Origin of the sequence: Francisella-like endosymbiont, assembly GCF_003069505.1 — a bacterium.
In the GTDB taxonomy this organism is placed as follows: domain Bacteria; phylum Pseudomonadota; class Gammaproteobacteria; order Francisellales; family Francisellaceae; genus Francisella.
This window is the reverse complement of sequence record NZ_QAPC01000003.1, coordinates 1-57,671: the sequence shown is the minus strand read 5'-3', so window position 1 is coordinate 57,671 and position 57,671 is coordinate 1. Positions and strand designations below refer to the sequence as shown.

Below are 57,671 nucleotides of genomic sequence, written 5' to 3'. Positions count from 1 at the left end.
TATCTGAGCCGGTGTAGCAGGTTCTTGTTCTTCTACTCTTTTAGTAATTCGTCTTTTTCTTTTAACCGAAACATTAATCTTATGTTTACCATCAAGCTTAACTAAAATTACTTTCTTTCTAGTTACGGTATTTTTTGCACTATTGATCTTCTCTAGCAAAGTTTTCATCTCTGCAGGAGTTAATGTATCTTTCTCACTAGATTTTTCAATACCAAAAGATTTAAGCTGTTTTAGTAGTGCATCTACTTCTTTATTTGTTTGCTGTGCTAACTGCCCAACTGTAATCTGTGCCATTTCCCTCTCCTTTGTACTATTACTGATATGTACTTTTATTATTCAAACCAAGGAGCTCTTGCTTGCATAATTAAATCGGTCGCTTGCTCTTCATCTATAGGTACAATATCAAGCAATTCATCTACAGACAACTCTGCCAGATCTTCCATAGTAACTATATTATTCTGCGCTAGCTGCTCAGCTAAATCTCTACTCATACTTTGCATATCTAGCAAATCTTGTGTTGGTTTTTTACCACCCAAAGCTTCAGATAAAATAACAGCTTTTGCTCTCTCTTGAAGCTCATCAACAATCTCTTCATCAAATCCTTCAATTTCTAAAAGCTCTGCTCTATCTAAATATGCTAAATCTTCGAGAGTTTCTATACCCTCTTCAATCAACACCAATGCAAAATCATGATCTATATCCAAAGCTTCAACAAATTTCTCTACTATAGACATTTGTTTTTCTTCCTGCTCAGCATCTGATAGAACATTAATTTTCCAGCCAATTAGCGAGCTTGCTAATCTTACATTCACACCATTTTTACCAATTGCTTTAGATAAGCTTTCTTGCTTAACAACAATATCCATCGAATTAGTTTCTTCATCAACATTCACTTCTAAGATATCTGCAGCATCTACAGGTGATAATGAGTTGATGGCATATTGAACGATCTCCTCATCCCAAAGTATAACATCAACCTTTTCACCATTTAACTCACTTATTATAGAGTGTATTCTAGAACCTCTTACACCAACACATGCGCCACAAGGATCTATTCTTTGGTCATTACTTTTAACGGTTACTTTAGATCTAAAACCAGGCTCACGAACTACATTTACTATATTAATAAGCTCTTCTTCAACTTCTGGTACCTCAAGCTTAAATAAAGCTTTAAGCATCGTATTACTTAAGCGACTTAACATAACCGTATTTGGCTTACCAGACTCATCACACTCAACACCCTCAACACAAGCTCTTATCTTGTCGCCAACACGATATCTTTCTCTAGCTATAAGATCTTTTTTAGGTAAAATCCCCTCAGCATTATTACCCAAATCAACAACCAAGATTTCATAGGTAGCGCGCTTTATCTCACCGTAAACAATATCACCAATTTTATTTTGATAGAATCTAGCTGTCTTTTCTCTTTCAAAATTTTTAATTTTTTTCATTAGAATTTGCTTAGCCATTGTTGCAGCTATACGCCCATATTCTTTGACCTCAACAGGCTCGCGTATGACATCACCGGCTTTTACATTATAGCCCCTTTCTTGAGCAACATCTTCATAAAGCTCTTTTGAATAATCAATTAAATCTTCATCTTCAGAAACAATATGCCAAACCCTATCAGCTTTGAAATCACCAGTAATCCTATCGATTTTAACCTCGATATTCATATGCTCATCAAGTTCTTTCTTAGTTATAATAGCTAAAGCCTCTTCCATAGCTTCAAATAAAAGATCTTTTGATATATCTTTTTCATTTGCTACAGTTTCTAATACTAACAATAATTCTTTGCTCATATCTTAAATTCCTCTATCTAACTAAAATCAGGTGATACTCTTAGCTTTTTAAGCTCGTCAAAATCAAAACTTATTTCTTTACCATCTTCCAGCTTTAGAATGACATTATTTCCTTCCACTCTATATAGCACACCCTTAAACTTAGTTTGTGACTCAACTGGTGCTAAAGTAACTGCTTTTACATTAAATCCTACCAGAGCTTGCGCCTGAATTATATTAAAAATTTGGCGATTCATTCCTGGTGAAGAAACTTCAAGCACATATTTACCTGAAACTGGATCCTCAACATCAAAAACCACACTCACTTCTTTACTAACTATTTGGCAATCATCAACTGAAACACCATTCTCATGATCAATAAAAATACGTATGGTAAGTTTACTACTTCCTACAATCTCGATTCCCCATAAAATATAGCCTAGATCAGCTGTAATGGGTTTTACTATCTCATATAAATCGTCTAGTAACATTTTCACCTCTTAGATTTCGCATATCCTGCAGATAGCAAAAAGGCCCTTAAAAGAGCCTTTATAAAAAAATTCCTGTTTGGTAGCGGGGGCAGGATTTGAACCTGCGACCTTCGGGTTATGAGCCCGACGAGCTACCAAGCTGCTCCACCCCGCGTCTATTGATAAATAGATAATATCAATATTTTTACTAATGTCAAGTCTTTTATGCGATACTCATTTTTTAAAATAAAACACTAAATTCCCTAATCGCACCAATCATAACCTTAACATTATCAGGATCTATATCAGGATAAATGCCATGACCTAAGTTGACAATATAGTTGTTTAGTTTATCTGACTGGATAAATTCAATATTAGCTTTGACAGTCGCTCTAATACTTTCTTTAGTTCCATACAAAAGTGCTGGATCAAAGTTTCCTTGCAGAACTTTACCAACTCCTATTCTATGTCGCGCCTGTTTTAATGTAACACTCCAATCAACTCCAGCTCCATCGCAGGACTTATCTTTTAACTCTTCAAAAAAGTTTGACCCTCCCTTAGTAAAAAAAACTATTGGCACATTAATTTTTTGCTTAACATTTTTAGCAATATAATCCATATATTTGAGAGAGAAATCTTTATAATGCTCTAAAGGCAGTATGCCGCCCCAAGTATCAAATATCATCAAAGAACTCGCTCCAGCTTTAATTTGCTCAAGCAAATAGATAATTGTTATATCTGCCAGGCGTTGTAACAGACTATGCATCAATTGTGGATTTGTATACATCATCTTGCGCAATTTATTAAACTGTTTTGATCCTGAACCTTCAATCATATATGCAGCTAAAGTCCAAGGACTTCCAGTAAAGCCTATTAAAGGTACATTTATTGCTGAACTAGTAGTTTTGACAGCATTATAAACATAGTCCAAAGAGCCTACACTATCCTCAACTGACTTTAGCTCACCTAGATCTTTTTGCGATTGTATTGGCTTAGAAAATACCGGCCCTGTACCTTTGATAAATTTAAGATCCATTCCCATAGCTTCCGGAATTGTTAGAATATCTGAAAAAACAATCGCTGCATCAAGATCATATCTTTGAAGTGGATGGAGTGCTACTTCACAACAGGCATCAGCATTACGACACATATCCATAAAATTATCAAATTTTGCTCTAACTGAACGATACTCTGGCAGGTATCTACCAGCTTGACGCATTATCCAAACTGGTGGCCTCTCTAATTTCTTTTCGCCAAAAGAATCCAAAAATAATTCCCTCATACAAACCCTTTGTTAAATTCGTAAATAATTAATTAATTGCTAAATTTATTTTAGCCTACTTGATAAACTTATCCATTTTTCTATAACTAATAGCTTCTTGAACAGTTGATTTATCAATATTCTCAGTATTATTAAGATCTGCTATAGTTCTGGCAACTTTGAGTATTTTATAATACCATCTTGCAGATAGTCCAAGTTTTTCTATAGCTAATGTGAGCATTTTTCTCATTTCATCATTAAGATTACAAACCTTATAAAGCTCTTTACTAGATAGCATTTAGTTAATCTTACCTTATCTAGAGATTTGTCTCTCTCGAACTTTTTTAACTCGCTCTCTAACTATGTTACTTTTCTCCCGTATTAATTGCTGATTTGTCAGATTCTCTTTTGCAAGCTTAACAACTTCAACATGAAGATCTATTCTATCTAGAAGTGGCCTGGATAATTTACTTTGATATCTTCTAATCGCTTGGATTGAGTCAGTACACTCTTTAAATTGTGAACCTAAATATCCGCATGGACATGAATTCATCGCCACTATTAACTGAAAATTAGCTGGATATTCAACTTGACACCTAGCCCTAGAAATATTCACACTACCGGTTTCTAGAGTCTCGCGCAAGACTTATAAGACTTTACGATCAAACTCTGGCGATTCATCAAGAAAAATTACGCCATTGAGTGCCAGAGAAATCTCGCCAGGCATTGAATTACTACCACTACCAACCAAAGAGATACTCCAGAGGAGTATGATGTGGATGGCGAAATGATCTTTTATAAAAACTTTCAGCGATACCTGATTCTCCTTTGATTGATGCAATCATTGCTGATGAAAGCACTTCTTTTTTATCTAGTGGTGGTAATCGAGTTTAGTCTACTTGCCAGCATTGTTTTTCCAATACCAGGAGGTCCCTTACTAAAAGGATATTGTGGCCATCGACTGCAGCAATCTCTAATGCTCTTTTGGCTTGATACTGTCCTTTGACATCTTCTAAATCTTGTTATAGCTCAGCAAAATTAATCTCTATACTTGGTTTTACTAGCTCTTTTTCATTTCCAGATAAAAACTCTACAACCTCATTTAAACTATCAAAGCTATAGTCATGAACCGTCTCAACTAGACTAATCTCTTTATCATTTTTTGTTGGTACAATAAGTTTTTTATTTTCCTCTACAAACTTAATAGTCATCGGTATGGCGCTAGATATTTTCCTTAGCTCACCACTCAAAGATAATTCACCAGCAAACTCATACTCATCGATATCTTTGACAATATTTACTTGTCCAGAGGCATACAGAACACCAATGCTACTGGTAAATCAAATCTACCACTACTTTTTTGATAAAACCCGTTGGTGTAAGCAAGGTTAATTGTGATACGCTTATTAGGAATAATTAAAGCCTGAGTTAATGACTGCACTTCTTACATGATCTTTACTTTCTTTGACAGCCGCCTCTGGCAATCCTACTATTGATAAACCTGGTAAACCATTTGATAAACGCACCTCTATCGAGACAAGAAGTGCTTCAATACCATAGTTGTGCTCTACTCTTTAGAACCGCTAAAGACATTCTATTTTTTCTCAGCTAAAAGTTTATCTAGTTTAGCTTCTATTTGCTCAAGCTTTTGACGAGTTTTTAATAGAATTTTCTTCTGTACTTCAAACTCTTCTCTGCTTACAACATCAAGTTTCTTCAGGCTTTTATTGATAATACTTTCTTTTGAGTTCTTAATTACATCATTAATAGGACCTAGAATTTCTTTCATAAGCTAATAAAATTTAATTGTTTCTAGATAAAAGTATAAAAGTAATAATGACAATAAGCAATAAACTATTAATGATTATTATATAACATTAGTAACTTGTGTAAGGATACCTAAAAGAAGCATCGGCATGATACCTAAAAATAAAAGTACCAAGCCATTAACACTTAATGCTATTAGCGATGCAAGTGGTGGTTTGACAGTTTGATCATTTTCTGGCTCATCAAAGTACATAGTCTTGATAACACGGACATAGTAAAATGATGCTATTACTGCCATAAGCAATACAAAACACGCTAAGAAATAGTTGCTATCATTAATTAATCCCATCACAACAAATAACTTAGCAATAAAGCCACCAAATGGAGGGATACCCGCCATTGAGAACAATACAATCAGTAAAATAAATGCTAACCATGAATCTTTTGTGTTAAAACCTTTTAGATCATTAAGGTCTTGAACTTCATAACCACCGACCGAAATAGTTGTAATTACACCAAATACAGCCAAAGTTGTAAATATATATACTATCACATAGAAGCTTGCGGCTGTTAATGCATATCCTTGAGGATTTAATGTTGTTGCCAGTAGGACAAACCCAATTTGTGAAACTGTTGAATAACCTAAAAGTCGCTTAACATTAGTTTGTGACAGTGCCACCAAACTACCAAAGAATATTGATAATATACCTATAATTCTAAATAGATATATCCAAGAGTCTTTCAGCGATGGAAAGCCAACAAATAAAATATTCACAAGCATCGCAAAAGCAGCAATTTTAGGAATAGTTGCAACTATATTTGCTATAGCATTTGGAGCCCCTTGATAAACATCTGGTAACCACATATGAAAAGGAAAAGCTCCAAGCTTGAATAAGAATGTAGCTATCATCATTACCAAACATACAAGTAAAAACTGCTGCTGTAATCCTATAAAGTTTACTTGTGATAAAACTTTAGCTATTTCCGTGATATCAAGCTTACCTGTAATACCATAGACAAATGACATCCCAAACAATAATAACGCTGAAGCAATTGCTCCTAAAACAAAGTATTTAATAGCAGCCTCAAGACCTTTACCTGAATCCCTATAGATTGCGATCAATGCATACATTGGTAATGATAATAATTCCAGACCGACATATATTATAACTAAACTATGTGCAGCTGTTAAAACCATTGCACCAAGCACACATAGCATTAGCAGTGTATAAAAATCACCATCTGATATTTTTCTATCTTTGACATAATCCCTTGAGTATAGTGCAACAAAGACCGCTAAAACAAGTACCACTATTTGTAAAGTATATGCAAAGCCACTAAATACAACCTGACCTTCAAACACTGAACCACTAGTCTGAATTAGATATTCTTTAGCAAAAGTTGCTACCAAAGCAAGTAGCGTAAATACTTGAAAAAAAATATAGTTAATGTTTCTAATTTTACCATGTAGAAAAAGCCCAGAAAACGTCACAACTATTGCACCAATTGCTAATAATATTTCTGGTAAAATATAAAGGATTGATAAACTCATAATTAAAACACCACCTTATAGAGATAAACCAACGATATGTGCCGATGCTGCTGCTGAAAGATGCAAAATTGGCTCCGGATAGAAACCAAATAATAAAGTCGGTACCGCTAACAATATAAATACAAATATCTCCATTCTATTTAAATCAGTCAAGTTTGCTACTTGTTTAGATACAACCTCACCGAAGAAAACACGCTTATACATCCATAAAGTATAAATTGGAGCTATCACAAGAGTTAATCCCGCAATTAATGCTATTAATGGAGAGTATTGAAATACCGCCAATAAGATTATAAACTCACCGACAAACCCACTCGTACCAGGTAAACCAACATTAGACATACAAAAAAGTAAAAAGAATGTCGCAAATATCGGCATAGTTTTAGCTACCCCAGAGAAATCAGATATTTCTCTCGTGTGCATCCTTAAATACAAATAACCAATACCAATGAACATACCACCAGATGAGAATGCATGTGCAATCATTTGGAAAACTGCACCTTGTAAAGCTAATTGCGCATGAGTTGTCCCTAGTACTGGGTCAGCATTTTTCAATATAAATATTGAGAATAAGCCAAGAGTAACTAATCCCATGTGTGAAATCGATGAATATGCAATTAGTCTTTTAACATTAGTCTGTGCAACTGCAACAATACCAACATAAACAATAGCTATTAAAGACATCACAATCAGCACATACTCAAGTGAAGCTGTTACCTCCGGTAGCATTGGGATGGCAAATCTTAAAAAACCATATGCGCCTAGCTTAAGCATAAGAGCTGCAAGGATAACAGAACCTCCAGCAGGTGCCTCTGAGTGAGCATCTGGTAACCATGAGTGAAATGGCCACATTGGAATCTTAACAGCAAATACTAAGAAAAATGCTCCGAAAACTAACCATTGAGCTGTTAGGGTAAACTTAACCGAATCTATAAAGCCTTGTGACTGAGTTGCCCAGGCAATAAAGTTTTGAATAGAATAAGTATCTTGATTTACTAAAAAGTGTATCGGTGAAGCAGCAACTCGTGTCTGAATATACAAAATAGCTGCTAATAAGAATACCGAACCAAAAAATGTATACATAAAATATTTAACTGCAGCATATGCTTTGTGCTTACCGCCCCAAATGCCAATACCAAGGCAAGTTGGAATTAATAACGCTTCCCAGAAAACATAATAAAGTATCGAATCCGTTGCACAGAAAACACCATTAGTCAAACCACATGTAATCAAAAATATTGCCATGTATTGTCTAACTTTAGTTTTGATAGATGTCCAAGCTGCTAAAACTATCACTAATGTAGTAAAAGATGTCAAAACTATAAATAAAACAGAGAATCCATCTACACCTAAACTATAGTAAATGTCATGCATGCCAAAAACTTTAAACCATTTTACTGATTCTTGGAACTGCATCGCCGAGCTACTATAATTAAAAGATGTAACTAAAGGTATACATAAAGCTAGAATTAAACAACTAAACACTAACGCCACCCAACGAGCCGCATCTCCATGTAATTCTTTGGTTCTTATCGCTAAAACAACAAAACCTCCAACTATTGGGAGCCAGATTATTAAACTTAATAAGTAATTACCTAAATTCATAATACAAATTTATCCTCTAACTTACCTAAACAGAAATTAGCAAAATCATAAACAATAACACACCAGCCATCATTACAAACGCATAGTCAAACAAATATCCTCTTTGGATTTTTCTGAAACTATCTCCTGTATGATATATCAAACTAGATGTTCCATTTACAACTGTCTTATCGATAATAAAGATATCAATAACCTTCCATAAGAAATTACTAATTGCTAAGAAGATATTTACAAATATCACATCATACAAAGCATCAATAAAGTACTTCTTAACTAAGATATGATAAATTATTCCAAATCCTGATTTTGCATTTGCAAATAGTCTTGGAATTACTGGTAGCCACACATATAAGACATATGCTAATACTAAAGCACTTAGAGCTAACCAAAAAGGTACCGTTGTCACAGAATACTTGATAAACGCCATCGAGCTTACTGTAGCAGGCTCATTAGCTAAATGAGCAGTCACTGATTCTCCACCAAGACCAGCTTGTATAAATAGGCTTATAGTGTTACCGAATAAACCATGCTTTTGAGACAAAATACTACTAAAGAAATACTCCCCAACAAACATTGAAGGTATAGCCAATAATATCAAAGGTATTAATATACTTAGGGGTGATTCTTTAAGATGTGATTTTTCTTCATCTGACATTCTTTCTTTACCATGAAAAACCATAAAAAACATTCTAAAATTATAAAATGAAGTCACAAATGCACAAGCTAAAACCATATAGTAGGCAAACTTATGTCCGTATACTGTAGTAGCTTGAGCTGCTTCAATAATTAAGTCTTTTGAGAAAAACCCTGAGAATGGTGGTAAAGCTGCAAGAGCCCAAGCACCTATTAACATACACAAATATGTGACTGGCATATATTTTCTTAGACCACCCATTCTACGAATATCTTGCTCATGATGCATCGCGACAATAACAGAACCTACTGCTAAGAATAACAATGCCTTGAACATCGCATGTGTCATTAGATGAAACATCCCAATTGAAAACGCACCAGCACCTTGGGCTACCATCATATAGCCTAACTGCGATAGTGTACAATATGCTATAACTCTTTTAATATCTGTTTGAACAATTGCAATCAGACCCATAAACAAGCATGTTATAGCACCGATAATTAATACAAAGCTTAGAGCCACTGGAGACAGCACAAACATTGGAGAAAGTCTCGCAACCATAAACACACCAGCGGTAACCATTGTTGCCGCATGGATTAGCGCCGAAATAGGGGTAGGGCCTTCCATTGAACCTTCTAACCATGAATGTAAAGGAAATTGAGCCGACTTACCTATTGCTCCTATAAATAATAGTGAACACATTAGGGTAACTGGGCTAAAACTCATACCTAGAAAATGAATAGTTTGAGTATTATCAATATCCGGTAAAGCTGCAAAAACTGTTGTATAATCAACCGATCTTGTATATAAAATAACTGTACCGATACCTAACAAGAAGCCTAAATCACCAATTCTATTTACAATAAAAGCTCTTAAGCTTGCAACATTTGCCTTGTCTCTATTGAAATAAAAACCAATTAGTAAATATGAGAATAAGCCCACACCTTCCCAACCAAAGAATAATAATAAGAAATTATTCCCCATTACTAAACAAAGCATTGCAAAAGTAAAACCTGAAATGTATGCAAAGAATCTTGCATAATCTTCTTCACCTTTCATATATCCAATCGAATAAACATGTACTAGCGTTGATACAAATGTTACTATCAACATCATATACACAGTGATCTTATTTACCGTAAAGCCAACATCAAAGGCGAACATATTTGAGATTGGTGCCCACTGATAAAAGCTAACTGAATAAACTTCTGCATCACCAAAAACACCATAAGCTAAAATTACACTAAGGACAAAAGACAAGCCACATAGAGAAATTGTGAAAAAGCTAACACCAGCATTTTTTATAGATTTACCACCAAATCCAGCGATCAATGCACCTGATAGAGGCGCTAAAACTATAACTGCGATTAGTACAGCTGCTACTTGAGTGTTTATTACCATAGCTTGCTCTTAACCTCTTAGTGTATTAAGTTTACTTAAATCAATAGTTTTGCGTTTTCTAAATATTGCCACAACAATTGCTAAACCAATTGCTGTTTCAGCAGTTGCTACTGCCATTATAAAGAATACAAAAACCCCAGCCATTGCCTGATGATGCATATTAGCAAATATCAAAAAATTAGTATTGACCGCTAAAAGCATTAATTCTATCGACATCAGTAGTATAAGAATATTTCTTCTGTTTATAATTATACCAGCAACACTTATCACAAATAAAAGTGTACTAAAAATCAGTCCATGTGTGACTGAGACTGAAATGCTATTCATCTTTAGCGCCCTCTTTATTACTTGGCATTTTGACCATAGTTAGACGATCTTTTGCTCTGACTTTAACTTGCTGAGCTGGATTAACTGTTTTGTTTCCTTTACGCTTAGCTTTTAATGTTAATGTTACCGCTGCAGTCACCGCTGTTAATAAGATAAAGTCAATAAGCTCAAATACATACAAGTTAGCATTATTAAACATGGTTAAACCGATGATCTTGAGACCACCGACTCCACCTTGCATCTTAGCTCCCGCAAAAACGTTTGTCGCTGCATAGCTTATAACTGTTGCAAATATAGCACAAACAACCACAGCAGCTAGAGCATAAAAAAATCTACCAACTCGACCCTGTTCTTCAACATGCAAATCTAACATAAAGACTACGAATAAGAACATTACTAACACCGCTCCAACATAAACCACAATAAGCAATAATGCTAGGTATACTTGTTGTAAAATTATCCATACTGCCGCTGTAAATATGAATGTAAAAATCATTGCTATTACAGAATTTACTGGGTTATTTGCCAAAACCAGTACTAAAGCAGAAATGATAGCAAATGATGCAAATGTATAAAATAAAATATCTGTTACAGCCATTTCTCTACCTAAAATCCTTATCTTGCAATCTATCAGCAGCTATTTGCATTTCATATTTATCACCTATAGCAAGAAGTTTAGCTTTTGTAATAATATTCTCACCACGCTCTTCAAAGTGGTATTCTAAGATATTTGTCTCAACAATAGAATCAACTGGACACGATTCTTCACAGTAGCCACAGAAAATACACTTAAATAAATCTATCTCATAACTTGAAGTTCTTCGGGTACCATCTTCTCTTTCTGTTGAGTTAATTGTAATTGCTAATGCTGGACAAACAACCTCACATAATTTACATGCAATACATCTCTCCTCATCATTCTCATAGCGTCTTAAGGCATGTAGACCTCTAAATCTGTTAGAGATAGGAGTTTTTTCATCTGGATACTGTACTGTAACCTTACGTGTAAAAAAATGCTTACCTGTTACTTTTAATCCTTTTAAGAGCTCCCAAAGCAGAAAAGTCTTTAAAAAATTTGTTATATTTCTCATGATACTATCCTTTTTACCACCAAGGTCCTACACCAAGTCTAACCATGCAAGCAACAATAACAACCCATACAAATGTTAGCGGTATAAATATCTTCCAACCTAAACGCATAATTTGGTCGTATCTATATCTAGGGTACGTAGCTCTGACCCATAGGAACATAAACATAAATATACCAGTCTTAGCAAATAACCATACTACACCTGGTACAAAACTAAATATAGACTCTAATGCAGTAGCTTGGAACGGCGAATTCCAACCACCTAAAAACATGATTGATGTTAGAATACTAATTAAAATCATATTTGCATATTCAGCCAAGAAAAATAATGCAAACCTTGATCCAGTATATTCTATGTGATGTCCAGCAACTATTTCGGACTCGCCCTCAACAACATCAAAAGGAGATCTGTTTGTTTCAGCTATACCAGCAATAAAATACACAATAAACAAAGGAAATAGCGGAATAAAATACCAATGCCAAATACCACAAGTTTGAGCTTCAATAATTCCTGTTATGCCCATAGACCCTGCCGCTATAACAACTCCAACGATAGCAAAATCCATCGCCAACTTATAGGAAATAACCTGAGCACCAGCTCTCAGCGCACCAAACAGTGAATATTTATTATTTGATGCCCAACCAGCAATTACTATTCCATATATAGAAAATGAAGTCATTGCCAATATATATAATAGCCCTAGATTCATGTCAGACAGGACAATTCCATTTGAGAAAGGAATCACAGCCCATGCAGCATATGCTGGTGCAAAAGCTAAAATTGGTGCAATAAAGAATAAATATTTATTTGAATTTGTTGGCACTATAATTTCTTTAAGAAAAAGCTTGAGTGCATCAAAGATAGGTTGCAACAAGCCAAAAGAACCGACCCTATTTGGTCCAATTCTATCTTGCATATAACCTATAACTTTACGCTCTGCATATGTATAGTATGCAACAACTAGTATCAAAGGAATGACTATTAACAATACGTAAAGTGATGTCCATAAAATATACCCTAGCATATTATCTCTCCTCCTCTACTAGCTTAATACTAACATTATCGCCACTTAAGAAGTCCTTAAATAGTGTCCTTGGAAGCATAATATTTTTAGCCTGCAAGCTTGGATCAACAACTACTTCAGGGTTTATCTCATTGTCGATATTATAAATTTTGATAACTCCTGAGTGGCCTTTTAGACCTATCTCATCTGCTAGTTCTTGTGATATTCTCACACCAGCAAAACATTTTGCATCAGTAGTTTTTTGTAAAGGTTCAGCCCTTCTAAGCAGGCTGGTTGTGCTATACATTGAGTTTGATGCCACAAATGCCACTTCTTTTTGATAATCAAGATTAGTATTAAGAATCTGCATAACATGATTAACACCAACTCTAGCTCGTGTAGCATAAGCATCATTAGTAACCTCTGCAACAGTGTTATACTCAAAGCCTTCTAACTCTAGCAGATTACCTAGCACTCTTAGGACTCTCCATAACTCTTTATTACCAGCATATGGTTTAACTACTTGCTTAAACTCTTTTTTATTACCGAATAAATCAACAAAACTTCCACTAGTTTCATAGTGAGTAGCTATTGGTAAAATAATATCTGCAGTATCTTTAGTAAATTTATCAGCAAATGCTGTAAAGCTTACCACAATATCAATATTCTCTAATGCATTTCTAAGCTTTTGCTCACCATACAAGCTATCTTTAGATAACTCGGTATGCGCTGTCAAAAGCAACTTGGTATTTGTTTGACCATTTAAACACTTATATGTGCTAAATTTAGCTTTAGAAGAACTAAATATTCTATCAGCTGCAACAGAGTTGACATTACTTGCTAACACACCACCTCTTACACTAGTAACTTTTTCTAATACATCTAAAATACTAAAAACCGTTTCAAAGCCACTTGTGTTGACAATATCTTGACCAATAATTATTTTTGGAGCTTTTGCCGCCACTATTCTATCAGCAACATCTCTAACCTCTGCAGCTGGATCAACTTTTCTTAGAATTTCATCAAGATCACCATAAGGTAGATTTGCTCTAACAAAAATAGCCTTAAGTAAAGATATTGCAATATATTGAATGTTATCAGCGGATAATCTTACCTGCTTAATATCATAATTAAAGTTACAATCATAAATGTTCCAAGCAACAGCCTTTGCAGCATTTTTTTCAACTGCATCTTTGATAGCGATATTTACTAGTGGATATTCTTTTCTGATATTAGAACCAAAAACAAGGATAAAATCACTTTCGCGAATATCCTTTAATGAGCAGCTTAAACCTTTACCTGCACTAATGCCTGGAATATCAGCATACTGTCTAACACGAGCATCGATGTTAGCTGAACCCACAGCTGCCAATAACTTCTTCATCAAGTACATTTCTTCTGAAGTTGCAGTCTCAGATACAATAGCAGAGATTGCCTCAGCGCCATCTTTTTCTTTAGTTTTTTGTATAGTTACTTTAACAAAATCTAATGCCTCTTCCCAAGATACTTCAACCCAGCCACCAGCTTTTTTAATCATTGGTTGTTCAATTCTATCTTTGCTATACAAACCCGTGTATTCAAACCTATCTCTATCAGCTATCCAAATACCGGTAATCTCACTCTCTCTTGGGACCACTCTAACAAGTTTATTTTGATAAACATGTGCATTAATCTCGGTTGCTAAGGCATCGCCAGCTGATAGCGTTGGAAACTGTTTTAATTCCCATGATCTAGCCTTAAATCTAAACGGTTTTGATGTCAAAGCTCCAACAGGGCAAAGATCTATAATATTACCAGAGATTTCAGAGTCAACCATTTTACCAGAAATATAAGTACTAATAGCAGAGTGATCTCCCCTACCCATAACCCCAAGTTCTTTGATGCCAGAGATCTCTTCACCAAAACGCACACAACGCGTACACAAAATACATCTCGTCATATCAGTAGCCACTAAAGGACCCAACTCAGGATCTTCTACTGTTCTCTTACACTCAAGATATTCTGATGTTGTATTACCATAGCCCATTGCAATATCCTGCAGCTCACACTCGCCACCCTGATCACAGATAGGACAATCTAATGGATGATTTATAAGCAAAAACTCCATAACATCTTTTTGCATTTGTAATGCTTTCTCCGAACGAGTCTTAACTTTCATTCCATCCATAACCGGTGTTGCACATGCTGGCGAGGCACGTCTTGCACCCTCAACATCTACCAAACACATTCTACAGTTTGCAGCTACAGATAATTTTTTATGGTAGCAAAATCTCGGAATGTATATACCGTTTGCATCTGCTACTTCAATTATTGATTGATTTGGTAAGGCTTGATAATTCTTACCATCAATCTCTATACTTATCTTTTTGGATTCTTTATTGTCTGACACAGAACTACTCCAATCAACTATTGATCCACTATACTTCTACCATTATTCTCGATCATATAAATAAACTCATCTCTAAATTTATCTATATAACTCTGGACTGGCCATGCAGCTGCATCACCCAAACCACAAATAGTATTACCCTCTATATTTGTTGCTACTCTAACTAAAGTATCTATATCTTCAGGTCTTCCCTCGCCCGCAACAATTCTATGTAAAGTTCGCGCCAACCAGCCAGTACCCTCTCTACAAGGCGTACACTGACCACAAGACTCTTCATAATAAAAATCTACTAGTCTTACTAATGTTCTAACCATACAAGTAGTTTCATCTAGCACCACAACTGCTCCTGAACCAAACATTGAGCCTGCTGCCGCTATTGATTCATAGTCCATAGTAGCAGCCATCATCTCTTCAGCTGTCAAGATCTTAGATGAGCTCCCACCAGGGATTACCGCCTTAAGCTTATTACCATTGCGAACACCTCCACACATGTCTAAAAGCTCTTTAAACGGCATACCCAAACCTATTTCAACAACTCTCTGCTTCTGAACATGCCCAGAGACACAGAATAACTTAGTGCCACCACTTTTCTCAGTACCTAGTTTTTTAAACCATTTACCACCATGCTGCAATATTACCGGCACCGAAGCATAAGTTTCTGTATTATTTATATTTGTCGGCTTGTCATAAAGACCCTTAAACGCAGGGAAAGGTGGCTTAAATCTTGGGTGCCCTTTCTTACCCTCAAGTGAATTAAGCAATGCTGTCTCTTCACCACAGATATAAGCACCAGCTCCAATAGCTGAGTATAAATTAAAAGAGATTCTTGATGATTTAATATTTGTACCTAAAAGACCTACTTGATATGCCTCAATAAGCGCATCCTCAAACCTAGCTATTGGCTCATAAAACTCGCCTCTAGTATAGTTATAACCTGCACCAGCTCCGACAACATATCCCGCTATAGCCATACCCTCTATTAATTGATGAGGATTATTTCTAAGAATTTCCCGATCTTTACATGTACCAGGCTCACCCTCATCAGAATTACATACAACATATTTCTGTCCTGGAGCGTTGCGTGGCATCAAACTCCATTTCAACCCTGTAGGGAAACCAGCACCACCGCGACCTCTAAGCCCAGATATTTTGAGCTCTTCAATAATTATCTCAGGTGGATTTTTTTCTGTTAATATTTTATTCCAGTAGGAATAACCACCCACAGATAGGTAAGACTCCAAACTATATGGCTTATCTAAATGCAGGGTACGAAAACAAACTTCATTTGCCATTTATAACTACTCCAAAGAATCAATTATTTGGTTCACTTTTTCTATAGTTAGATTTTCATAAAAAACTTTATCCACCTCAAGCATAGGTGAACCACAACATGCGCCTTGGCACTCAACTTCTTTAAGGGTTATACGACCATCTTTAGTGGTCTCTCCAGGCTTAATACCAAGTTTTTTCTCTATATGCGCTAAAATTTCATAAGCTCCATTTATCATACATGAGATATTTGTACACAAGTTTAACTTATGTCTTCCAACCGGCTTTAGATCATACATACAATAAAATGTAGCAACCTCGTAGACATCAATATTACTAACCTGTAGGTACTCTGCTAGGGCTGTTTGCAAATCATCGGTCAAATAACCACCATTTTGATCTTGCAAAATATGCAAGCCTTCTAATATTGCTGATCTACGCTGATTGGTAGGAAACTTACTTAAAACTCTATCAATATCTTTTCTCGCTTGTGGCGATATTAAATCTACTAAAGACATCTTTTTCCTCTATCTATCTACATCACCAAACACGACATCTATTGTTGAGATAATCACTGGAGTATCCGCTAACATATGCCCAGATAATAATTCATGCATTGCACTAATATGTGCAAATCCTGGAGCTCTCATTTTTAATCTATATGGCTTATTCGCACCATCTGATTTGATATATACACCAAACTCACCTTTTGGATGCTCAGTACCAACATAAACCTCGCCCTCAGGAGTACAATAACCTTCTGAGAAAAGTTTAAAGTGATGTATAAGCTCTTCCATATTATTTTTCATCGCATTTCTCTTAGGAGGTGTGACCTTATGATTATCTGATAATACAGGGCCTGGATTGGCTCTAAGCCAATTAACACATTGCTTGACAAGCTTATTTGACTCGCGCATCTCGGCCATTCTGACAAGATATCTATCGTAACAGTCACCATTTGCACCAATTGGAATATCAAACTCCAACTTATCGTACACTTCGTAAGACTGAGTTTTTCTAAGATCCCAAGCAACACCACTTCCTCTTAGCATTGGACCAGTAAAACCAAGCTCTTTAGCTCTCTCAGCACTTACCGTACCGATATCCACAGTCCTTTGCTTCCATAGCCTATTATCGGTTAAAAGAGTATCAATCTCATCTAAAGACTTCTCAAAATCAACAACAAAATAATCTAAGAAATCAAGCATGTTTCCTTGCCTTGGCTTATTTAGCTTCTTTACCTTTCTCTTACTAGTAAATCTAGTTTTTTGGTATTGTGGCATTTGTGTTGGTAAGTCTCTAGCAACACCACCAGGTCTAAAATATGCCGCATGCATACGCGCACCAGATACAGCTTCATAGCAGTCAAACAAATCCTCTCTGACTCTAAAAGCATATAAAAATACCGTCATTGCACCAAGATCAATACCACAAGCAGCAACCCATAGCAGATGGTTTAAAATCCTAGTAATCTCAGCGAACATTACGCGAATATACTTAGCTCTCTCTGGAACCTCTAACTGCAAAAGCTTTTCAATAGCCATCACATAAGCATGCTCATTACACATCATCGAGACATAATCAAGCCTGTCCATATAACCAATACTTTGGTTATATGGTTTAAATTCAGCAAGTTTTTCGGTACCTCTGTGCAATAATCCAACATGTGGATCAGCTCGCACAACATTTTCACCATCAAGTTCTAAAATAAGCCTAAGAACACCATGCGCTGCAGGGTGAACTGGGCCAAAATTTAGTGTATAGTTTTTATACTCTGCCATTACTTTATAAACCCATAGTTATATTTAGTTACGAATCACTCTTGGTGTATTAACCCTATCATCAATCTCTACCGGCTCATACACAACTCGACCAAGACTCTCATCATAACGCATCTCAACATAACCGGTTTGTGGAAAATCTTTCCTCAAAGGATGTCCAACAAAACCATAATCAGTAAGCACCCTTCTTAGATCAGGATGATTATTAAAGTAAATCCCAAACATATCGTAGACTTCTCTTTCAGCCCAATTCGCTGATGACCATAAGTCACTGACAGAATCAACTAAAATAATCTGCGTATCTTTTAATTTACACTTTACTCTAACTCTGACATTACTTGCCATACTTAGTAACTGATAAATAATTTCAAATCTATTATTTACATCAGCAGTTTTGAAATCTTGCTGACGCCCTCTAGAAAAACCTGTTTGTGAAACAATCTTACCAACCTGCCAGTCTGATTGACCATAAGTTAAATAATCAACCGCTGTTACATCTGTAAGCTGCTCAAAAAGATATTCTTTTTTAAGTTTTTCCAAAATCAAATGGATATCGCGCTGATCCTTGATAGCAACTGTTATCTCACCATAAGCTATACAAATTTCAACACCAAAGCCACTTAAAATCCTTGTTATATTATCAAAATGATCTTGTAATTTAGCACTCACGATCACTTCCTCGCTATAGTATCTTTTTTAATAATCTTATTCTGCAGTTGTATAATACCGTAAACTAAAGCCTCAGCAGTAGGCGGACAACCTGGCACATATATGTCAACAGGCATAATCCTATCACAGCCTCTAACTACCGAGTACGAGTAATGGTAATAACCACCACCATTTGCACAAGAACCCATAGAAATTACCCATTTAGGGTCAGGCATTTGATCATACACTTGGCGTAGTGCTGGAGCCATTTTATTACAAAGAGTACCAGCAACAATAAGTACATCAGATTGTCTTGGAGAGGGTCTAAAAATTATACCAAACCTATCCAAATCATACCTAGCAGCTCCTGCGTGCATCATTTCTACAGCACAACAAGCTAAGCCAGTTGTTACTGGCCATAAAGATCCTGTGCGCACCCAGTTTATAAGTGCATCTGCACTTGCGGTTATAAAACCTTTATTTTCGTTACCTATTCCCACTCTAAAGCTCCTTTCTTCCAAGCATATATTAAGCCTAAGAATAGTATCACTAAAAATATAATCATCGCAAAAAATGCGTGATCTGAAATAGCTGGCATCCCTGCACTAGCTCTTAGATTTATTCCCCATGGGATAATAAATGCCAACTCTAAGTCAAAAACCAAAAATAATACTGCGATCAGATAAAAACGCACATCAAGCTTCTCTCTTGCATCACCAAAAGTTGGAAAACCACATTCAAATATTTCCCCTTTGGTTTTATTTGGATTATTTGCACCTACTATTACTGATAAGACTTTACCAATAATTGCAAAAGCAGCACCTAAACCAAAAGCTATAATTAGGAATATCAATATAGGTGCGAATTGCTCATAAACACTTGTACTCATAGAAAAACGATGATAAAAACAATTAGTGCGGTAATAATAGCATAATTAGATCCTAAGTACAAAGTTGATGAGTTTATTTATAGCTTATTGATCGGCTAAACTGGGCATATATTATTAGAAAATATTTAATCATTCAAAACTCCTTGTCTAAAACCTTTACATAGTTAAGCTTTTCGAATAATCTTTACGTTAGAATTTATAAAATTATCTAAAATAATGACCTCGAAAAATCTTGATTTAAAAGAATTCGGTTTTAAAGTCACACAACCTCGTGTTGAAATACTTAAATTGTTTGGAAAAAACAAAGACAAACATCTCAGTCCTGATGAGGTTTTTCTAAACTTAAAGCACAGGGTAGCTCAACAGGAATTGCTACAGTTTATAGAGTACTTAACCAGTTTGAGTCAGCAGGGATAATAAATCGTTTAAAACTTGACAATGAGCAAGTAATGTATGAGTTAAATCAGAGCGAACATCATGATCATATAATCTGTATTAAGTGTAATATGATACAAGAGTTCTATAGTCCAGAAATTGAAGCTCTGCAAAAGCAAATTGTTGAATCGTTTGGTGCTGAAATGATTGATCATAGCCTTAATATTCATGTTAAGTGTAAGTCATGTAGCGAAAAAAAATAAATCAATAATCATAATTTAAAACTATTCTAAAAAACTATACAACATCAATAAACTCTGAAAATCACTGTTTGGAATATCAGAATGACTTTTTCTGAAGCTTTTAAACTCAGGATTTCAAACCAATCCTACCAACTTTATTTTTATTATATAGTGTCAATAGCCGTTTATTTAATTTTTGCAATAAAAAATTGTATTTTACTTTTTTTATAAAAAAAATGATACTCGTTATCATTATTATGAGGATTTAAAATGCATACCGAACAACTCCAAAAAACAAAACTCATCTTAATATAGAGTCACTTGAATTAATTGGCCTAATAAAAGCTGACTTAAGCTCAACTATCACCGATATTAAAACTTTGACCCTTCAAAACCAGTTTTAAAGGGTTGCTTTAAGTTTTTATCGCGAAGGACTTCTTGGTTAGCTTTAAAAGAATTAACAATGCTTTATTCTTATAAGAAATAAAATGACAAAATATTAAAAATAAAAAATACCAAACTTTGACAGATCCAAACAAAACCACACAAAGCTGCTGGAGTGGTGGATATTTTGCTTACCAACTTAACAATCAGTCTATGAGCAATTTCTATGAAGGCTTGTTAACCTCAAATCCTGAGCCAACACTACTATAAAGAAGCTCTAGCAATAGTACCTCTAGCAAAATAGATATGAGTAAAATACCTCTAACTCCAGGTATTACTAATGCAATTTTAGCTGCTGAAACTGGTAAACTCTGTGATAACGCCAAAGAGTTTATATATCAAGTACACAAAGCACTTTTTAGATACATTGCTAAAGAATATTTAGGAAAAAAATTGTAATTAAAGAAAATTAAGAGCTATTAATTAAAATATCCACCAGCTTCAAAACGATCGATAAAATGTTGACTAAAATGAATTTTATTTAGCCTAATATTTGCTAAAAGTTTCTTATATTGACCAGCTCTAAAAATATAATTTAGAACATAGTAAACATTACCTTTTCCAACAACTTTTTCGACTTTTGCTTCGAAATTAGTAAAGTCTGCTCTTTCATCAACATAATCATCTAGTAGAGAACATAACTTATCAATAGTTTTCTCATCTGCTCTATCAAAGTATTTAGCTACCTCATAATGAAACTCATATTTGCTATCATGAAAAAAAGGATAGACATTCCCTTGCCACGCTGCTTTATAACTATCATCAACATAGTTACTACTTAAAACATTTAGCTTCATAAGTTCATAGTAAAATTTACTTGTATTCATTATATTTTCCTACTTTATTTAGCTCTTCTTGAACTATTTGATTAACTTGCTTAGGGTTTGCTTTACCTTTACTTGCTTTCATAGCCTGCCCTACAAAAAAGCTCATAAGCTTAGTCTTACCAGATTTAAAGTCATCTGCTTGTTGAGGGTTAGCTGCAATTATGCCTTGGACCAATTCTCGAATCGTACCCTCATCAGATACTTGCTTCAAATCTAGCTTTTCAATAATAGCTTCAACAGAAGCTGCTGAGTCAATATATTCAGCTATAACTTTTTTAGCATTAGCCTGTGAGATAACATCTTTCTGCACATTAGCAATAATCTCTAACAGAATCTCTGCGGGAATCACATCAACAGAGAACTCTTTTTTAGCTCTATTAAGAGTTGATATTAGATCAACTGTTATCCAGTTATAAGCTGGCTTGTGCCCTATCACAACTGTTATTTGATCATAATAGTCAGCTATCTCAAGATTTGATAACAAAAACTCAACTTCTTGATCTACCAAATGCTCACGATACACTGCTTCACGTTCTTCTGGTTTAAGCGGCATTTGCTTTTTAATACTTTCAATATACTCATCGGTTATCACCAATGGTAGTAAATCTGGGTCTGGGAAATAACGATAATCAAAAGCATCCTGTTTAGCACGCATTGAGCGCGTCTCATTAGCATTTGCATCATAAAGTCGCGTTTCTTGCACAACTTCACCTCCTGACTCTAACACAGCAACTTGACGAGCATATTCATACTCGATAGCTTTATCAATAAACCTAAATGAGTTTATATTTTTAAGTTCAGCACGCGTACCAAACTCTGCTTGCCTCTGTGGTCTGATAGACAAGTTTACATCACATCTAAATGAACCCTCTTGCATGTTACCATCACAGATACCTAAATGCTTAACCAATTGATGAAGTTTTTTAAGGTAAGCAATAACCTCTTCTGCTGATCTAAAATCAGGATATGTCACAATCTCTAAAAGTGGCGTACCAGCACGGTTGTAATCTAAACCTGTCTCACCAGCGACATAACCATGAACAGACTTACCAGCATCTTCTTCTAAATGTGCACACTCTATTCTGATAATTTTTATCCCCTTTGAAGTCTCAATTTCTAGTTTACCTTCTTGGACTATCGGATTAGTCGATTGGCTAATCTGATAACCTTTTGGCAAATCCGGATAAAAATAATTTTTTCGCGCAAAGAAACTATCTTTTGAAATTTTAGCATCTATAGCTAAACCAAATATTACTGCTTTACGAATTGTCTCTTTGTTTACCACTGGCAATGTTCCAGGCAAGCCTAAGTCTAAAAATGCTGCTTGGGTATTTTGATGCTGCCCATACTTTGTTGCAGAAGTCGAAAACAGCTTAGATTTAGTACTTAATTGAATATGGACCTCTAGTCCTATTACCATTTCCCAATTCACTATTAAATCCTCGCTTGTTCTAAAATAAATTCTTCAATACCATAATGTTTTTGATATTGTACCACCATCTGAGTCAAGATATTATCATTAAATGCTTTAGCCATAAGCTGTCCACCAACTGGTAAACCATTAGCAAAACCAATAGGAAAAGCAATAACTGGCAAACCTGAGATATTAGCAGAAATAGTGTAGATATCAGATAAATATGCCGAAACTGGATCTAGCTTATCACCTTTTTTAAATGCTTCGCTTGGAGATGCTGGCATAAAGATAGTATCAACTTGCGTAAATATTTCGTTAATTTGATCTGTCATTACTTTACGCAACTGCTGAGCCTTATTATAGTAAGAATCATACTGGCTCGATGCTAAGACATAGTTACCAATCATAATTCTACGCTTAACCTCTGCACCAAAGCCATCTGTACGAGATTTTCTATATAACTCATCTAAATCTCTAGCTTCTGGATTACGATAACCATATCGAACACCATCATATCTAGCCAAGTTTGCTGCCGCTTCTGCTGGAGTGATGATATAGTAAGTTAATAAAGCTTCTTTTAAATCTGGAACTTTTACATATTTTATCTTGGCACCTAAATTCTCAAAGTTTTTAAGTGTTATCGCTACTGCTTGTTGGATTTGCTCTGGTAGGTCTTTGATCAAACTTTCATCAATACCAATTATTTGACCTGAGATATCTTTTTGTATATCTTGGGTAAAATGGTTTTGTTTAACGCCAACACAAGTAGAGTCAAACTGACACTCACCAGCAATTGCATCTAACATAATTGCGACATCTTCAGCATAGTGGGCAAAAACCCCCGCTTGATCAAAAGATGATGCAAACGCTACCATACCAAACCTTGATGTACTACCATAAGTAGGCTTCATTGCTGTAAGACCACAAAAACTCGCAGGTTGTCTCACAGATCCGCCAGTATCTGAACCTGTACTTACTGGAGCAAAGCCTGCAGCAACTGCCGCAGCTGAACCACCTGAAGATCCTCCAGACACTCTATCTAAATCCCAAGGGTTACTAACAGCTCCATAGTAACTATGCTCATTGGTTGAGCCCATAGCAAACTCATCCATATTTAGCTTGCCTAAAGTAACCATACCATGATCTTTACAGTTTTTTGTTACTGTTGAATCATATGGTGCAATAAAATTATCTAACATCTTAGAACCAGCTGTAGTTTTTACACCCTTCGTACAAAAAAGATCCTTATGCAGAATAGGAATACCTGTTAACAGTATTTGTTTGCCTTGAAATATTATACTATCTGCTGCTTCTGCCTCTTTGAGAGCCTCTGCTTCACATAGCGTGATTACAGAATTTATACTCTTATCTTGTTCTTTTATTTTTGCTAGATACTGCTTAGTTAGCTCAACAGCTGTTACTTCACCACTATCTAATCTAGCTCTTAATTTCTTAATATATGACATTGCTTACCCTATTTAACAACCTGTGGCACCATAAAGTAATCATCGACAATTTCACAAGCAAATTTATCAAAACTTGCACGATTATCTTGATCTTGAGGTATATCTTCACGAAATTTAAAATTAACACTAATCGGAGATATCATTGGTTTGACTCCCTGAGTATCGAAATTTCTGACTGTATCTAGAATCTTACAGATATTGGTAAGATCTTCGGTATACTGCTCTAACTGCTCTTCAGTCAAATCAAAACAAGATAGTTTAGCAATATGTTTTACTATTTTTTTATCCATTTAAACACCTAAAATAAATCGTTTGAAATAAATATCCATTAGATTATAAAATACTCATTAAGATAAAGAAAGATTTACAATCGCTATTTTATATTTGAGGGTTGATTTTGTACCTGTTCTTTTATAGTTATTGTTTTTTCAACTGGGTGGCTCTTTTTGATACCTATATGTAACTGACTACTGTTTAAATTGATTGGAAAACATTATACATGCGCCATAATTCATAACCTAAGCTAACATTATTAAGCAATACCCAACCATGTACTTTTGTTCCTAGCCTTAATACATCTGGAGATGGCCACTCTCGCTTACCACCTTGCTTAACAAATAATTTTAAACTGCCATTGAGCATTATTTTGTGGTAAGTTAAATATAACTTCTCCCTCAAAAGTACCAATAACAACTTGCGGCCAGCCACTAAACTGTACTGTAGCCCACCATTAAAATTGCAACATCACTTTATCGCCAACCTTAACCAATGGTACATCCATACTATTTATCCATAACTCAACAATACGTGATTTACTATCAGAGACGATTGTTGCTAATATATCAGTGTCTTTGACGATTACACCTCCTAAACCATGGATACAATCAACTATCACAATCTGTAGGAACCTTAACCAAACGGCTTTGCTGACGCGCGATTTGTACTTTAACTTTGGCTAAATCAACATTTGCTTTAGCTAGATCTTTAGTATAATTTATCATCTCCATTTGAGCTTGTTCGTATAATCTTTGTGTACTTGCTCCTTTACTAACAAAATACGTATGTCTTTCAATATTATTTTTAGCATTTTTTATCGCTAGTTTTACAGATTTTATACCAAGCTCAATTACTGCTTTTTCTGCTTCTAGTCTTGAGACAACTTCTAGATCTAAGTCTAGAACTTCAACGATTGGATCACCTTTTTTTGACTGAATCACTCTCAAAGACATACCACTTCCCTAGTCTACCTCCAATTGATGCAGATATATTCTCTGTTGATGTTCAAATGGTGAAAGAGTTGTAACATAACCATAGCCATCGATTGTCTGTTGCAATGGAATCATCGCTAAGACAACACCTACTACGATGATGCTTAGTAACACTAGAAAAACTATCTTCCTAAAACTAGGATCCTTCTTGAACATCTCATAAGATTTTAACTGCATCAAAAGCCTCCTACTGAATAGATATAATTAATGTTGGTACTGCTATTTTCTGTAATATCTGCGTAATCATCATTTTACTTCTATTAGTTAAACCATGTGAATCAATTAGTATTAGCAACTTAGGCTGTTTTAGAATAGCCATTATCAAGTTCATCTTAAGTACAACCATAGTATCAAATTCTAGATTATATTTGATAGTCTGTAAATCAATCTCCTTCTCAAAATATTTTTCAAGGAAACTAACACCAAAAGCATCGAGCAAATCGCTTAAATACTTCAATTTTTCTTGAGAAAAATCATTTTCATATAAATTATCTAATACCGTACCCGCGACAACTTCTATACCATTAGCTATATGAATGTTATTACAAATTTCTTCTTTACTATAATTACTCAAACAAACATTATTTATCTTAATAATCTCTTCTGAATTATCATCAAAAAAATCATTTAACAACTTTTGTACTTCTTGTGTCGTCAGGCAGAGATTATTAAAATGACTTTGAGTAGTATAGTCAAATTACGATTTTTGTGAAGTTGATAAAATTATTTCTAATGAGCTTATCTGATTTTCTAATATAGCAGTTTTATGCTCAGATGCTGGCTGATCTTTTTTAGAAATCTCTAGAAGATCTAAAATCTTACAGATTGCTACCATAAAACCATAATAATCATAAAGATATTGACTAAATTTCAGTAACCCTAATAGCACAATATTTACAAGTATTTCTGCAGCAATAAGCTGACCAATTGATAGTTGACCATTAATTATCAGATAACTATCAATACCTAAAAGTAAGATATTAATAAAGATATATGTCAAATCAATATAAACATGTTGTCTGAATATTACGCTAAAGAAGTTAGCTCTAACAGCTAAATAGTTACATAATTTAGCATCTACTTTTTTAACTGAGCTATGTTCTAGACGCTGTCTAAATGATAAAAACTCAGCAGTTTTCTCTTCAAACCAGTAAACGATATCATAGAATATTACTTGATTCTTTTAGACCTGGCTCATAACCAGCTCTCATGGAGATAAAAATAGCTAATACAATGTATGTAATCAACAATATATCAAAGACTAAAAACATCGGATTATAAACAAAAAAGTGTCTGTAAGAATATATCAAGTAGGATTATAAATATTACTGAAACCGACTTTTATAAAAAGATCTTTTGTAAAAACTTCAGTTCAAAGGCTCTATTGATTTTCTCTCTAACATTAATTTTTATAAAATCATTGAAATCGACTCTATAATAACAAATATTATCCTTAGCATAGTTTCAACAAAAACTTTTCTTTGGATATCCTCAATAAGCTTTATTTGAAAGATTCTGACAAAAAACCGTCGTTAATAAAATAAACAAAATCGTTATCAACGATATAACTGGTCTTATCGACAAGCTTACACCAACTAGATTTACCAAAGTTTCCACTAAAACAGGGATAGTAAGAGATACAAAGTCTTTAGATTCATAACTTTTTAGTATAATCTAGATTTTTGTAATGTCTGCTTCTGATGCGTTTTAAAAATATTAAGATTTTGTAAGCTTAGTAATATTAGCTTTAGCAATACTCCAGTAAGTCCCTCCAGCACTATCTCCTGTAAAGTAATTAGAAAACTATAATTTTGCCCACACGCATCAACACTCCATAACTCATACCACTGTAATACCTTAACTTTTTTGTTATCTGAAGACAAATACACATGATTAAGTCCAGAAGCAACATAAAATTTAACATCTTTGGACAACTGCTCTCTAGAAATGTAGCAATTATTAGCATACAAGTATTTAGCTACATCATTTAGTGTATCATTCATTAGTAGTGCTGAGGTGAAGGTTCTGGCAAATATAGTTTTACTTAGAGGTATAGGATCATTTTTTGCTTTTATTGAAAAATATATCCTTTTTGGATTTTCATCGTTATAAATAAAATAGCGTAATGTGACATTTCGCTGATGCTGACATGCTGAATACTCTAATTGCTGATGCCAAAATGTTATTACTGTTTTTTAGTTTTAGTATTTTGAATTGCTAATGGCCTAGGGGTTCTCCGATATCTTTTAACTTCGAAACTCCCTGATAGTTAAATTTAGCGACATCATACATAAATAAAGTGCTAATAATATCTGCGGAAGTTTAGCAACAGCAAATAGTGTAATACTGAAAAAACAACACAATAACGCTATTGATATTTTTTTCATACTATTCTAAGCTTTGATAGATCGCTCAAAAATATGATCAATCTCTTTTAGATAAGTTTTCTTTATACCCTCAAAATCCATCTCAGGGATATCCAAACTAATATTATGCTCATATTGCATAACTTCTTGTAATTTCTTAGAGAAAAATTCCCCTTGCTTAAGATCAAAAGCAACTTGCTGAACAATCTTGTAGCAATCCTCACGCATAAATGGCGTATTTGCTACTAAGAAGTGCAAGTAAAAATTTGATAAATAAGCACTAGTACTTCTAACTCTATCTTCAATAATATCTTGTTGTATTACTAGATTATCAATAGTATTTTTTATTCTACGCAGAGCATAAACCATAATACCAAAGTTATCTGGCAAATATAAACGCTCTACTGAAGAGTGAGAGATATCTCGCTCATGCCATAGTACACAATTCTCTAGAGCTAGAGAAACATGAGAACGCAGCATTCTTGCCATGCCTGTTAGATTTTCTGTAGAAATTGGATTTTTCTTATGTGGCATAGTTGATGAGCCTTTTTGCCCTTTAGAGAAGCCTTCATATACTTCAAAAACATCACTACGGTGTAAATGTCTGATCTCTACAGCTAATCTCTCGATAGCAGAGGCGATAAGTCCGTGTATAGATATAAGTTTAGCAATCCTATCTCTAGGAATAACTTGTGTAGAAACCTCTTCTACAGGTAAGCCTAAAATATAAGCCGCTTTTTGCTCATCTTCTGTAGTTAATATACAGTAGTTACCAACTGCTCCAGAGAATTGTACTGTTAGACCACCTTTTTGGAAGTCTTTTAGATCTTTTAGTCTACGCTTCAATTCCACATAAGCTCCCAAAAACTTCTGCCCAAAGCTCATCGGCTCAGCAAACATACCATGACTTCTACCCATAGTGATGATATCTTTTGTCTGTTGAGCTTTCGCAAGTAGAGAGTCACAAAGAGCCCCTAGATCTTTGATAACATAGCTCATAGAATCACGGATTTGTAGGCTAAGAGCTGAGTCGATAATATCAGAAGATGTAACACCAAAATGAAAAAACTTACCAGTCTCTGCTCTAAACTGTTCAGCGATAGAAGTACAAAATGCAATGATATCATGCTTTGTAACTTTCTCTATCTCATCGACTCTTTCTGGTCTAATTTGTGCTTTTGCACGAATCTCTGCAGCTGTACCTTTGGGTACCATTCTATCTTCAAGTGCCTCTAAAATCGCAAGCTCAACCTCTAACATTTTTGCATATTTATTCTCATCTGCCCAAATTTTTGAGATTTCTGCTATGTCATATCTTTTTATCATTTTACTACCTTATTCAATAAAACATCTGTAAGCACACTTAGTATATATGAGCCAAGACACAAGCGTGACAACACATCATGAGCTATTTGATTCAACTTAAATATAGTTTAATTTTCTCAAATAGACTCATATTGTCAACATATTTCATAAATAATACGCCATCATGGTTTTACTAATTCACTTGAGTTATTTGCTATAAAAATATTGGCTTAATAGTTTTTAAACTTAAACCACAATAATTTAACTAAAAATACATATTTTTATTATAGTTGTGATAAGATCAGTTTAGATAATTATAAAAGGAGATAGTGTGAAAAGCTTATAGCCACATCTACATTTATAACCACTTTGGTATCTGTGAGCTATGCCACAGAGCTAAAAGGTAGTGACTGTACCTCAAACTGATGTTGGTACAACACACTATAAAAGAATAGATATATAATCAAAAAAGAGATTTTTTAAATATCACAGTAGAAAACTGCAATAATAAAACCAAATGCTTATATACAACCAAAATACTTGACTCAAAAGGTCAACTGATTGGTAAATACAGCATGCACTATACTATTAATGATGGTTCATTTTTACTAATGGCTTTATTGATATAGAAGATAACTTTTATAAACAAAACACTATTTATTACCAGAAAAATTACCACTTAATAGCGAAATAAACTTACAACATCAAGAGAAATATGGAGATGTCAGAGAAAAATTAATTGTCCATAAACAAATTCCTAGTATAGAAGTTAATAATCATCAGTATTACAATTGTTTAAACATCATATTTGACACAGTTACCCCCTTAAGAAAAAAGGCCTAAAAATAGTTACTGATAAAATTAATTGTAAAAGATATAGGAACTGTTAAAAAAGAAATGGCGATATATTCTCTTATCCCGTTTAAAATCCTGAGTACAATAATTTTGTATTAACAAATGTATATCTTAAAATACTCCAAGCTATAACTCATAAAGACAGTTGAATAAATCTAATAAAAACTGATTGAGTACTTCGATAAACTCAAAAACCTATCTCAATACTCAAACTCTATAGTATATGAGCGAGAAAAATTTTGTTGCGGTAGGATCTTAACATTACCAATACGGTACTCAATATCAACATCTACTCCTAATGTATCACTTTCTACCACCACCGTGGCTCAATGCACATATACGGCACATTTACCTTTGGTTTTGACCACAGTCCAAGATATTCAAAGCCATCAAAATTTACTTTTATATAACTCTTCGAGCCTTTCCCAGCTAATCAAACTTTCTTATTGGTAAAGCCGCTATACACTAAAGCATCATATCAAAAGTATAATTATCTAACTCAATTTTAAATAGCTTAAGTGCCTAGCTTCTCCTATATAAAAAGCTTCTAGTGTAATTGGATGAAAATCTAGCTTTTGCTCTGAGAATATTATGTCATAATCACTAAACTGATGTTTACCATCAAAAGGACAAGCAAATGCCGGATGTGCTCCAAATCCACACTATGCAACATTTTCATCAAGATTTATAATATTGTATTCTGTGATAAGTTTATTAGCTTCTAGAGTATAAGTAACTTCAAATTTCTGTGATAGTTTCCATTGCTAAGATAACACTATTTTCACTATGTATGACAATATCAAATACAGTATGTCTTGCTAAACCATGATTACCCATAAGGTATTCTTTGCCTTAATATTTAATTTTATTATCATGAGATTTGCCAACTACTAGAAACAACACAAGAAAAACTCCTGACCACACTCGACTATCACCAGACTACATATACTCATGGTTTGTTGTCGCATTTATAATTGCTCGAACCTCTACACCTAACTCGATAATTTCTACCAATAAAATATCGTTTTTGATTGTGATCATAAGAATTCCCTTGCTGTTGATGAAGAGATGTAACCCTAAACCAATAGGCGTCATTGTATCAGGCTTAACCACATCAAAAGTAGCATGTCATTACGTCAGACTCGATCTCAGAATCTCAGAAATAGATTAATAATCTATTTCTGCAAATCTAGTTTAAACTAAAAACCTATAGCATCACGCTCTTCAGAGTTTATTTCAATGTGTTTAACAAAATGCAAACAACCCTTAAACCAAATTTTAAAGTGTCTTATTAGTATTTAGCATATTTATTAAGCTATAAAGATCTTAACTATAGTTATTAACTAAATTTTTGATAACTTATTTCACCTATCAACTCGATTAGTCTAGATTTTTCTTTTTCCTTAGTAATTCTTTCTAAGATATCTTTACGAAAAGTAGTATCTCCAAGCCTAAAACATTTATATCCTAAAAGTTTCTTATTAGATATCTCTTTTAAAGAAAAAAATAGCTGATTAATTAATGTTCTACAAAAGATTCTCTCTTTAGGATAAATAACATAATTATAGCTTTGATCTGTAAAAAAATAGTTTAGCATCAATATTTTTTTCTAAAACTCTGAATACCTCATCAACAGCGTCATCTCGAGAATTAGATTCTGCTATACCCAGAGGTGTAATAAATATCATTACAAAAAACCATGTAAATGGAATTAAAGCAAACAAAGATAATAACTAACCAAGATATTTAGTAAATAACCTATCTTCATTTTGATCAGCATACTTTACAAGAACAGCTCCAGGAACAAAAAACATACCAGTAAAGATCAATAAAATTAAACAGGTAAAAAAATAATATAATAAGCCATTTTATGCTTGGAAGTAGTAATGTAAATATTCCATTAACAGTATAAAGATTATTAGAAAAAGATCCCTGAAATATATTCTTGTCAATATCTAAAACACTTCTAAAATATTGCTGATAATAATATAGCAAACAAGATAAGAAAAAATATTCCAGCTACTACAAAGAGTTTGCAAATCTTTTTAGAAAATCAAATATTAATCCTAGTAACTCGCTAAAAGAAGAAATATCAGAACATATTGATGTTATTATTCTTGATATAAACTTGTCAATTATCTTATAGATTTTTTTGCACAACAAACGAATAGCATACGATAATATGCTTCCTCCGAATATATAACAAACACAAATCAAATCGAAGACTAAATTAGTATAAAAGTTCCATTCAAAAAGAAATCGTAGAGTCAACGATTTAAAAATATTGTTACTTGGGCAATTTCGATCAACCAATCTCTCTTTGAAAAATTTAACACTACCCAACCCACTTTCTAGCATTTCTAAACATTCTCATCCATACAGAATACTCATTATATTCTGCTGGGATATATGAGTTTGTAATCGCCCTATAGACACGCTCTGGATGTGGCATCATCGCAAGTACACGACCATCTAGTGCTGTTACAGCTGTTAGACCATTTACTCCACCATTTGGATTATATGGATACATCTCTGTAGCCTGACCTTGTCCATTGATATATTTAAGAGCTACTTGAGAACTTGCTAACATAGCTTGTTGCTCAGCATCATTCTCAAATAGCGGACGACCCTCACCATGAGCTACAGCAATCGGCGCTTTTGTGCCTGCCATATCATTAAACCAGATAGAGTCAGATTCTTGAATCTCAACCATAGAAACTCTAGCCTCAAACTGTTCCGATTTATTTTTGATAAATATCGGCCAGTTTTCAGCACCTTTGATTAGTGATTTAAGTTGTGCCAGCATTTGACAACCATTACACACACCTAGTACTAAAGTATCATCACGACCAAAGAATTTGCTAAACTCATCTCTTAGCTTCTCTGTAAAGAGGATATTTTTTGCCCAGCCACCACCAGCACCTAGAACATCACCATACGAAAAACCACCACAGGCTACTAATACTTTGAAGTCAGCCAAAATTACACGACCAGCATGAAGATCTGACATATGGACATCATGAGCCTCAAAACCTGTAGTTGTAAATGCTGCTGCCATTTCAACTTGTCCGTTGACACCTTGCTCTCTTAAGATTGCAACTTTTGGCTTCTTAACATTGATAAATTTTGCGGTGATATCTTCTTCAATGTCAAAAGTAGCCTCTACATGGATACCCTTGTCATCAGTATTTAAAATACTATCAAACTCCTGCTTAGCACATTCGCTATTATCACGGATTGACTGAATCTGATATGAAGTTTCAGCCCACCATCTTTGTAGATTTACACGCATATTTGAGTATACTTTTTCACCATTTACAAAGATATTTAGCTCATCGCTAGAGTTTAGCTTAGCTATTACACACAGATGAATTTGGGTATCTCTAAACAACTCTTCAACTAGCGCCACATCACTATTTCTAACTTGGATAACAACACTAACTTCTTCAGCAAAAAGTTTAGCTAATACATCTTGAGTTTGTAGCTGAACATCTAAACCTTTACGCCCAGCAAATGACATCTCTGCTAGCGTAGCAAACACACCACCATCTGATACATCATGATATGCTAAAATTTTATTTTGAGCTTTGAGCTTAGTGATATTTTCAAATAACACTTTTAGTTTAGAAGCCTCAACATCAGGAGCGATATTACCAATTTGTTTATAAGCTTGTGCTAGGCATGAAGCTCCAAGTCTGCCAGCACCATTTGATAAATCAATATGTAATAAGGTTGTGTCACTATCATTAACTAAAACTGGTGTTAAAGTCTTGCGTGCATTTGCCACCGGTGAGAAACCTGAAATGACTAATGATAACGGTGACGTTACAGATTTCTCTTGACCGTCATCTGAGCACCTAGTTTTCATTGACATTGAGTCTTTACCAACAGGTATTGCGATACCTAACTCTGGGCAAAATTCCATGCCAACTGTTTTGACAATCTCGTATAGTTTTTGGTTTTCATCACCCTGATTTGCAGCAACCATCCAGTTTGCTGAGAGACGAATATCACTTAGTTTTTGGATATCCGCGGCTAATAAGTTTGTCACAGCCTCTGCGATTGCTAATCTACCTGAAGCAGCAGCATTTATAATAGCTACTGGAGTTCTCTCACCCATCGCCATTGCCTCACCAGCTTTGTTATCTACTGTAGCAGTTGTCACAGCACAGTCAGCAACTGGTACTTGCCATGGCCCCACCATCTGATCACGCGCAACCATACCTGTAATACTTCTATCACCAATAGTGATTAAAAAAGATTTAGAAGCTACAGCTGGTACTTTTAGCACACGCTCAATTGCCTCACCAAGCTTGATAGTACTTGTATCAAAAGCATCTTGCTCAATTTTAACAGTCTTAACATTAATATGCATTTGTGGCGTATTACCGAATAACAACCTCATTGGTAAATCAACTGGTTTATTATCAAAATACTCATCGTTTAGGGTGATATGTTTCTCTGAAATAGCTTCACCAACCACAGCAAATGGGCATCTTTCTCTTTGACACAACTGTTCAAAAATCTCTAGTGACTCAGGATCTACTGATAGCACATATCTCTCTTGCGATTCATTTGACCATATTTCTAGTGGTGAAAGCTCTTCTTCACCAACATTTATTTTTCTAAGCTCAAAGTGACCACCAACACCACCGTCTTTGACAAGCTCAGGGAACGCGTTTGATATACCACCAGCGCCAACATCATGGATAAATGTAATCGGATTATTTTCACCCATTTGCCAACATCTATCAATAACCTCTTGGCAACGGCGCTCCATCTCAGCATTATCACGCTGAACTGAGGCAAAATCTAAATCTGAATTTGCCTCGGATGAAACTACTGATGATGCTGCACCACCACCTAAACCAATACGCATCGTTGGACCACCAAGACAGATTAGCTTAGCACCAACTTTGATATCACCTTTCTCAACATGCATTCTTTTGATATTACCCATACCACCAGCGATCATAATTGGCTTATGATAACCAAATATTTCTTTACCTCTAGAGGTATTTGCAGCTTGCTCAAAAGTACGGAAATAGCCATTTAGGTTTGGACGACCAAATTCATTTGAATAATGTGCTCCACCAATAGGCGCTTCTAGCATTATCTGTAACGGTGTCGCATGATTAGACTTACCATACTTACTAGTCTCCCAAGCCTGTTCAAAACCTGGAATATTTAGGTTTGAAACTGTAAAGCCAGTTAAACCAGCTTTTGGTTTTGCACCAAGACCTGTTGCACCTTCATCACGAATCTCACCACCAACACCAGTTGCTGAACCACTAAATGGTGTAATAGCTGTAGGATGGTTATGTGTCTCAACTTTCATCATGATATCAACTTCTTCTTGGTGGAAGTTATAAATACCTGTTTGCGTATTTGAGTAGAACCTTTGCGCTGTCGTACCCTCTATCACAGCAGCATTATCCTTGTATGCAGAGAGTACTCCTTGTGGAGATTTCTCTGTTGTATTTCGAATCATCTTGAACAATGATTTATCTTGCTCTTGACCATCTATTGTCCACTTAGCATTGAATATTTTATGCCTACAATGCTCTGAGTTAGCTTGTGCAAACATATACAACTCTGTATCTGTTGCGTTCCTACCTAGCTTAGCATATTCAGCTGATAGATATGCTATTTCTTGTTCACTGAGTGCTAGACCAAGCTTTTTATCAGCATCTTTGATGGCCTGCTGACCATTTTCTAAAACATTGATAAATTCTAAAGCTTTAGGAGTTCTAGCTTCAAATAGGCATTGTAAATCATCTTTTGATGAGAAAATCTCTTCAACCATACGATCATGAACTAAGTTTTCAATCTCCTTTAGCTCAGTAGCAGAAACTTGACCCTCTACACCAAATAAAACTACTCTTTCTACTCGCTTAACCTCATTAATCCCCGTATTACGGATAATATCAGTAGCTTTAGAAGACCACGGCGATATTGTGCCAACTCTTGGCACCGTAATAAAAGTATGACCTTTTGGTTGAGCTAAACCATACTCTCTATTGTAGTTAAGTAGAGATTTAATAATCTGCTCTTGCTTACTGTTAAGCTCTTGATCAATTTCAACAACGTGAATATATTGCGCTGATATTGACTCAACTTTAATAGATATTTTTTTAGCATCTGCTAAAATTTTTTCTCTTCTAAAAGAAGATAATGCACTTAAACCTTTAAAAATCCTAATCATTAGTTATCAAACCCTTTGTATTTTTTTCTAATTCTTTTAACTCTTTACGATGTTTCTCTAGCACATCTAGATAAGCATCATCAACATCACCTGTAATATAATTACCAGAGAAAACACTATCCTCAAACTCTCTAATCTTAGGATTTTGCTGTTGAATAATCTCTTTTAGATCCTCTAGTGGTAAATATATCAGCCCATCTACGCCGATCCACTGGCGAATCTCCTCTAGGGTCTTACCATGAGCAATTAAATCTGACTTAATCGGCATATCAATACCATACACATTTGGATAACGAACTGCTGGAGATACCGAAGCAAGATAAACAGATTTAGCACCTAAATCTCTAATCATTTCTATAATGCGTTTTGATGTTGTACCCCTTACAATAGAGTCATCGACAAGTACAACATTTTTATCCTTAAATTCTGCTGGAATAGGATTTAGTTTTCTTCTGACAAAATTCTTTCTATCAACTGATTCCGGCATTATAAATGTTCTACCAACATAGCGGTTCTTAACAAAGCCTTCACGGTATTCTACACCTAGTGCTGTTGCAATCTCTTGAGCAGAAGCTCTACCTGTCTCCGGTACAGGGATAACAATATCGATATCCTTATCTTTCCATTCATCTTTAATTCTCTTGCTTAAAATTTTGCCGGCATCAACACGTGCTTGATAAACACTCACACCATTCATAATACTATCTGGTCGAGCAAAATAGACATATTCAAATAGACATGGTGCTAATACTGGATTTTTTGCACAGATTTTAGAATAAACCTTTCTATCCTCAGTGATTATTATCACCTCACCAGGCTTGACATCACGCAATACCTTAAATCCCGAAATATCTAAAGCAACACTCTCACTAGCAATCATATAGGCTTTATCACCACTATCGTACTCTTTAAAACCAAATACAAGTGAGCGAATACCATAAGGATCTCTAAAAGCAATTAAACCAAAATCTGCTATCATTGCTGTGCAAGCATAGCCACCTTTGACATGTTCAAAGACAAACTCACATGCTTTATAAACAGCCTCTGGAATTGGACAACCTTTTGATTTATTCATACCACAAGCAAAAAAGTTTAGTAATAATTCGGAATCTGAATTTGTATTAAGATGGCGTCTTTCAATATCATGAAGCATTTGTGCAAGCTCTGGAACATTAGTTAAGTTACCATTATGAGCAAAAACTATACCATGAGGATTATTTACATAAAAAGGCTGACTATCTGCAGCACCCAAGCTTCCTGCTGTTGGGTACCTTACATGACCTATACCCATTTTACCTTTTGACTTCTCTAATTTCTCATCTGTAAATACATCACTTACTAGCCCTGTATTTTTACGGATAAAAAAGTGTCCTTGATCCATAGTTGCAATACCTGCAGCATCTTGACCTCTATGTTGCAAAAGACTTAAACCATAAAATAACTCATAGCTAACCTGATCTGGTCCAGCAACTCCAATTACTCCACACATAAACTACCGACTACTCTTAGTATAAATTAATTATTAACAACAATATTATAACAATATTTAACACTATAAATTAATCAAAATTATCTGAAATGCTAATGCGCAAAATTACTCCTTTTCAATGTTTTTGATTTTACCTCTAATGAATCAATCACCACGACTAAATCTCTAATTATCAACTGTGCCAAGTCATAGCTAAAGCCTCTTCTAACTAGCATGCGTAGAATCACTAGATCTTCGTGATTCCTTGACATTGTGTAAACCTCTATTTGCCAACCTTTAGTGTGGATTTCAGATATATCAAACAAACTATACTCTTTAGTTGTTTTAAGTGACCAGCTAACAGCAGGAATACCTACCTCCCTCACCAGCATAAATAATTTCAAAAATATCCATTCTCTTCTAATTTATTAGCTATATAATTTTGCAACATCATAGCAAATCTGATAAACTCTCTTATAACCTTCAAAACCTATCCTAACAAAATTGTAATACTGCGCTACTATCTGGCCAACCAGGCCGTGAGAAATTCAGTGCAAATGTTAGCATATTACCACCTAAGTAATTAACATTAAAAGTCTAATCCTCTGATAAGTACTTTTCATCATCCCAGACAACCCAACCAACACCAAGTGTAGATAGGCCAAACTTATGTCCTGATGCATTTTGATTGATTTGACACGAGATAATCTAAAATCTCACTTTAAATCTGGATCTATAAACGGAGCCAAGAAACCTCCTGATACTGCATCAACATGAACCAGAATATCTAAACCTATTTATTTTCAAAATCATCAAGAACTTTACATAACTCTTCGACTAGTTCATATTGTCCTGTAAAAGTTAATCCAAGAGTTGGCACAAACCCCTATAGTATTTTTATCACACCTTTCTAATACAGCTTGTGGTGTTATTATCAAGCTATTTCGAGACATAGTTATCTCTCTAAGCTCTATATCCCAATATCTAGCAAACTTATGCCAGCATACTTGCACAGGTCCGGTAACTAAGTCTGGCTTTGAATAATCTTTACTTTGGGCTTTCATCTTGTCGCGCCAGCGCCACTTAATCGCCATACCGCCAAAGCACAGCTGCCTCTGATTAACCAGTAGTTGAGCAGCACTATAGCATTTTTAATAGCTGCATTCCACAAATTTACCAAGATATTTACACAGAGCTCGATTCTATTTTGGCAGTCTGCTGGTATTCATCTTTATCAATCATATTTTTATTAATACAATCATTCATAAAGCCTATGGATAAAATCATCGACTTGTGTTTGACAAAAGGTAGCTAAATTCTGCTTTAAGTTACCATCTAGCATTAGTTCATCTTTGATTTCTTGATAAACTTGTAGTGGATCTTGTGAATTTAGTGGAAGTTTAAAATTAGGCAAAGATAGTTCAAAAAATCTAGATTATCAAAAATATCATTTTTGCCATGTAGCGCGCCATAATCTTCTCCCTAGAGTTGTATCTGTTTAAATTTAAAATCTACTATCTCGAATAAATTAATTTTCTCCGTGGCGATATTTTTATAACATATTGAGATTATTAATTTGTCATAAAAAAATGTCACAAAATCATCTGGATAAGTATTACTAAGCCAGAAGTTATTAACTTTGCTAAAATTAGCACTTTTAAAGCCTTTTGCTATTCCGAGTAAATTTCTTTTTACTTGAGCTTCTTTGAGTGTCCATAAAGTATAAAAATCCTTATTAGGATTATCGCTAATAGTTAGCTCGTAGCATTCTAATTCACTAAAGTAACGCTGTGCGATCCTAAGAATATTTTGTCTAGCTGATAGCTTTTCAATATCTACACCAATCTCTTGATCAGCAACGACAATTATAAGCTTTGTCAGTGTATGACTAATATTAAAAAAAATACTATTATCCTCTAAGTAAGGTTTACCATGCTGATTTAAAAAAACTGGTGAAGAAATATGATAAAACTCTTCTAAAACAAAATAACGAATAAACTGCGAAAATATTTTTTGCTTGTTTGTAAGCTGAGATAAATCTATATTTCTACTAAAAAACCATGATTTAAGGTGCTTAGCTTTATATTTCTCAAAATCTAAAATAAAAGCTGAGACTTGCGACATCAAACTAATTACTCCGTTACAATCTGCGATATTATATCTGTGGTTCCTAAAATACTATTGGTGTATTCAATATCTTTGTATGTCAAGCTTCCCTGCAATTGTTTTAAGCGCACATAATCCTCAACATAGTTGAATATAGCATCTGTAAATGATAGCTGTGCTTGGACAAGTATTGCCTGACGGTTAAGCAAGTCAACGATTGTTTATGTCCCTGCTTCAAAACCTTCTAATATTGCTTTTACAGAAGCTATACCTGAATATACGGACTTTCTAAAGGCCTCAATTCTATGCATCAAGGACGATTGTTTGATATGCCTCTTACTGTACTAGCATAAACTTCTCTTTTAGTCTGTAGTAACACATAGTCAGCTGCTTGATTATCATAACTAGCCTGTGTAAGTTGCGCATAATCAGAACCTCCTCTTAATAAATTCCAGTTAACTTCGCCACCGATATTAGCAACATCATATTTAGTTGGCATTTCAGCTATTCGTGCTGGTGAAGCAGAAAGAACATTACGAGACATCATTATGCCACCAGTTAAATTAGCTTTAGGAAAAAAATTACTCCATTGAATGCCAACCCTCTCTTGTGCTGCTTCGTATTCAAATTTTTTCTGCGCAATATCGAGATTATACTTCTCAGTAGTATTTAACCGATAGTTAATGTCATCAGGAACTGGATTACCAAACTCAGTATCTTTTGATATATATAAAATCGAACTTATACGCTTACCGATAAGTTTAGCTATCACAGCTTTGGCATTAATGAAATTTCTTTGCGCATTAACTCTATCAGCGATTGCTTGACGATATTGTGCATCCGTAGTTTTAAAATAAGCATACGAAACCATACCTGAATTATACTGATACTTTTGAGTCAAATATAACTTTTTGTTCCAAGCTTCGTTAGCAAACTGAAACTGTAGCGCCTGCTCTGCTCTTAACAGCTCAAAATATGCAGTAACCGTATCAGTTATAAGTATCTGTTCAGCTTTAGCATAAATCATCGCATACGATTTTTGCAAATATGTTGCTTGGGTATATGTCTTCCATTTACTCCAATCAAAGAGAACCTGAGAACCACTAAAATTTACCACATTTGCAGTGTCATTGACTCTACCGCCAAACTGATTATACAAATCTCTTCTAAGGTTATAATTAAAATCAACCTGTGGTAATAATGCACCTAACGCTGTCGGCACAGTTTCAACATTTGCCGCAAAAGTTGATCTTGCTGTTTGATAATCAGCATTATGTTCAGCAGCTAGTTTATATATATCAACTAAACTATAGTACTTATCCTCAGTATCACCAACCATCTCAACTTCATCAGCTTTTTTAAGGTTATAGAATCTATTGCCCCGTTTAATCTGATCAGCTTTGGCATATTGTTTTTCGACACTATACGGGTTTTCAGCAACATCAGTACCTATAGGTCTTCCTGCATAGTTATAGTTAGGAACAGTTGTATCCTCATTAGCTAACGCTAGACAGAACCCAAAAAAACCTAAGAGGTATAATGTCAACTTTTTCATAGTATCATTTACTTATTGTATGTGTTAAAGAGAAAACTCTTTTCGTATGTTTGTTTTGGTATTTTAGTTATCAAGTAAGCTTTATCACAAATAGCTGTTCTAACGACAAATATTAGTCTACCATTAGTCTCAAGAAGTCCTAATAGTGATTCATCAATCTCATCTTCTTTGACCACATTTGATATATATATACAATTATATTTTTTACCATTTTTGATAATATTGGTTATATGCTCAGCATTATTAAATTCAACATTATATATATCAATATTTGCTAGCTGACGCCTTACTAAAGCTAAACTTTGCTCATCATAATCAACAAGTTCGACACTTTTACATAATTTAGCTATTAAGGCTATTGGATAACCACTTTCTAACCCGAGTTTTAAGATATTATCGTTAGATTTGATAGCTAATGCCTCTACAAGCTTAGCTGTAAACATCGGACTTCTTAATTCTTTTTCGCCTACAATTAAATTTGTATCACAATAAGCTAAACCTTGAAGTTCTCTCGGTAAAAAAATTTCTCTAGGAATATCTGCCATAATTTTAGCAACACCATCTAAAGAAAGCCCTTCAGTAAAAACTTGTTGCTTTACCATATTTTCTCTAGCAAGCTCAAAATTCATATTAGATCCTATTAAATTTAAGAAGTAAATTTCATCCGCTATATCAGACAAAAGATAATATCATAATACCACAGCAAAAGGAACCTTACTACTTTTTGCTTTGAGTTATTATTTTATATCAACATTCTAATACAAGATAAATGACAGCTGCAATTCAACTAACACGAAATTTCAGACATTTACCTTTACTGATTTACTGATATAGGTGTTCATTTAATTAAATATAGTTATAATATTGCCTAATTTCTGCATGTTTGTTTATTCTGGATTTAAAAATAAATCTTTATAGACAAAAAATAAAAAGTTAAAATACTTAGAGTAAATTATTCACTTTCTAAAAATTAAATTAATAAATACTAAATCAAAGGATATAAGCATAAATGAAAAGACCTGAATTACTATCCCCTGCAGGCACGCTACAGGCGATGCGCTATGCTTTTGCATATGGAGCAGATGCTGTATACATCGGCCAGCCCAGATATAGCCTAAGAGCAAGAAATAATGAGTTTTCAAAGTTAGAAATCCTTGAGACAGCGATTACTGAGGCTCATGCTCAAGGCAAAAAAATAATGCTTGCTAATAATATCGCATCGCATAATGCAAAAATAAAAACTTACATAAAAGATATAACTCCAGTAATAGCTCTTAAGCCTGATGCGATGATTATGTCTGATCCAGGAATGATAATGCTTGTTAGAGAGCACTTTCCAGATCAAGAAATACATCTATCAGTACAAGCAAATGCAGTAAATTATCAAACTGTTAAATTCTGGCAAAAACTTGGGATAAAGCGTGTTGTGCTATCAAGAGAGTTATCGCTAAAAGAGATTGCTGAGATTAAAGAACATTGTCTAGATATGGAAATTGAAACATTTGTTCACGGTTCTCTTTGTATGGCTTACTCTGGTAGATGTTTACTATCAGGATATTATAGCCATAGAGATCCTAATCAAGGTGTTTGTAACAACGCGTGTCGTAATAGCTATAAAGTTGCCGAAGCAAAACAAAACGAATGTGGCAATTTTGAGCCAGTACAGCAATCTACTTTAGGTATTGGTATACCATCTGATAAAGTTGTCTTGATAGAAAATGAGAAAGAGCCTGGCCAATATAATCCGATGTTTGAGGATGAGCATGGCACTTATATTATGAACTCAAAGGACCTGCGTGCAATACAACATGTAGAAACTATGATGAAAATAGGAATTGACTGCTTTAAAATTGAGGGGCGAACTAAATCATTCTTTTATGCCGCAAGAACAGCTCAACTTTATGACCAAGCAATCAAAGATGCTCTAGCCGGTAAACCTTTTGATATGACGCTGATGGATAAGCTTGAAGGTCTTGCACACAGAGGTTATACAGAAGGCTTCTATCGTCGCCATGTCCACGATGAGTATCAAAAATATGATAATTCTGATTCACGCAGTTCTACACAACAATTTGTTGGTGAAATCACAAACTTTGATGAACATACTGGTTATGCTGATATCAATGTCCGCAACAAAATAAAGATTGGTGATAGTATCGAACTAATGTTACCATCTGGTAGCCGTGAAATTATCTTAGATAATATGCAAGATAAGGATGGTAAACATATGGAAGAAGCAAAAGGTAGCGGCTATCAAGTTAAGATAAAGTTTGATAATGTTACAGCTGAAGATATGAAGTTTGCTTTGATGATTAAAAATCTATAGTGCGGATAAATACAAATGTCTAAGAAACACTGGTTAAAAGTACAACTTCTACATGAGAATGTTAAAAACACTAATATTATAACTAAAGGGAGAAAATAGCTAATATAGTGACTGTTGGGATTCTGGTTTTGAAGAATCTGTTGTTTGCTATCTTTATAGTGATGAGATAAGCAAACAATGGGAAGCAAGGTGGCCCATAACAAGTTATATATTGGAAATTACGTTTGCATCACTCTAGAAGTTATTATTATGATGGGCGGTAACCATACTCACAGATCGGACTGGTTTTGCTTGTACCATTTATGAAGTTTATTGAAGAAGCTTATATTGGCAAGAGAGATACTCATATTAATGACGGGCTTGGCTGGGGACGAAAATTATAATCATACTAAGAATTACTATTGGTGAAGGTGCTATTCTGGCATCTAATACAGTTGTCACCAAAAATGTTGAACCATATGTATTGTTGCTGGATCTCCAGCTAAACTATTAAAATATCGATTTAGTAAAGAAATTATAAATGACTTGCTAAGCTTACATATTTATAATTGGGATCCAAAAAAGTTTAAATATCTAAAAAGGTATTTATGTGCATTAGATATTATTAAACTTAAGCAAGCATCTGCTGACTATGATCGTTTCTTGTTATAAAAAACTATTAGTAATGATAGTCTAAAAATTGAAAATTTAACAAAAGGTCATATTTTAATTTGTTTTAACTTTTATTAAGAGTAAAAGTATAAAGCAAACTATTGACATAATAATAATTGTAATGGCAATAGGTAGAGAACTAGTAGCAGGAAATAACATTGCTATACTTCCTATAACTCCACTAATAGCAAACTCCATAGTTCCAAATAATGCTGCAGCAACACCTGCTATTTCATAAAAAAGCTCCATACTACCACTTGCTCCAGTACCTGCAGTAAGTGCACAACCAAATGTTGCTAAAAAACATGGAGCAAAAAATCCCCACAAGCTTAATCCCCATATTTCATAAATACTTAATGATAAAATACCTGCAGCAAAAACACATGCAACTCCTAACAAAGCTGTTTTGTAAACACCTAACGCATTAACTATAATGCCTGCGAATAAAGAGCCTATCAAAATGCTAATCCTGCTAAACCAAATGTCACATATATTTCAGATATTGGATACCTTAGATAATTGATAATATAAGGTGTCATCGAAAATAATATAAAAAATGAAGCCATTCCAGATACAGCTGCTAATGAATATGCCCAAAACTGCAAAGACTTAGCTACATATAAATATCTTGCAAATACATTCCAAGACATTTTTTTACGCCTTTCTACAAGTAAACTTCTCTTTGACAAATATCACCACTATCAAAAATGCTGCAAATGCTAATCCAGTAAGGAATACAAATGCTGATTGCCAACGAAAATTAATAGTTAATTGTACGCCTATTAAAGGTCCTATAATAGGAGAGACTGATATAATCACATTTATAAAACTATAAACCATCGAGCTTGTTTTACCTGAAAAGGTATCGCGAATAATTGCAAAAGCACAAACAGATAAACCACAGCAGCCTAACCCCTGCACTACTCTAGAAGCTATCAAAAGCTCTATATTACTCGATAAAGCACAAAGGACAGAGCCTATAACAAACAATATTGCCGATAATAGAATAACTCTAAATCTACCAAACTGGTCAGATAAAAGCCCCAAGAAAAGCTGTCCGACACCTGTCACGACCAAAAATAAAGATAACGTCACTTGCACCATCTGCTGAGTCGTATGTAGAGCTTCACGCATATAAGGTAGAACAGGCATATATACATCCATAGCTAATGCAAAAGCAAAAACCATAGGTCCTAAGATAAGAATAGTCTTTAATGGAGAATATTTCTACATAAGAAACACTCTTGTATTTATTATTGAATAGTTAGTCATTATAACATTAATAATAAAAATATGTTACTCATTTAGTATATTAAGACTTATAAGATCAGCTTGTTTAGTTTAGTTTAGTTTTAATTATATGATTGTCGATGTTATAATAGCTGTTATTCAAAGAGTTTTATCAAATAAAATGTACAAAAAGATTATACTAATTTTGTCAATTATACTACCAATACTGTCATTTGCAAAAGATGAAAAAACACTAAGTGCTGTTAGTTTCCATGCAGTTAATCACCCTTTAGCAATAGCAGCTATAGTAGTATTTATTTTAGCTTATCTACTAGTAATGACAGAGGATTTTACTAAATTAAACAAATCAAAGCCTGTAATTGTTGCTGCTGGGGTAATCTGGATCCTAGTAGCTATTGTTGGCGAATCTTTGGATGCTAATAATATTGTTCATAGTAATTTCAACCATATTATGACAGAGTATGGAGAGCTTCTACTTTTCTTATTGGTTGCTATGGCATATATAAATTTAATGGAAGATAGAAATGTTTTTGCCAAACTAAAAAGTTCTTTTTTACGCGCTGGTTTTGGTTATTTAACAACTTTTTGGCTTACCGGTATAATTGCTTTTTTCTTATCAGCTGTTACTGATAACTTAACTACGGCTTTAGTTATGAGTACTGTTGTAATATCTATCGGTAAAGATAATAAAAAATTTATAACCATGGCTTGTGTGAATGTCGTAGTTGCCGCAAATGCTGGTGGAGCGTTTTCGCCATTTGGCGATATTACTACGCTTATGGTTTGGCAAACAGGAGTTATCAAGTTTACTGAATTTTTTGCTGTATTTTTACCATCACTTGTCAACTTCTTAGTTCCTGCTATTATTATGAGTTTTTTTATACCTAAAATGGAAACTCAGTCAATAATTGAAGAAAAAGTTGAACTTAAACGTGGTGCTATTCCAGTAATAATGTTATTTATCCTGACAATAGCTACAGCTGTATCATTTGAACATATGCTTCACCTTCCACCATCACTAGGGATGATGACAGGTTTTAGCTATGTAATGATTTATAACTACTTCTATGGTCTAAAAATAGCTTATGAAAATAAAAATCCTAAAGGTCATAAAATGCCTCCACATGCTTTTGATATTTTCGATAAAGTTAAAGAAGCAGAGTGGGATACTCTACTGTTCTTCTATGGCATCTTAGTCTCAGTGCAAGGACTTGCTGCTCTTGGTTACTTAGGTATTGCTTCTCAATATATCTACTCGGATATGCAGTCGATAGCTCCAACTTTATTTTCGGCACATACTCAAGCAAACACTATAATTGGTATACTCTCAGCTATTATTGATAACACCCCTGTTATGTTTGCTGTATTAAGCATGAACCCAGCTATGGAGCATGCTCAATGGCTCTTAATCACACTTACCACTGGTGCTGGTGGTAGTTTATTGGCCATTGGATCCGCTGCTGGTGTTGCTGTAATGGGTAAATCTAAAGGCAAATACACTTTTGTCCAACATCTAAAGTGGACTTGGGCTATTGCTCTAGGCTATTTTGCTAGTATTATTGTCCATCTTCTAATCAATCACTAGTAAGTTCGATAACTTTATCATGATACGCTTTGACTCTGTCATTATGACTAACTGAAATATATGCTAGGCCTTTATTTTTGAGTAACTGATAGATTTTTTCTCTAAGTTAGCATCTATATTCGAAGTTGCCTCATCAAGCAAAATCAAATCATAATCTTTAGTAAATATTTTACATAATCGCAGCTTTTGCTGTTCTCCGGAAGATAGGATATTCCTCCACTCATGAATAGTATTTATAAATTTAGCCAAATAGTCTATTCCTAAGAAATCAAGTATCATCTGCTGGAATATTAGCAAAATATGGATAAAACACTGCTCTTTTAAAATCATCCTTAGGGAAATATGGGCGCTGTGATAAAAAAATATTTTAGGTATTTTGTTGAGAACTATTTTACCGATAAAATTATCACTATGACCATTTATAACTCTTAGTAAGTTCGTTTTACCTATCCCAATTTGCCTATATATAAAAAGTTCTTCTACTTTAACTAATGAAAAGTTATATTTTTAAGCAAAACGTCATCTTGTTTAGTTATATTTTCTAGCGTTATTAAAGCTTGTTACTGACAATTTATTATTCTAGTATTGTTCTGCTATTGTGAAGTCTGCATCGATTTTTTAAGCTCAGAAAGCCTACTAACATTAGTTCTTAACTCAGCTAAATTCTCATACCCAAAAACTAGAAATAACATTGGAGAAATGACATTGTAAAATACTGACTGTACCTGTATAATCTGTCCAAAACTAATACTTTTAGCAAGATAGCGTGGTAATGCTAAAATTGTTCCAGTCAAGCAATATATTTGTACAAAAAAACTTCTGATAATATCTATTTTTGCCTTATAGAATGTAACTTTATAAAAATTATCAACAACCTTATTAAAATTCTTCCTTGATAAAACATATTCTCTTTTTTCAAACTGATTATCATAAATGGAGTTTTTATTATTTCTAACTATAGATAGGCCATATCTAAAGTCTGCTTCATATTTCTGCTGACTATATAAAAGCTCTTTTAAAGGCTTACCAATCATAAAAACAGCCCAAACATTTATTATTCCTAAAACTATCACAACCCAAAAAAAATAACCATAGATATTAAATTCATAACCATATAATGATAAGGATAATACCCTAGATAACCCACACAAAATAATAGAGAAAGAAACATGTTGAGACACTATGAATGATTGTCAAAAACATATTCTTTGAAAGAATAATAAGCTGCTGTATATCATAACTAATGTGTTCTTCAGGATTGTCATAAATTGGGGCACAACTTAGATAACTTTTAGAATTAAGCCAATTACTGACATAATTCTCTGCGATTGATTTATGCATAAAGATTATCAGATACTAACCATAAAAATATGCCAAAAAACTATTTAACAACATCACTGAAGTAATCGCAGCAAATATTACTAGTTGGCGCAATAATGTTTGCTTGTCATATTGCTCTACAGCATTGTAGAAGGCAACATACCAATAGTTTAAATAAACACTTAAACCAACACTAGTAAACTCAAACACTACACATACAGCCAAGATCAACAAAGCTACTAAACCTGCTTTAGAGCTCCAAAAATCTCTAGATACCAGCCAGTAATTTCTAAAAAAATCTCTCATCTATTCTGCTTTATATGGAACTGAAATTACTACTCTAGTAGCAGTTTTGTCATCTTTTTATCCATTGCTGCTATAGCTAATTTAATCATGCGCGAATTTTGATTATGTAGTAAGAAGTACCACCATTTTGTATTTACAACTTCTGGGATTATTACTACAGAATAGCCTCGTTCTGGGTCTCTTAGGTCATTTTTATGCAAAATTTGCAATACTGGGGTTATAAACGAGTTATATACAGGTCGCATTATCAAGAGCTTTTCTTTGAAAGCTAAATTTTTCCATTCGGTTTTAATTTTTTCGATTTTCTTTTGATTTGCCGAAACAAAAACTGGAGTAATATCATCAGATAGATTTCTTGCTAATCTTAGCGCCTCTATTGTGCCACGGTGAATACGTGAAACTAATACAACTATTTTTGGTTTCAGGTTTTCATGTATACAAGCATTTACAATTGCCTCATCAACACTTAGTGCTAGATTATGCTCTCTCCTTATATAATGAGTTTTTATCGCATATAAACCATACATGATAATCGAGATCGCAATTATCACAATCCAAACGCCTTTAAAAAATTTACTCTCAACGATTATAATTAATACTACAAATGTAGCAACACAGCCAAAGGCATTTATAAATGTTCTAATTCCCCAACTTCTATATGAACGCTTATTCCCATACCAGTACTTAACCAATCCAGCTTGACAAAGTGTAAATGCAATAAAAACACCAAAAGCATATAATGGTATCAAGCGGCTAACTTTAGCATCAAATATTATAACCAAGATTGCCGATAATGCAGTTAGCATCATAATCCCATTTCTAAATGCAAATCTATCACCGACACGCTGTAGCTGTTCAGGAAGGTAGTTATCCTTACTCATAATTGAAGCTAAAATAGGAAATCCAGTAAAACAAGTGTTAGCTGCTATAAGTAGAATCAAACAGGTAGATGCTTGTAAAAAATAATATAAAAAACCATTACCTAAAACTTGGTGAGCAACTTGTGATAGCACACTTTCTGAAAAATCTGGCAATATTCTTGTTTTTGCAGAGATAAAAGTTACTCCAGCAAACATCACTACCGATAAGAACGTCATAAGTAACAAACCAATTATTGATTTGGCTAAGTTTGGAGACTTGTAAGCTGAAACTCCATTTGCATATGATTCAATACCTGTTAACGCAGCACTACCTGATGAAAAAGCGCGCAGTACAAGAGTTATAGTTAAAACACCCATTGAAGACTGCATCTGATCAAGTTGATTTTTTGTATGTGTAAATGTCTGTAAAGAGTTATGATTATACTGATATATCCCTACAATTATCATGATAATAATTGAGACAATAAACATATAGGTTGGCCAGATAAAAATCTTTGCTGTGGATTTAACGCCGCGAAGATTTATAATCATCAAAAGTGCCAAAAGACCCAAAGCTAACCTAACACTATAATCATCTAAAACAGGAAAAGCCGAACTAATCGCCACCGCTGCTGTAGAAACAGAAACTGCCACTGTAAGAATATAATCAATAATAAGAGATGCCGAAGTTAACAGCAAAAGTTTTTCATTAAAGTGTGTTTTAATTATAGAATATGAACCACCACCCTCTGGATGAGCGCGTATAATTTGTGCATATGAAAAACTCATCAACAATATCAGCAATATCACCATTAGCGCTACTTCAATCGAGTATTGCATAACAGCTGCTGCTCCAGCAGTTGCCAAAACTATAAACACCTCTCCAATAGCATACGACACAGAAGATAGTGCATTTGAAGAAAGTATTGCAAAACCAGCAAACAAGCCTATTTTTTGCTCTTGTTGTTTTGCATTAGGAATTGGTGAACCAAATATAAGATTTTTTATTTTCATCTATATTTACTCTTGCTTTTGTAAAAACTCATTAAGTTTTTTAGCCAACTCATCTGTTCCTTTTTTCGTAGCTGCTGATATTGTATAGTAATTACCTTTATAACCTATGTGCTCAACGAACTCTTGGCACTTGTGTTCGATTTTATCAGCAAGTAAATCAATTTTGTTGATAACTAAAAATCTTGGTTTATCAAATAGCTCTTGACTATACTTCTCCAGTTCTTTCTCAACAACAAAATAGTTTTCAACAGGATCCGACTCATTAAACGGACAAATATCAACAACATGCAATACACATCTAGCTCTAGTTAGATGCTTTAAGAATCTAGGTCCAAGTCCAGCACCTTCAGCAGCTCCATCAATTACTCCTGGGATATCTGCCATCACAAAACTATCTACACCAACTTTGACAACTCCTAAATGAGGATACATTGTTGTAAATGGGTAATCAGCAACTTTTGGCGTTGCTTCAGATACTGAGCGAATAAGCGTTGACTTACCGGCATTTGGTAAACCTAACAAAGCAACATCTGCTAATAGATTAAGCTCTAGCCGGACCTCTTTGTACTCACCTTCTTCACCCAAGGTAAACTTTCTCGGCGCCTGGTTTGTACTACTTTTAAAGTGTGTATTACCAATACCTCTTTTACCTCCTGAGACTAGCTTAAAAGTTTGTCCATGTTGTAGCACTTCACCGATTTTTTTATTTGTATCTATATCAAAAACACTAGTACCAACCGGTACAACTAGATATAAATCTTCGCCAGTTTTACCATAGCAATTACGCCCCTCACCATGATGACCATTCTCAGCGTAATATTCTCTTTTATAACGGTAATCAATCAAGGTGTTTACATTTTCATCAGCTTTTAGATAAATACTGCCACCATTACCACCATCGCCGCCATCAGGACCACCATGTGGAACATATTTTTCACGACGAAAACTTACACAACCATTACCACCTTTACCAGCTTGAAGCTTAATAACTACTTCATCTAAAAATCTCATAACGCCAAAACCTTATATTTATAAAAATGCTAATCATATATTATATATGTTCTAACTCAAATTATCATCGACTATTTAAAAGCCACCAAAAGGATTAATATCAAAACATAAGTTAAAAATCTCGAAAAATATAACTACGCTACCCATAGATATCACATAAAGATTTGAACAGTAGACTTTAAGATCGGATTTTCTACTTAGGAAAGATGGTGTATAAACAAATATTATCACTGCAAATATTGCTGCATATTGTAAAGCTAATATAAAACCACGCGGATAAAAAATAGTGAAAATCAATGGTGGGATAAAACATATCAACCCCAGAGCTAGATTACCTATTTGTCTATTATAACGCGTAAACAAATCGTAAATATAATGCATTAATGAAATACCAACCCCAATAAAAGATGTAATAATTGCAATATGAATAAATGTATTTAACCATGCTTCTAAAAGCCCTGAACCTGATACCTCTCTAATCTCTGCTACCAACCCTGCTAGGGTGTTATTACCAGAACTAAATAATGTTTGATAGCTATGTAATCCTTGCTGTGGAATAAGTGCTAAAGCCAAAAATATCCAGATAATATAAATCATTAGAACACTTAGACTACCAATAAGAATACTTTTTTTAATCTTACTAATATCACCTTTTTGATATTCATAAATAACAGGAATTATATTATGAAACCCAAATGATGGTAATAAAGTCGGCCAAGCAAAGATAAACGCTGATAGGCTAAGAGGCGCTCTGCTTAAATAACTTAGATTTATATAAAATAACATAATAAATACAGCAACTGCAAAAAATAAAAATTTAACTATCACAAAAAATCTATTTGTATAGTCACTGACTCTATAACTAAACATTAGTGCACCAAAAGTTAGTGTGAAGATAACAGCAGATAACCCTACTTGAGTTTTATTAGAATTATCTAGGCTAGTTATACCACTTACAAGAGATGAGCCTTGTGTGGTATATGCAGACATTAAAGAATACAACAATAACAAATAAATAAAACTAAAAAATATCAAATATTCTTTTGACACTTGTGATTGCATCATCGATGTAAAATTGACACCCAATGGATACTTAGCACAAACTCTTAGTAGTTTAAGTGCAGTTATATACATCACACTCCAAGATAAAATTAAAAGGATTATTGCCATAGTAAAGCCACACGATGCAACTATCAAAGGTAGCGATAGCATACCTGCACCAATTATAGTACCTATTATCAAAAAAACTGAACCAATAGATCTAGAATTCATATATCAATTATATTTTTTGTTAAACGCTATGAATAATAACTCTATTTTAATAACTAAGCAAATAATGCTGACTTCTATAACGAAATTTTCCTATAATAGCCTTAATTAGAATCACTATTAATTGCTGTGGATTTATTTTCAAAATTACTCCAAGTAAAATACTTTGAATTTAGTTCTAAATGTGGCAAAAAATCTCTAACTGGCTGGAATGTCTATGGTCACGGAACTATTACAGTACAACAGAATAATAATAGTATCTATTTCAAAAAAGACAGCTCTTTAAAATTAATATCTCTGGCAAAGTATTGATAGTAATCGCATAAGCCTATCTCATGCGCGCTTTTGTTAAAATAACCTTGTCAAACTTTTTTATCTAATACACATAAAGCATAATTTATGACAAAACGAGCAAGATCATGTTTGTATTGATGATCTATATTCTGCTGTTATTGAAGTTTTTACAGATCAAATTAAACTCAACTGGCAAATATCGAAACCTAATAAAAAAGATGAAAGAATAATTTATATTACATTAGAAACAACAAGCCTCATATTTTTATGAGGCATTGTATTTGAGCTTATCACGATAAGTCTTTGGATAAATTAATAAGATGGCGACTACCTACTTTCACCTGGGCAATGCCAGACTATCATCGGCGTTTTGTAGTTTCACTTCTGAGTTCGGAATGGGATCAGGTGGTTCCTACAAGCTATCATCGTCAAAACTGTGTTTTGGGGTTACAAAGATATTTAACAATTCAGCATAGAAATAGACTTAAGTCTCTCGGATCATTAGTACTGGTAAGCTTCATACATTGCTGTACTTCCACACCCAGCCTATCAACGTCGTAGTCTCCAACGTTCCTTACTGATTTACATCAGAGAGATCTAATCTTGAAGGGAGGCTTCACACTTAGATGCTTTCAGCGTTTATCCCGTCCGAACGTAGCTACCCGGCAATGCTTCTGGCGAAACAACCGGAACACCAGTGGTTCGTTCACTCCGGTCCTCTCGTACTAGGAGCAACTCTTCTCAAATCTCTAACGCCCACGGCAGATAGGGACCGAACTGTCTCACGACGTTCTGAACCCAGCTCGCGTACCACTTTAAATGGCGAACAGCCATACCCTTGGGACCTGCTTCAGCCCCAGGATGTGATGAGCCGACATCGAGGTGCCAAACTCCTCCGTCGATATGAACTCTTGGGAGGAATCAGCCTGTTATCCCCGGAGTACCTTTTATCCGTTGAGCGATGGCCCTTCCATTCGGGACCACCGGATCACTAAGACCTACTTTCGTACCTGCTCGAGCCGTCACTCTCGCAGTCAAGCGCACTTTTGCCTTTATACTCTTGGCACGATTTCCGACCGTACCGAGTGCACCTTCGTACTCCTCCGTTACTCTTTAGGAGGAGACCGTCCCAGTCAAACTACCAACCATACACTGTCCTCGAATTTCTCCTGAGTTAGAACTTCAAATATTCAAGGGTGGTATTTCAAGGACGACTCCACAACTACTGGCGTAGCTGCTTCATAGTCTCCCACCTATCCTACACATAAATATTCAAAGTCCAGTGCAAAGCTGTAGTAAAGGTTCACGGGGTCTTTCCGTCTAACCGCGGGTACGCTGCATCTTCACAGCGATTTCAATTTCACTGAGTCTCTGGTGGAGACAGTGTGGCCATCGTTACGCCATTCGTGCAGGTCGGAACTTACCCGACAAGGAATTTCGCTACCTTAGGACCGTTATAGTTACGGCCGCCGTTTACTGGGGCTTCGATCCAGAGCTTCGCTTGCGCTAACCCCTTCAATTAACCTTCCAGCACCGGGCAGGCGTCACACCCTATACTTCATCTTACGATTTCGCAGAGTGCTGTGTTTTTGATAAACAGTCGCAGCCACCTGGTATCTGCAACCCTCAACAGCTCAAAGAGCAAGTCTTATCACCATCAAGGGCACACCTTTTTCCAAAGTTACGGTGTCATTTTGCCTAGTTCCTTCACCAGAGTTATCTCATAGCCTTAGTATTCTCTACCTACCCACCAGTGTCGGTTTACAGTACGGTCGCTTATACAATATACTTAGAAGCTTTTCCTGGAAGCATGGTATCAATAGCTTCGTCAAACAAGTTTGACTTCGTCTCGTATCTCAGATTAACAAGATGCCGGATTTGCCTAACACCTCTACCTATATACTTTCACCTGGACAACCATTCGCCAGGCCTACCTAACCTTCTCCGTCCCTCCTTCGTTCATATAAGCGGCACAGGAATATTAACCTGTTTCCCATCGACTTCACTCTTCAGTTACGCCTTAGGGGCCGGCTTACCCTACGTTGATTAACATTGCGTAGGAATCCTTGGGTTTTCGGCCAATAAGAATCTCACTTATTTTACGTTACTCATGTCAGCATTCGCACTTCTGATACCTCCAGCAAACTTCTCAATTCACCTTCATCGGCTTACAGAACGCTCCCCTACCAATATACTAAATATATTCCGCAACTTCGGTGCATAGCTTAGCCCCGTTAAATCTTACGTGCAGGCCGACTCGACCAGTGAGCTATTACGCTTTCTTTAAAGGGTGGCTGCTTCTAAGCCAACCTCCTGGCTGTCTGGGCCTTCCCACTTCGTTTCCCACTTAGCTATGACTTAGGGACCTTAGTTGGCGGTCTGGGCTGTTTCCCTTTCCACTACGAATCTTAGCACCCGCAGTGTGTCTCCCGTGATTGAACTTCATCGTATTCTGAGTTTGCATCGAGTCAGTAAGGTCGTAAAACCCCCATTGTCGAAACAGTGCTTTACCCCAATGAGTTATACACAAGGCACTACCTAAATAGTTTTCGGGGAGAACCAGCTATCTCCGTGCTTGATTAGCCTTTCACTCCAATCCACAGCTCATCCCATACTTTTGCAACAGTATTGGGTTCGGTCCTCCAGTTAGTACTACCTAACCTTCAACCTGGCCATGGATAGATCGCGTCGGTTTCGGGTCTACTCCTAGCGACTAGTCGCCCTATTAAAACTCGCTTTCGCTACGGATCCCTTATTCAGTTATCCTCGCCACTAAAAGTAACTCGCTGACCCATTATACAAAAGGTACGCAGTCACATGACTAAATCATGCTCCTACTGCTTGTATGCAAGCGGTTTCAGATTCTATTTCACTCCCTTTATAAGGGTTCTTTTCACCTTTCCCTCACGGTACTAGTTCACTATCGGTCATTCAGGAGTATTTAGCCTTGGAGGATGGTCCCCCCATATTCAGACAAGGTTCCACGTGCCCCGTCCTACTTGTTCGTATGCTTAGTTCCACTGTGATTATTTCGTATACGGGACTATCACCCTCTATCGTCAAGCTTCCCAACTTGTTCTACTATAATTACAGCTAAATTATACCAGGCTCTTCCCACTTCGCTCGCCACTACTACGGGAATCTCAATTTATTTCTCTTCCTAAGGGTACTTAGATGTTTCAGTTCCCCTCGTTCGCTCTACACCCTATATCGAGTGAGTGACTAGGTTATCCTAGCCGGGTTCCCCCATTCGGAAATCTCCTGGTCATAGCTTATTTACCAGCTAACCGAAGCTTATCGCAGATTATCACGTCCTTCATCGCCTCTAAATGCCAAGGCATCCACCGCTTGCACTTATTTTCTTAAGTCTATTTCTATGCTGAATTGTTAAATATCTCTATCTTCATGTAAATAAAATATTGGTGGAGCCAAGCGGGATCGAACCGCTGACCCCCTGCGTGCAAAGCAGGTGCTCTCCCAGCTGAGCTATGGCCCCAACTAAACCTAAACTGGTGGGTCTGAGTAGACTTGAACTACCGACCTCACCCTTATCAGGGGTGCGCTCTAACCAACTGAGCCACAGACCCGTATCTTATTCACATTAAAATACATTACCTACAAACACTATGCTAAATCACTTGGTCAACAATTAAAGATTATTTCTTATTCTTTCGTATTTCCGTTAAGGAGGTGATCCAGCCGCAGGTTCCCCTACGGCTACCTTGTTACGACTTCACCCCAGTCATGAATCACTCCGTGGTAAACGCCCATTCGTTAAGCTATCTACTTCTGGAGCAACCCACTCCCATGGTGTGACGGGCGGTGTGTACAAGACCCGGGAACGTATTCACCGCAGTATTCTGACCTGCGATTACTAGCGATTCCGACTTCATGCAGTCGAGTTGCAGACTGCAATCCGGACTAAGAGTACCTTTTTGAGTTTCGCTCCAGATCGCTCCTTCGCAGCCCTCTGTAATACCCATTGTAGCACGTGTGTAGCCCTGGTCGTAAGGGCCATGA

The 57,671-nt window shown here is 35.0% G+C and carries 40 protein-coding genes, 3 tRNA genes, 3 rRNA genes and 13 pseudogenes (1 of these 59 running past the window's edge); 5 read left to right on the top strand and 54 right to left on the bottom strand.

Annotated elements, in window-relative coordinates:
- The 25 genes and pseudogenes from infB to ndhC all read right to left on the bottom strand — a co-directional run.
- Positions 1-294, bottom strand: partial view of a translation initiation factor IF-2 gene (gene infB, locus C9379_RS05850; RefSeq protein ID WP_143385425.1) — the 5' portion only. The gene continues 2,244 nt to the left of window position 1, outside the view; only the first 294 of its 2,538 coding nucleotides appear in the window; its start codon is at positions 292-294; the stop codon falls past the left edge of the window.
- A gap of 38 nt (positions 295-332) precedes the next feature.
- Positions 333-1,802 carry a transcription termination factor NusA gene (nusA, locus tag C9379_RS05845; protein ID WP_343377553.1) on the bottom strand — a complete coding sequence of 490 codons (1,470 nt, stop codon included), beginning with the start codon at positions 1,800-1,802 and terminating at the stop codon, positions 333-335.
- Positions 1,803-1,819: 17 nt separating this feature from the next.
- On the bottom strand, positions 1,820-2,272 hold the full coding sequence (gene rimP, locus C9379_RS05840) for a ribosome maturation factor RimP (protein ID WP_318263497.1): 453 nt from the start codon (positions 2,270-2,272) through the stop codon (positions 1,820-1,822).
- A gap of 77 nt (positions 2,273-2,349) precedes the next feature.
- Positions 2,350-2,426, bottom strand: a tRNA-Met gene (locus C9379_RS05835).
- Positions 2,427-2,492: 66 nt separating this feature from the next.
- Complete coding sequence (gene hemE, locus C9379_RS05830; RefSeq protein WP_143385428.1) at positions 2,493-3,533, bottom strand: uroporphyrinogen decarboxylase; 1,041 nt, start codon at positions 3,531-3,533, stop codon at positions 2,493-2,495.
- Positions 3,534-3,588: 55 nt separating this feature from the next.
- Complete coding sequence (locus tag C9379_RS05825; protein ID WP_343377552.1) at positions 3,589-3,810, bottom strand: magnesium chelatase subunit ChlI family protein; 222 nt, start codon at positions 3,808-3,810, stop codon at positions 3,589-3,591.
- Positions 3,811-3,825: 15 nt separating this feature from the next.
- Positions 3,826-4,239, bottom strand: a pseudogene (locus C9379_RS08885) (ATP-binding protein).
- A gap of 13 nt (positions 4,240-4,252) precedes the next feature.
- Positions 4,253-4,483: pseudogene (locus C9379_RS08880) on the bottom strand (ATP-binding protein).
- Positions 4,484-4,534: 51 nt separating this feature from the next.
- Complete coding sequence (locus C9379_RS05815) at positions 4,535-4,723, bottom strand: hypothetical protein (RefSeq protein ID WP_343377551.1); 189 nt, start codon at positions 4,721-4,723, stop codon at positions 4,535-4,537.
- A 6-nt stretch (positions 4,724-4,729) separates the two neighbouring features.
- Positions 4,730-4,996 (bottom strand): annotated as a pseudogene (locus C9379_RS08875) (magnesium chelatase domain-containing protein); the annotation flags it as partial.
- Positions 4,997-5,106: 110 nt separating this feature from the next.
- On the bottom strand, positions 5,107-5,301 hold the full coding sequence (locus C9379_RS05805; protein ID WP_143385429.1) for an accessory factor UbiK family protein: 195 nt from the start codon (positions 5,299-5,301) through the stop codon (positions 5,107-5,109).
- Positions 5,302-5,379: 78 nt separating this feature from the next.
- The gene (locus C9379_RS05800) at positions 5,380-6,831 is read right to left on the bottom strand and encodes an NADH-quinone oxidoreductase subunit N (RefSeq protein ID WP_143385430.1); all 1,452 of its coding nucleotides are present in this window, start codon (positions 6,829-6,831) and stop codon (positions 5,380-5,382) included.
- Positions 6,832-6,846: 15 nt separating this feature from the next.
- Complete coding sequence (locus C9379_RS05795; RefSeq protein ID WP_143385431.1) at positions 6,847-8,436, bottom strand: complex I subunit 4 family protein; 1,590 nt, start codon at positions 8,434-8,436, stop codon at positions 6,847-6,849.
- A 25-nt stretch (positions 8,437-8,461) separates the two neighbouring features.
- Positions 8,462-10,471, bottom strand: a complete 2,010-nt coding sequence (gene nuoL / locus C9379_RS05790) for an NADH-quinone oxidoreductase subunit L (protein ID WP_143385432.1) — start codon at positions 10,469-10,471, stop codon at positions 8,462-8,464.
- 9 nt (positions 10,472-10,480) lie between these two features.
- On the bottom strand, positions 10,481-10,798 hold the full coding sequence (nuoK, locus tag C9379_RS05785; RefSeq protein ID WP_143385433.1) for an NADH-quinone oxidoreductase subunit NuoK: 318 nt from the start codon (positions 10,796-10,798) through the stop codon (positions 10,481-10,483).
- On the bottom strand, positions 10,791-11,396 hold the full coding sequence (locus C9379_RS05780) for an NADH-quinone oxidoreductase subunit J (RefSeq protein WP_143385434.1): 606 nt from the start codon (positions 11,394-11,396) through the stop codon (positions 10,791-10,793). Before C9379_RS05780 ends, nuoK begins: the two co-directional genes overlap by 8 nt.
- Before the next feature lie 4 nt (positions 11,397-11,400).
- A complete protein-coding gene (nuoI, locus tag C9379_RS05775) occupies positions 11,401-11,889 on the bottom strand; it encodes an NADH-quinone oxidoreductase subunit NuoI (protein ID WP_143385435.1) in 489 nt (162 codons plus the stop codon).
- Between the two features lie 13 nt (positions 11,890-11,902).
- Entirely contained in the window at positions 11,903-12,913 is a 1,011-nt protein-coding gene (gene nuoH, locus C9379_RS05770; protein WP_143385436.1) for an NADH-quinone oxidoreductase subunit NuoH, read from the bottom strand.
- Position 12,914: 1 nt separating this feature from the next.
- Positions 12,915-15,281: an NADH-quinone oxidoreductase subunit NuoG gene (gene nuoG / locus C9379_RS05765; RefSeq protein ID WP_143385437.1), complete on the bottom strand. Its 2,367-nt coding sequence runs from the start codon at positions 15,279-15,281 to the stop codon at positions 12,915-12,917.
- Positions 15,282-15,298: 17 nt separating this feature from the next.
- Positions 15,299-16,573 carry an NADH-quinone oxidoreductase subunit NuoF gene (nuoF, locus tag C9379_RS05760; protein ID WP_143385438.1) on the bottom strand — a complete coding sequence of 425 codons (1,275 nt, stop codon included), beginning with the start codon at positions 16,571-16,573 and terminating at the stop codon, positions 15,299-15,301.
- A 6-nt stretch (positions 16,574-16,579) separates the two neighbouring features.
- Complete coding sequence (locus C9379_RS05755; protein ID WP_143385439.1) at positions 16,580-17,068, bottom strand: NADH-quinone oxidoreductase subunit NuoE family protein; 489 nt, start codon at positions 17,066-17,068, stop codon at positions 16,580-16,582.
- A gap of 9 nt (positions 17,069-17,077) precedes the next feature.
- Positions 17,078-18,331 (bottom strand): NADH-quinone oxidoreductase subunit D, encoded by a 1,254-nt coding sequence (locus C9379_RS05750; protein ID WP_143385440.1) that lies wholly within the window; start codon positions 18,329-18,331, stop codon positions 17,078-17,080.
- A gap of 24 nt (positions 18,332-18,355) precedes the next feature.
- Positions 18,356-19,000, bottom strand: a complete 645-nt coding sequence (locus C9379_RS05745) for an NADH-quinone oxidoreductase subunit C (RefSeq protein WP_318263498.1) — start codon at positions 18,998-19,000, stop codon at positions 18,356-18,358.
- Positions 19,001-19,002: 2 nt separating this feature from the next.
- Positions 19,003-19,479, bottom strand: coding sequence for a NuoB/complex I 20 kDa subunit family protein (locus C9379_RS05740; RefSeq protein WP_143385442.1), 477 nt, complete (start codon positions 19,477-19,479; stop codon positions 19,003-19,005).
- The gene (ndhC, locus tag C9379_RS05735) at positions 19,470-19,868 is read right to left on the bottom strand and encodes an NADH-quinone oxidoreductase subunit A (protein ID WP_143385443.1); all 399 of its coding nucleotides are present in this window, start codon (positions 19,866-19,868) and stop codon (positions 19,470-19,472) included. The genes C9379_RS05740 and ndhC overlap by 10 nt, the downstream gene beginning before the upstream one ends.
- A gap of 216 nt (positions 19,869-20,084) precedes the next feature.
- On the opposite strand from ndhC, the pseudogene C9379_RS05730 reads away from it, so the two are divergent.
- From C9379_RS05730 to C9379_RS05725, 3 genes and pseudogenes are all read left to right on the top strand, one after another.
- Positions 20,085-20,506, top strand: a pseudogene (locus C9379_RS05730) (Fur family transcriptional regulator).
- A gap of 249 nt (positions 20,507-20,755) precedes the next feature.
- Positions 20,756-20,959: pseudogene (locus tag C9379_RS08870) on the top strand (rhizoferrin biosynthesis protein FslA); the annotation flags it as partial.
- A gap of 216 nt (positions 20,960-21,175) precedes the next feature.
- Positions 21,176-21,328: a hypothetical protein gene (locus C9379_RS05725; protein ID WP_318263499.1), complete on the top strand. Its 153-nt coding sequence runs from the start codon at positions 21,176-21,178 to the stop codon at positions 21,326-21,328.
- Positions 21,329-21,348: 20 nt separating this feature from the next.
- Here C9379_RS05725 and C9379_RS05720 read toward each other — a convergent pair whose 3' ends face one another.
- From C9379_RS05720 to C9379_RS05645, 16 genes and pseudogenes are all read right to left on the bottom strand, one after another.
- Positions 21,349-21,756, bottom strand: coding sequence for a hypothetical protein (locus C9379_RS05720; RefSeq protein WP_143385444.1), 408 nt, complete (start codon positions 21,754-21,756; stop codon positions 21,349-21,351).
- Positions 21,743-23,188, bottom strand: a complete 1,446-nt coding sequence (gene gatB, locus C9379_RS05715; protein ID WP_143385445.1) for an Asp-tRNA(Asn)/Glu-tRNA(Gln) amidotransferase subunit GatB — start codon at positions 23,186-23,188, stop codon at positions 21,743-21,745. Before gatB ends, C9379_RS05720 begins: the two co-directional genes overlap by 14 nt.
- A gap of 2 nt (positions 23,189-23,190) precedes the next feature.
- A complete protein-coding gene (gatA, locus tag C9379_RS05710) occupies positions 23,191-24,636 on the bottom strand; it encodes an Asp-tRNA(Asn)/Glu-tRNA(Gln) amidotransferase subunit GatA (RefSeq protein WP_143385446.1) in 1,446 nt (481 codons plus the stop codon).
- Between the two features lie 8 nt (positions 24,637-24,644).
- The gene (gatC, locus tag C9379_RS05705) at positions 24,645-24,926 is read right to left on the bottom strand and encodes an Asp-tRNA(Asn)/Glu-tRNA(Gln) amidotransferase subunit GatC (RefSeq protein WP_143385447.1); all 282 of its coding nucleotides are present in this window, start codon (positions 24,924-24,926) and stop codon (positions 24,645-24,647) included.
- A gap of 83 nt (positions 24,927-25,009) precedes the next feature.
- A pseudogene (locus C9379_RS05700) lies at positions 25,010-26,081 on the bottom strand (HlyD family secretion protein).
- 10 nt (positions 26,082-26,091) lie between these two features.
- Positions 26,092-27,548: pseudogene (locus tag C9379_RS05695) on the bottom strand (ATP-binding cassette domain-containing protein); the annotation flags it as partial.
- Positions 27,549-27,568: 20 nt separating this feature from the next.
- Positions 27,569-27,907, bottom strand: a complete 339-nt coding sequence (locus tag C9379_RS05690) for a hypothetical protein (protein WP_318263500.1) — start codon at positions 27,905-27,907, stop codon at positions 27,569-27,571.
- A 390-nt stretch (positions 27,908-28,297) separates the two neighbouring features.
- A complete protein-coding gene (gene purB / locus C9379_RS05685; RefSeq protein ID WP_143385448.1) occupies positions 28,298-29,596 on the bottom strand; it encodes an adenylosuccinate lyase in 1,299 nt (432 codons plus the stop codon).
- Positions 29,597-30,630: 1,034 nt separating this feature from the next.
- Positions 30,631-31,471: pseudogene (locus C9379_RS05680) on the bottom strand (aldose epimerase family protein).
- A 298-nt stretch (positions 31,472-31,769) separates the two neighbouring features.
- Positions 31,770-32,027, bottom strand: a complete 258-nt coding sequence (locus C9379_RS05675) for a hypothetical protein (protein ID WP_143385449.1) — start codon at positions 32,025-32,027, stop codon at positions 31,770-31,772.
- 738 nt (positions 32,028-32,765) lie between these two features.
- On the bottom strand, positions 32,766-36,635 hold the full coding sequence (gene purL, locus C9379_RS05670; RefSeq protein WP_143385450.1) for a phosphoribosylformylglycinamidine synthase: 3,870 nt from the start codon (positions 36,633-36,635) through the stop codon (positions 32,766-32,768).
- Positions 36,635-38,124, bottom strand: a pseudogene (gene purF / locus C9379_RS05665) (amidophosphoribosyltransferase). Before purF ends, purL begins: the two are co-directional and overlap by 1 nt.
- A gap of 92 nt (positions 38,125-38,216) precedes the next feature.
- Positions 38,217-39,549: pseudogene (gene gad, locus C9379_RS05660) on the bottom strand (glutamate decarboxylase).
- A 36-nt stretch (positions 39,550-39,585) separates the two neighbouring features.
- Positions 39,586-40,227 (bottom strand): 4'-phosphopantetheinyl transferase family protein, encoded by a 642-nt coding sequence (locus C9379_RS05655; protein ID WP_318263501.1) that lies wholly within the window; start codon positions 40,225-40,227, stop codon positions 39,586-39,588.
- 8 nt (positions 40,228-40,235) lie between these two features.
- Positions 40,236-41,764, bottom strand: a pseudogene (locus tag C9379_RS05650) (TolC family protein).
- Between the two features lie 8 nt (positions 41,765-41,772).
- Positions 41,773-42,393 carry a protein-L-isoaspartate O-methyltransferase family protein gene (locus C9379_RS05645; protein ID WP_143385453.1) on the bottom strand — a complete coding sequence of 207 codons (621 nt, stop codon included), beginning with the start codon at positions 42,391-42,393 and terminating at the stop codon, positions 41,773-41,775.
- 380 nt (positions 42,394-42,773) lie between these two features.
- Here C9379_RS05645 and trhP point away from each other — a divergent pair, with 380 nt between their 5' ends.
- Positions 42,774-44,090 carry a prephenate-dependent tRNA uridine(34) hydroxylase TrhP gene (gene trhP / locus C9379_RS05640; RefSeq protein ID WP_143385454.1) on the top strand — a complete coding sequence of 439 codons (1,317 nt, stop codon included), beginning with the start codon at positions 42,774-42,776 and terminating at the stop codon, positions 44,088-44,090.
- Between the two features lie 705 nt (positions 44,091-44,795).
- Here trhP and C9379_RS05635 read toward each other — a convergent pair.
- Positions 44,796-45,929 (bottom strand): annotated as a pseudogene (locus C9379_RS05635) (multidrug effflux MFS transporter).
- Positions 45,930-46,152: 223 nt separating this feature from the next.
- Between C9379_RS05635 and nhaD the strand changes: the two are divergent.
- Positions 46,153-47,577: a sodium:proton antiporter NhaD gene (gene nhaD, locus C9379_RS05630; RefSeq protein WP_143385457.1), complete on the top strand. Its 1,425-nt coding sequence runs from the start codon at positions 46,153-46,155 to the stop codon at positions 47,575-47,577.
- 63 nt (positions 47,578-47,640) lie between these two features.
- Here nhaD and C9379_RS05625 read toward each other — a convergent pair whose 3' ends face one another.
- The 12 genes and pseudogenes from C9379_RS05625 to C9379_RS05570 all read right to left on the bottom strand — a co-directional run.
- Entirely contained in the window at positions 47,641-48,027 is a 387-nt protein-coding gene (locus C9379_RS05625) for an ATP-binding cassette domain-containing protein (RefSeq protein WP_343377564.1), read from the bottom strand.
- A gap of 143 nt (positions 48,028-48,170) precedes the next feature.
- Positions 48,171-48,758, bottom strand: a complete 588-nt coding sequence (locus tag C9379_RS05620; RefSeq protein ID WP_318263502.1) for an SbmA/BacA-like family transporter — start codon at positions 48,756-48,758, stop codon at positions 48,171-48,173.
- Positions 48,712-48,918, bottom strand: a complete 207-nt coding sequence (locus C9379_RS05615) for a hypothetical protein (protein ID WP_343377565.1) — start codon at positions 48,916-48,918, stop codon at positions 48,712-48,714. The genes C9379_RS05620 and C9379_RS05615 overlap by 47 nt, the downstream gene beginning before the upstream one ends.
- A 15-nt stretch (positions 48,919-48,933) precedes the next feature.
- Positions 48,934-49,203: a hypothetical protein gene (locus C9379_RS05610; protein ID WP_318263503.1), complete on the bottom strand. Its 270-nt coding sequence runs from the start codon at positions 49,201-49,203 to the stop codon at positions 48,934-48,936.
- Positions 49,204-51,077 (bottom strand): annotated as a pseudogene (locus C9379_RS05605) (APC family permease).
- Positions 51,078-51,083: 6 nt separating this feature from the next.
- Entirely contained in the window at positions 51,084-52,088 is a 1,005-nt protein-coding gene (gene cgtA, locus C9379_RS05600; RefSeq protein WP_143385455.1) for an Obg family GTPase CgtA, read from the bottom strand.
- Positions 52,089-52,163: 75 nt separating this feature from the next.
- Positions 52,164-53,360 carry an amino acid permease gene (locus C9379_RS05595; RefSeq protein ID WP_143385456.1) on the bottom strand — a complete coding sequence of 399 codons (1,197 nt, stop codon included), beginning with the start codon at positions 53,358-53,360 and terminating at the stop codon, positions 52,164-52,166.
- A 609-nt stretch (positions 53,361-53,969) separates the two neighbouring features.
- A 5S ribosomal RNA gene (rrf, locus tag C9379_RS05590) occupies positions 53,970-54,084 on the bottom strand.
- Between the two features lie 47 nt (positions 54,085-54,131).
- Positions 54,132-57,019: ribosomal RNA gene (locus C9379_RS05585) — 23S ribosomal RNA — on the bottom strand.
- 52 nt (positions 57,020-57,071) lie between these two features.
- Positions 57,072-57,147: transfer RNA gene (locus tag C9379_RS05580), tRNA-Ala, on the bottom strand.
- 14 nt (positions 57,148-57,161) lie between these two features.
- Positions 57,162-57,238, bottom strand: a tRNA-Ile gene (locus tag C9379_RS05575).
- 96 nt (positions 57,239-57,334) lie between these two features.
- A 16S ribosomal RNA gene (locus C9379_RS05570) occupies positions 57,335-57,671 on the bottom strand; the annotation flags it as partial.

What these genes read in the sequence shown, in the direction of transcription:
- nusA (WP_343377553.1), bottom strand. Translation starts at nt 1,802, where the DNA reads ATGAGCAAAGAATTATTGTTAGTATTAGAAACTGTAGCAAATGAAAAA.
- rimP (WP_318263497.1), bottom strand. Translation starts at nt 2,272, where the DNA reads ATGTTACTAGACGATTTATATGAGATAGTAAAACCCATTACAGCTGAT.
- hemE (WP_143385428.1), bottom strand. Translation starts at nt 3,533, where the DNA reads ATGAGGGAATTATTTTTGGATTCTTTTGGCGAAAAGAAATTAGAGAGG.
- C9379_RS05825 (WP_343377552.1), bottom strand. Translation starts at nt 3,810, where the DNA reads ATGCTATCTAGTAAAGAGCTTTATAAGGTTTGTAATCTTAATGATGAA.
- C9379_RS05815 (WP_343377551.1), bottom strand. Translation starts at nt 4,723, where the DNA reads ATGACTATTAAGTTTGTAGAGGAAAATAAAAAACTTATTGTACCAACA.
- C9379_RS05805 (WP_143385429.1), bottom strand. Translation starts at nt 5,301, where the DNA reads ATGAAAGAAATTCTAGGTCCTATTAATGATGTAATTAAGAACTCAAAA.
- C9379_RS05800 (WP_143385430.1), bottom strand. Translation starts at nt 6,831, where the DNA reads ATGAGTTTATCAATCCTTTATATTTTACCAGAAATATTATTAGCAATT.
- C9379_RS05795 (WP_143385431.1), bottom strand. Translation starts at nt 8,436, where the DNA reads ATGAATTTAGGTAATTACTTATTAAGTTTAATAATCTGGCTCCCAATA.
- nuoL (WP_143385432.1), bottom strand. Translation starts at nt 10,471, where the DNA reads ATGGTAATAAACACTCAAGTAGCAGCTGTACTAATCGCAGTTATAGTT.
- nuoK (WP_143385433.1), bottom strand. Translation starts at nt 10,798, where the DNA reads ATGAATAGCATTTCAGTCTCAGTCACACATGGACTGATTTTTAGTACA.
- C9379_RS05780 (WP_143385434.1), bottom strand. Translation starts at nt 11,396, where the DNA reads ATGGCTGTAACAGATATTTTATTTTATACATTTGCATCATTTGCTATC.
- nuoI (WP_143385435.1), bottom strand. Translation starts at nt 11,889, where the DNA reads ATGAGAAATATAACAAATTTTTTAAAGACTTTTCTGCTTTGGGAGCTC.
- nuoH (WP_143385436.1), bottom strand. Translation starts at nt 12,913, where the DNA reads ATGCTAGGGTATATTTTATGGACATCACTTTACGTATTGTTAATAGTC.
- nuoF (WP_143385438.1), bottom strand. Translation starts at nt 16,573, where the DNA reads ATGGCAAATGAAGTTTGTTTTCGTACCCTGCATTTAGATAAGCCATAT.
- C9379_RS05755 (WP_143385439.1), bottom strand. Translation starts at nt 17,068, where the DNA reads ATGTCTTTAGTAGATTTAATATCGCCACAAGCGAGAAAAGATATTGAT.
- C9379_RS05750 (WP_143385440.1), bottom strand. Translation starts at nt 18,331, where the DNA reads ATGGCAGAGTATAAAAACTATACACTAAATTTTGGCCCAGTTCACCCT.
- ndhC (WP_143385443.1), bottom strand. Translation starts at nt 19,868, where the DNA reads ATGAGTACAAGTGTTTATGAGCAATTCGCACCTATATTGATATTCCTA.
- C9379_RS05725 (WP_318263499.1), top strand. Translation starts at nt 21,176, where the DNA reads ATGAGTAAAATACCTCTAACTCCAGGTATTACTAATGCAATTTTAGCT.
- C9379_RS05720 (WP_143385444.1), bottom strand. Translation starts at nt 21,756, where the DNA reads ATGAATACAAGTAAATTTTACTATGAACTTATGAAGCTAAATGTTTTA.
- gatA (WP_143385446.1), bottom strand. Translation starts at nt 24,636, where the DNA reads ATGTCATATATTAAGAAATTAAGAGCTAGATTAGATAGTGGTGAAGTA.
- gatC (WP_143385447.1), bottom strand. Translation starts at nt 24,926, where the DNA reads ATGGATAAAAAAATAGTAAAACATATTGCTAAACTATCTTGTTTTGAT.
- C9379_RS05690 (WP_318263500.1), bottom strand. Translation starts at nt 27,907, where the DNA reads ATGAATGATACACTAAATGATGTAGCTAAATACTTGTATGCTAATAAT.
- purB (WP_143385448.1), bottom strand. Translation starts at nt 29,596, where the DNA reads ATGATAAAAAGATATGACATAGCAGAAATCTCAAAAATTTGGGCAGAT.
- C9379_RS05675 (WP_143385449.1), bottom strand. Translation starts at nt 32,027, where the DNA reads ATGCTAAACTATTTTTTTACAGATCAAAGCTATAATTATGTTATTTAT.
- purL (WP_143385450.1), bottom strand. Translation starts at nt 36,635, where the DNA reads ATGATTAGGATTTTTAAAGGTTTAAGTGCATTATCTTCTTTTAGAAGA.
- C9379_RS05655 (WP_318263501.1), bottom strand. Translation starts at nt 40,227, where the DNA reads ATGTCGCAAGTCTCAGCTTTTATTTTAGATTTTGAGAAATATAAAGCT.
- C9379_RS05645 (WP_143385453.1), bottom strand. Translation starts at nt 42,393, where the DNA reads ATGAATTTTGAGCTTGCTAGAGAAAATATGGTAAAGCAACAAGTTTTT.
- trhP (WP_143385454.1), top strand. Translation starts at nt 42,774, where the DNA reads ATGAAAAGACCTGAATTACTATCCCCTGCAGGCACGCTACAGGCGATG.
- nhaD (WP_143385457.1), top strand. Translation starts at nt 46,153, where the DNA reads ATGTACAAAAAGATTATACTAATTTTGTCAATTATACTACCAATACTG.
- C9379_RS05615 (WP_343377565.1), bottom strand. Translation starts at nt 48,918, where the DNA reads ATGCATAAATCAATCGCAGAGAATTATGTCAGTAATTGGCTTAATTCT.
- C9379_RS05610 (WP_318263503.1), bottom strand. Translation starts at nt 49,203, where the DNA reads ATGAGAGATTTTTTTAGAAATTACTGGCTGGTATCTAGAGATTTTTGG.
- cgtA (WP_143385455.1), bottom strand. Translation starts at nt 52,088, where the DNA reads ATGAGATTTTTAGATGAAGTAGTTATTAAGCTTCAAGCTGGTAAAGGT.
- C9379_RS05595 (WP_143385456.1), bottom strand. Translation starts at nt 53,360, where the DNA reads ATGAATTCTAGATCTATTGGTTCAGTTTTTTTGATAATAGGTACTATA.